At 66.1% G+C, this 57,671-nt stretch carries 42 protein-coding genes (1 of these 42 running past the window's edge); 26 read left to right on the forward strand and 16 right to left on the reverse strand.

From position 1 onward, the window contains the following. The 9 genes from ACQR0U_RS11620 to ACQR0U_RS11660 form a co-directional block, all read left to right on the forward strand. Window positions 1–1,245 (forward strand): flagellin (locus ACQR0U_RS11620; protein ID WP_434872157.1); only part of this gene is annotated, 1,245 nt, incomplete at its 5' end. A 216-nt stretch (window positions 1,246–1,461) separates the two neighbouring features. Beyond that, window positions 1,462–1,857 (forward strand): flagellar biosynthesis repressor FlbT, encoded by a 396-nt coding sequence (gene flbT, locus ACQR0U_RS11625; protein ID WP_315716969.1) that lies wholly within the window; start codon window positions 1,462–1,464, stop codon window positions 1,855–1,857. Window positions 1,858–2,114: 257 nt separating this feature from the next. Continuing rightward, complete coding sequence (locus ACQR0U_RS11630; protein ID WP_315714011.1) at window positions 2,115–4,883, forward strand: hybrid sensor histidine kinase/response regulator; 2,769 nt, start codon at window positions 2,115–2,117, stop codon at window positions 4,881–4,883. A gap of 26 nt (window positions 4,884–4,909) precedes the next feature. Further along, window positions 4,910–5,383, forward strand: coding sequence for a chemotaxis protein CheW (locus tag ACQR0U_RS11635; protein ID WP_315750715.1), 474 nt, complete (start codon window positions 4,910–4,912; stop codon window positions 5,381–5,383). 30 nt (window positions 5,384–5,413) lie between these two features. Beyond that, window positions 5,414–5,803 carry a response regulator gene (locus ACQR0U_RS11640; RefSeq protein ID WP_315716971.1) on the forward strand — a complete coding sequence of 130 codons (390 nt, stop codon included), beginning with the start codon at window positions 5,414–5,416 and terminating at the stop codon, window positions 5,801–5,803. A gap of 29 nt (window positions 5,804–5,832) precedes the next feature. Continuing rightward, complete coding sequence (locus tag ACQR0U_RS11645; RefSeq protein ID WP_315750716.1) at window positions 5,833–6,702, forward strand: CheR family methyltransferase; 870 nt, start codon at window positions 5,833–5,835, stop codon at window positions 6,700–6,702. A gap of 34 nt (window positions 6,703–6,736) precedes the next feature. After that, entirely contained in the window at window positions 6,737–7,060 is a 324-nt protein-coding gene (locus tag ACQR0U_RS11650; protein ID WP_315716973.1) for a PilZ domain-containing protein, read from the forward strand. A gap of 197 nt (window positions 7,061–7,257) precedes the next feature. Further along, on the forward strand, window positions 7,258–7,767 hold the full coding sequence (locus ACQR0U_RS11655; protein WP_316201942.1) for a response regulator: 510 nt from the start codon (window positions 7,258–7,260) through the stop codon (window positions 7,765–7,767). A gap of 461 nt (window positions 7,768–8,228) precedes the next feature. Beyond that, the gene (locus tag ACQR0U_RS11660) at window positions 8,229–8,864 is read left to right on the forward strand and encodes a response regulator transcription factor (protein ID WP_315750719.1); all 636 of its coding nucleotides are present in this window, start codon (window positions 8,229–8,231) and stop codon (window positions 8,862–8,864) included. Between the two features lie 114 nt (window positions 8,865–8,978). Here the strand turns inward: ACQR0U_RS11660 and ACQR0U_RS11665 are convergent, their stop codons facing one another. The 3 genes from ACQR0U_RS11665 to ACQR0U_RS11675 all read right to left on the reverse strand — a co-directional run bounded on the left by ACQR0U_RS11665 (window position 8,979) and on the right by ACQR0U_RS11675 (window position 14,065). Continuing rightward, window positions 8,979–12,590 carry a PAS domain S-box protein gene (locus tag ACQR0U_RS11665; RefSeq protein ID WP_315716976.1) on the reverse strand — a complete coding sequence of 1,204 codons (3,612 nt, stop codon included), beginning with the start codon at window positions 12,588–12,590 and terminating at the stop codon, window positions 8,979–8,981. Then, window positions 12,571–13,005 (reverse strand): response regulator, encoded by a 435-nt coding sequence (locus tag ACQR0U_RS11670; protein WP_434862995.1) that lies wholly within the window; start codon window positions 13,003–13,005, stop codon window positions 12,571–12,573. The genes ACQR0U_RS11665 and ACQR0U_RS11670 overlap by 20 nt, the downstream gene beginning before the upstream one ends. A gap of 349 nt (window positions 13,006–13,354) precedes the next feature. Further along, window positions 13,355–14,065, reverse strand: a complete 711-nt coding sequence (locus ACQR0U_RS11675) for a GntR family transcriptional regulator (RefSeq protein ID WP_316173309.1) — start codon at window positions 14,063–14,065, stop codon at window positions 13,355–13,357. Window positions 14,066–14,189: 124 nt separating this feature from the next. Here ACQR0U_RS11675 and ACQR0U_RS11680 point away from each other — a divergent pair, with 124 nt between their 5' ends. From ACQR0U_RS11680 to ACQR0U_RS11700, 5 genes are all read left to right on the forward strand, one after another. Beyond that, window positions 14,190–15,221 carry an ABC transporter substrate-binding protein gene (locus ACQR0U_RS11680; RefSeq protein WP_316165719.1) on the forward strand — a complete coding sequence of 344 codons (1,032 nt, stop codon included), beginning with the start codon at window positions 14,190–14,192 and terminating at the stop codon, window positions 15,219–15,221. Further along, on the forward strand, window positions 15,221–15,985 hold the full coding sequence (locus ACQR0U_RS11685; RefSeq protein ID WP_315750730.1) for an ABC transporter ATP-binding protein: 765 nt from the start codon (window positions 15,221–15,223) through the stop codon (window positions 15,983–15,985). Before ACQR0U_RS11680 ends, ACQR0U_RS11685 begins: the two co-directional genes overlap by 1 nt. Before the next feature lie 11 nt (window positions 15,986–15,996). After that, complete coding sequence (locus tag ACQR0U_RS11690) at window positions 15,997–16,857, forward strand: ABC transporter permease (protein WP_315750732.1); 861 nt, start codon at window positions 15,997–15,999, stop codon at window positions 16,855–16,857. Continuing rightward, complete coding sequence (gene araD / locus ACQR0U_RS11695) at window positions 16,854–18,590, forward strand: L-arabinonate dehydratase (RefSeq protein WP_316201945.1); 1,737 nt, start codon at window positions 16,854–16,856, stop codon at window positions 18,588–18,590. The genes ACQR0U_RS11690 and araD overlap by 4 nt, the downstream gene beginning before the upstream one ends. 121 nt (window positions 18,591–18,711) lie before the next feature. Continuing rightward, window positions 18,712–19,431: a ribonuclease activity regulator RraA gene (locus ACQR0U_RS11700; RefSeq protein ID WP_316201946.1), complete on the forward strand. Its 720-nt coding sequence runs from the start codon at window positions 18,712–18,714 to the stop codon at window positions 19,429–19,431. A 216-nt stretch (window positions 19,432–19,647) separates the two neighbouring features. Here the strand turns inward: ACQR0U_RS11700 and ACQR0U_RS11705 are convergent, their stop codons facing one another. The 4 genes from ACQR0U_RS11705 to ACQR0U_RS11720 all read right to left on the reverse strand — a co-directional run bounded on the left by ACQR0U_RS11705 (window position 19,648) and on the right by ACQR0U_RS11720 (window position 25,762). Then, complete coding sequence (locus ACQR0U_RS11705) at window positions 19,648–21,747, reverse strand: S9 family peptidase (RefSeq protein ID WP_434872158.1); 2,100 nt, start codon at window positions 21,745–21,747, stop codon at window positions 19,648–19,650. Window positions 21,748–21,755: 8 nt separating this feature from the next. Continuing rightward, window positions 21,756–22,943 (reverse strand): pyridoxal-phosphate-dependent aminotransferase family protein, encoded by a 1,188-nt coding sequence (locus tag ACQR0U_RS11710; protein WP_315716987.1) that lies wholly within the window; start codon window positions 22,941–22,943, stop codon window positions 21,756–21,758. A 156-nt stretch (window positions 22,944–23,099) separates the two neighbouring features. Next, window positions 23,100–23,825: a thermonuclease family protein gene (locus ACQR0U_RS11715; RefSeq protein WP_434872159.1), complete on the reverse strand. Its 726-nt coding sequence runs from the start codon at window positions 23,823–23,825 to the stop codon at window positions 23,100–23,102. 212 nt (window positions 23,826–24,037) lie between these two features. Continuing rightward, on the reverse strand, window positions 24,038–25,762 hold the full coding sequence (locus ACQR0U_RS11720) for a hypothetical protein (RefSeq protein ID WP_434843341.1): 1,725 nt from the start codon (window positions 25,760–25,762) through the stop codon (window positions 24,038–24,040). A 430-nt stretch (window positions 25,763–26,192) separates the two neighbouring features. On the opposite strand from ACQR0U_RS11720, the gene ACQR0U_RS11725 reads away from it, so the two are divergent. Next, window positions 26,193–27,053 carry a caspase family protein gene (locus tag ACQR0U_RS11725; RefSeq protein ID WP_315750742.1) on the forward strand — a complete coding sequence of 287 codons (861 nt, stop codon included), beginning with the start codon at window positions 26,193–26,195 and terminating at the stop codon, window positions 27,051–27,053. Between the two features lie 249 nt (window positions 27,054–27,302). On the opposite strand, the gene ACQR0U_RS11730 is transcribed toward ACQR0U_RS11725, so the two are convergent. Next, window positions 27,303–28,181: an efflux RND transporter periplasmic adaptor subunit gene (locus tag ACQR0U_RS11730; protein WP_315716991.1), complete on the reverse strand. Its 879-nt coding sequence runs from the start codon at window positions 28,179–28,181 to the stop codon at window positions 27,303–27,305. 200 nt (window positions 28,182–28,381) lie between these two features. Between ACQR0U_RS11730 and ACQR0U_RS11735 the strand changes: the two genes are divergently transcribed. Continuing rightward, window positions 28,382–29,359, forward strand: a complete 978-nt coding sequence (locus ACQR0U_RS11735) for a L,D-transpeptidase family protein (RefSeq protein WP_434843340.1) — start codon at window positions 28,382–28,384, stop codon at window positions 29,357–29,359. Between the two features lie 435 nt (window positions 29,360–29,794). On the opposite strand, the gene ACQR0U_RS11740 is transcribed toward ACQR0U_RS11735, so the two are convergent. From ACQR0U_RS11740 to ACQR0U_RS11760, 5 genes are all read right to left on the reverse strand, one after another. Continuing rightward, complete coding sequence (locus ACQR0U_RS11740; RefSeq protein ID WP_316201951.1) at window positions 29,795–30,538, reverse strand: hypothetical protein; 744 nt, start codon at window positions 30,536–30,538, stop codon at window positions 29,795–29,797. A gap of 10 nt (window positions 30,539–30,548) precedes the next feature. Further along, window positions 30,549–32,033, reverse strand: coding sequence for a restriction endonuclease subunit S (locus tag ACQR0U_RS11745; protein ID WP_316201952.1), 1,485 nt, complete (start codon window positions 32,031–32,033; stop codon window positions 30,549–30,551). Then, window positions 32,030–33,520 (reverse strand): N-6 DNA methylase, encoded by a 1,491-nt coding sequence (locus tag ACQR0U_RS11750; protein WP_316201953.1) that lies wholly within the window; start codon window positions 33,518–33,520, stop codon window positions 32,030–32,032. The genes ACQR0U_RS11745 and ACQR0U_RS11750 overlap by 4 nt, the downstream gene beginning before the upstream one ends. 12 nt (window positions 33,521–33,532) lie before the next feature. Beyond that, window positions 33,533–36,913 (reverse strand): type I restriction-modification system endonuclease, encoded by a 3,381-nt coding sequence (gene hsdR / locus ACQR0U_RS11755; RefSeq protein ID WP_316201954.1) that lies wholly within the window; start codon window positions 36,911–36,913, stop codon window positions 33,533–33,535. A 617-nt stretch (window positions 36,914–37,530) separates the two neighbouring features. Continuing rightward, window positions 37,531–38,337, reverse strand: a complete 807-nt coding sequence (locus ACQR0U_RS11760; RefSeq protein WP_434843339.1) for an N-acyl homoserine lactonase family protein — start codon at window positions 38,335–38,337, stop codon at window positions 37,531–37,533. Between the two features lie 351 nt (window positions 38,338–38,688). On the opposite strand from ACQR0U_RS11760, the gene ACQR0U_RS11765 reads away from it, so the two are divergent. The 4 genes from ACQR0U_RS11765 (at window position 38,689) to ACQR0U_RS11780 (ending at window position 45,277) form a co-directional block, all read left to right on the forward strand. Then, window positions 38,689–40,233 carry a caspase family protein gene (locus tag ACQR0U_RS11765; protein ID WP_434843358.1) on the forward strand — a complete coding sequence of 515 codons (1,545 nt, stop codon included), beginning with the start codon at window positions 38,689–38,691 and terminating at the stop codon, window positions 40,231–40,233. Window positions 40,234–40,363: 130 nt separating this feature from the next. Beyond that, window positions 40,364–41,041 (forward strand): OmpA family protein, encoded by a 678-nt coding sequence (locus ACQR0U_RS11770; RefSeq protein WP_434843338.1) that lies wholly within the window; start codon window positions 40,364–40,366, stop codon window positions 41,039–41,041. A 160-nt stretch (window positions 41,042–41,201) separates the two neighbouring features. Continuing rightward, a complete protein-coding gene (locus ACQR0U_RS11775) occupies window positions 41,202–42,128 on the forward strand; it encodes an efflux RND transporter periplasmic adaptor subunit (protein ID WP_434843337.1) in 927 nt (308 codons plus the stop codon). Next, entirely contained in the window at window positions 42,128–45,277 is a 3,150-nt protein-coding gene (locus tag ACQR0U_RS11780) for an efflux RND transporter permease subunit (protein WP_316173298.1), read from the forward strand. The genes ACQR0U_RS11775 and ACQR0U_RS11780 overlap by 1 nt, the downstream gene beginning before the upstream one ends. Window positions 45,278–45,301: 24 nt before the next feature. Here ACQR0U_RS11780 and ACQR0U_RS11785 read toward each other — a convergent pair whose 3' ends face one another. Next, on the reverse strand, window positions 45,302–46,936 hold the full coding sequence (locus tag ACQR0U_RS11785; RefSeq protein WP_434872160.1) for a glycosyltransferase family 39 protein: 1,635 nt from the start codon (window positions 46,934–46,936) through the stop codon (window positions 45,302–45,304). Between the two features lie 266 nt (window positions 46,937–47,202). Further along, entirely contained in the window at window positions 47,203–47,877 is a 675-nt protein-coding gene (locus tag ACQR0U_RS11790) for a Crp/Fnr family transcriptional regulator (RefSeq protein WP_315717001.1), read from the reverse strand. Between the two features lie 212 nt (window positions 47,878–48,089). On the opposite strand from ACQR0U_RS11790, the gene ACQR0U_RS11795 reads away from it, so the two are divergent. Together ACQR0U_RS11795 and ACQR0U_RS11800 are read left to right on the forward strand one after the other, a co-directional pair. Then, window positions 48,090–50,171, forward strand: a complete 2,082-nt coding sequence (locus tag ACQR0U_RS11795; protein ID WP_434872161.1) for an AsmA family protein — start codon at window positions 48,090–48,092, stop codon at window positions 50,169–50,171. Between the two features lie 255 nt (window positions 50,172–50,426). Further along, window positions 50,427–52,880 (forward strand): adenylate/guanylate cyclase domain-containing protein, encoded by a 2,454-nt coding sequence (locus ACQR0U_RS11800; RefSeq protein ID WP_434843334.1) that lies wholly within the window; start codon window positions 50,427–50,429, stop codon window positions 52,878–52,880. A gap of 135 nt (window positions 52,881–53,015) precedes the next feature. On the opposite strand, the gene ACQR0U_RS11805 is transcribed toward ACQR0U_RS11800, so the two are convergent. Continuing rightward, complete coding sequence (locus ACQR0U_RS11805; protein ID WP_316195140.1) at window positions 53,016–53,573, reverse strand: MarR family winged helix-turn-helix transcriptional regulator; 558 nt, start codon at window positions 53,571–53,573, stop codon at window positions 53,016–53,018. Between the two features lie 165 nt (window positions 53,574–53,738). On the opposite strand from ACQR0U_RS11805, the gene ACQR0U_RS11810 reads away from it, so the two are divergent. The 4 genes in view from ACQR0U_RS11810 to hmgA are tightly spaced (at most 27 nt apart) and all read left to right on the forward strand, a layout consistent with a single transcriptional unit that may run on beyond the window. Continuing rightward, window positions 53,739–55,373, forward strand: a complete 1,635-nt coding sequence (locus ACQR0U_RS11810) for an FAD-dependent oxidoreductase (RefSeq protein ID WP_315750762.1) — start codon at window positions 53,739–53,741, stop codon at window positions 55,371–55,373. A gap of 13 nt (window positions 55,374–55,386) precedes the next feature. Next, window positions 55,387–55,614: a DUF2783 domain-containing protein gene (locus tag ACQR0U_RS11815; RefSeq protein ID WP_315750764.1), complete on the forward strand. Its 228-nt coding sequence runs from the start codon at window positions 55,387–55,389 to the stop codon at window positions 55,612–55,614. 27 nt (window positions 55,615–55,641) lie between these two features. Next, a complete protein-coding gene (locus ACQR0U_RS11820; RefSeq protein WP_315750766.1) occupies window positions 55,642–56,598 on the forward strand; it encodes an MBL fold metallo-hydrolase in 957 nt (318 codons plus the stop codon). Next, window positions 56,598–57,671, forward strand: the 5' portion of a protein-coding gene (hmgA, locus tag ACQR0U_RS11825) for a homogentisate 1,2-dioxygenase (protein ID WP_434843333.1). It continues 273 nt past the right edge of the window; only the first 1,074 of its 1,347 coding nucleotides appear in the window; the start codon lies at window positions 56,598–56,600; the stop codon falls past the right edge of the window. The genes ACQR0U_RS11820 and hmgA overlap by 1 nt, the downstream gene beginning before the upstream one ends.

Genomic DNA, 57,671 nt, shown 5'->3' on the forward strand with positions numbered 1-57,671 from the left:
GTGGGCTACTCCACCAAGTCGAGCGTGACCTCGGCGGCTCTGACCGGCGCGACCGCCACCGACCTGCTCGGCTCCAGCTCGACGGCTGTGACCGGCTCGGTCGTGAACAACGACAATACCTCGAGCGCGGTGGCGATCACCGGCTCGACCAAGCTGTCGGGCACGGCAGGCACCGCGTCGAACAACCTCGCCTCCGGCATCACCTCCGGTGAGACGCTGGTCGTCAACGGCACCACCTTCACCTTCATCACCGGCACGTCCTCGACGGGCACCAGCATCGGCATCGGCGACAGCGTCAGCAACCTGCTGTCGGCGATCCAGACCCAGACCGGCGTGACCGCGTCGATCACCGCGGGCGCGATCACCCTGACGCCTCCGGCGGCGGGACTGACGCTCTCGGGCAGCACCGGCACCTTGGGCAAGCTCGGGCTGACTGCCGTCGGCGACGGCCTGTCCGGCAAGACGCTGACGGTCGGCGCCACAGGAGGTGGCACGGCGACCAGCATCACGTTCGGACTAGGGACAGGACAGGTCAAGTCGCTGAACGATCTCAACACGGCGCTCGCAGCCAACAACCTGCAGGCGACGATCGACTCGTCCACCGGCAAGATCTCGATCACCACGACCAACGACGCGGCTTCGGCCACGATCGGTGCGATCGGCGGTACGTCGGCTGCATCCAGCCAGGCTTTCAACGGCCTGACGGCGGCGGCTCCGGTGGCGGACGCGACCGCGCAGACGCAGCGCGCGAGCCTGGTCTCCCAGTACAACAACGTGCTGGCGCAGATCAACACGACCGCGGCTGACGCTTCGTTCAACGGCATCAACCTGCTGAACGGCGACACGCTGAAGTTGACCTTCAACGAAACGGGTAAGTCGACGCTGTCGATCACCGGTGTCACGTTCAACTCGGCTGGCCTCGGCCTGTCGAACCTGACCTCGGGCACCGACTTCCTCGACAACAACTCGGCGAACAAGGTCATCGGCGTCCTCAACTCGGCGAGCTCCACGCTGCGCAACGAGGCCTCCACGCTGGGTTCGAACCTCTCGGTGGTGCAGGTTCGTCAGGACTTCAACAAGAACCTGATCAACGTGCTGCAGACCGGCTCGTCGAACCTGACGCTGGCCGACACCAACGAGGAAGCGGCCAACAGCCAGGCGCTGTCGACCCGCCAGTCGATCGCGGTGTCCGCGCTGTCGCTCGCCAACCAGTCGCAGGCGAGCGTGCTGCAGCTCCTGCGCTAAGGCGCGGGCGGCACCCACGAATATCGGAGGCGGCGGGGCTTGCCCCGCCGTTTTCGGCTCTAGACTATTCGCAAATTGACGCCGCTCGGCTGCGGCGCCGGATCAGCCGGACAGCGAGCACGAGAGCAACGTCGTGTCGACGCGAATGCAGCCTGCCGACGACGCCGCTCCCGAGAGGAGACTCCCGAGAGGAGCCTTCTGAGAGGAGACTGGGCCATGCCCCTGCGGGTCGAGCTGAAGCCTTTCGAGCGCATCGTGATCGGCGACAGCGTCATCGTTAATTCGAATACGCGCGCCCGCTTCATCGTCGAAGGCGACGCGCCCATCCTCCGCGAGCGTGACACCGTCACCGCCGAGACCGCCGATACGCCGGCCAAGCGCCTCTATCTCTGCGTCCAGACGATGTATCTGAAGAACGACGCGATCCGTTATCGCGCGTCCTATCTCGCCTGTATGAACGAGTTGCGCAGGGCGATTCCGGAAGCCGCCGGCCAAGCCGAGATGGTGGATCGCCATGTCACGGAAGGAGCGCTGTACAAGGCGCTGAAGGAGATCAGGGCGCTGATCGAGCGAGAGGATCGTGCAGTCGCGCCGGCCGAAGCGATGCCTTGACATTCCGGCCGCGGAAGGGACCGGGCTCGCCGCAGCCTGAGAGGTTGGTGCTACGTCCGTATTAGCACGGACAATAAAATTAACGGGACGGATAAAAGCCCCACCTAACGATGGCGTGGACGAAAGTCTGTTCAGCCGGAGTCGCCGAGGGCCGGGTATCGATCCGCGCTGCTGGTGAAGGCCGGGACCGACCGTCGCTCTGACAGGATCAGCGGTCGCCCCGTGACCGCGGCGCCAATTCTTGGAAGGCCAGTTTCATGGACGATCTGTTGCGTGAGTTCCTGACGGAGACCAGCGAGAGCCTGGATACCGTCGACAATCAATTGGTGCGGTTCGAGCAGGAGCCGAACAACGCCAAGATCCTCGATAACATCTTCCGGCTGGTGCACACGATCAAGGGGACCTGCGGTTTCCTCGGCCTGCCGCGGCTCGAAGCGCTGGCGCACGCCGCCGAAACATTGATGGGCAAATTCCGCGACGGCATGCCGGTGACCGGCGAGGCCGTGACGCTGATCCTGACCACGATCGACCGCATCAAGGACATCCTGGGACAGCTCGAGGCCAACGAGGCCGAGCCCGAGGGCGAGGACCGCGACCTCATCAGCGAGCTCGAGGCCATGGTCGAGCGCGGCATGGCGGCGATGGCCGCCGGCGAAGCGGCCCCGCCGCTGGTGCCGGCCGCGCCGCCCGCCCCCGCGGTGACGCACGGCTCGCTGATCGACCAGACGCTGGAGCGTCCGCTGCGTCCGGGCGAAGTGTCGCTCGACGAACTCGAGCGGGCCTTCCGCGAGACCGCGATCGAGTTGCCGCCCGCGCATGAGAAGGCGCCTGAGCCCAAGGCCGCTGCCCCGGCGCCGGTCGCCAAGGCCGGGCCTGCCAAGGCGGAAGCAGAGGCCAAGGCCGAGCCGAAGAAGGCGGCGCGGCCGAAGGTCAATGCCGACGGCGAGGTGCACGAGAACGACAAGGTCGCCAACCAGTCGATCCGCGTCAACGTCGACACGCTCGAACATCTGATGACGATGGTCTCGGAGCTGGTGCTGACGCGCAACCAGCTCCTGGAGATCGCCCGCCGCAACGAGGACACCGAGTTCAAGGTGCCGCTGCAGCGGCTGTCCAACGTCACCGCCGAGCTGCAGGAGGGCGTCATGAAGACGCGCATGCAGCCGATCGGCAATGCCTGGCAGAAGCTGCCGCGCATCGTCCGCGACCTCGCCACCGAACTCGGCAAGCAGATCGAGCTCGAGATGCACGGCGCCGACACCGAGCTCGACCGCCAGGTGCTCGACCTGATCAAGGACCCGCTCACCCACATGGTGCGCAACTCCGCCGATCACGGCCTGGAGACGATGGCCGAGCGCGCCGCGGCCGGCAAGGCCGAGCAGGGCACCATCCGGCTGTCCGCCTATCACGAAGGCGGCCATATCATCATCTGCATCGCCGACAACGGCCGCGGCCTCAACACCGAGCGCATCAAGGCCAAGGCCTTGGCGAACGGCCTCGTCACCGAGGCCGAGCTCGAGAAGATGACGGAAGCGCAGATCCACAAGTTCATCTTCGAGCCGGGCTTCTCGACCGCGGCCGCCGTCACCTCGGTCTCGGGCCGCGGCGTCGGCATGGACGTGGTGCGCACCAACATCGACCAGATCGGCGGCACCATCGACATCAAGTCGGTGCTCGGCGAGGGCACCTCGGTCACCATCAAGATCCCGCTGACGCTCGCGATCGTCTCGGCGCTGATCGTCGAAGCCGGCGGCGACCGCTTCGCGATCCCGCAATTGTCGGTCGTCGAGCTGGTGCGTGCGCGCGCCAACTCCGAGCACCGCATCGAGCGCATCAAGGACACCGCGGTCTTGCGCTTGCGCAACAAGCTGCTGCCGCTGATGCATCTGAAGAAGCTCCTGAAGATCGACGACGGCTCGTCGACCGATCCGGAGAACGGCTTCATCGTGGTGACGCAGGTCGGCAACCAGACCTTCGGCATCGTGGTCGACTGCGTGTTCCACACCGAGGAAATCGTGGTCAAGCCGATGTCGACCAAGCTGCGTCACATCGACATGTTCTCGGGCAACACCATCCTGGGCGACGGCGCCGTGATCATGATCATCGATCCGAACGGCATTGCGAAAGCGCTCGGCGCCGCCGGCTCGGCCTCGCAGGCGGTGTCCGACGAGCACGCCGCGCATCACGCCATCGGCGGCGAGCAGCTCACCTCGCTGCTGGTGTTCCGCGCCGGCACGGCGCAGCCCAAGGCGGTGCCGCTGGCGCTGGTCACGCGCCTGGAGGAGATCGCGGCCGACAAGATCGAGATCTCCAACGGCCGCTACATGGTGCAGTACCGCGACCAGCTGATGCCCTTGGTGCAGATGGAAGGCGTGTCGGTGCAGACGTCGGGCTCGCAGCCGATCCTGGTGTTCGCCGACGAGACCCGCGCGATGGGCCTCGTGGTCGACGAGATCATCGACATCGTCGAGGAGCGGCTCAACATCCAGGTCTCCGGCGCCAAGGACGGCATCCTCGGCTCGGCGGTGATCAAGGGCCAGGCGACCGAGGTGATCGACGTCGGCCACTTCCTGCCGATGGCCTTCGCCGACTGGTTCATCCGCAAGGAGATGCACACCGACGCGCAGACGCAGTCGGTGCTGCTGGTCGACGACTCGCCGTTCTTCCGCAACATGCTGGCGCCGGTGTTGAAGTCGGCCGGCTACAAGGTGCGCACGGCGGCCTCGGCGATCGAGGGCCTGGCCACGCTGCGCTCCGGGCACAGCTTCGACATCGTCGTCACCGACATCGAGATGCCGGAGATGAACGGCTTCGAGTTCACCGAGGCGATCCGCGCCGACCAGAACCTGAGCCAGATGCCGGTCATCGCGGTGTCGTCGCTGGTGTCGCCGGCGGCGATCGAGCGCGGCCGCCAGGCGGGTCTCTACGACTACATCGCCAAGTTCGACCGGCCCGGCCTGATCGCGGCGCTGAAGGAACAGATCGAGGAACGTGCCCGCGCCGAAGCCAACCGGCGGGCCGCGTGACAGCAAGCGGACAGGAGTAGCGTGCGATGAGCAGCAAGATCGAAACCACCGAGGGCGCCGCCGTCGAATACGTCACTGCGATGATCGGCGGCCAGCTGTTCGGCCTGCCGATCTCCCGGGTACAGGACGTGTTCATGCCGGAGCGGGTGACGCGGGTGCCGCTGTCATCGGCGGAGATCGCCGGGGTCCTGAACCTGCGCGGCCGCATCGTGACCGTCGTCGACATGCGGGCGCGGCTCGGCCTTGCCCGCGCCGAGGACGGCAAGCCGCCGATGGCGGTCGGCGTCGATCTGCGCGGCGAGTCCTACGGTCTCCTGATCGACCAGATCGGCGAGGTGCTGCGGCTGTCCGAGGAGGGCCGGGAGGAGAACCCCGTCAATCTCGACCCGCGCATGGCGAAATTCGCCGGCGGCGTGCACCGCCTCGACGGCCAGCTGATGGTCATTCTCGACGTCGATCGCGTGCTCGAGCTCCTGCCGAAGGCAGCAATCGCCGCCTAGCCCGTCAACCGTCCCATAGGGGAGACAACAATGAAGAGCTGTCTGGTCGTGGATGACTCCAGCGTCGTGCGCAAGATCGCACGGCGTATCCTGGAGGAGTTGGGCTTCTCCGTCGTCGAGGCGGAGGATGGCGAGCGGGCGCTCGAGATCTGCACCAAGAGCCTGCCGGACGCCATTCTGCTCGACTGGAACATGCCCGTCATGGACGGTTATGATTTCCTCGGGCGCCTGCGCCGGCTGCCGGGCGGCGAAGGCCCCAAGGTGGTGTTCTGCACCACCGAAAACGACATCGATCACATTTCGCGCGCGCTGAACGCCGGCGCCAACGAATACATCATGAAGCCGTTCGACAAAGAGATTGTGGCCGCCAAATTCCAGGAAGTTGGTCTCATCCAGGCGCTGTCAGCCGAATCCGCCTGATCCCTTCGTCTGCCCAGAAGAGGCCGCCCGTGAACCAGCCTGATTATGAGTTCCTGCGCAAGCTGCTTCGAGACAAGTCCGGTCTCGATCTGTCTGCCGACAAGCAATATCTGATCGAGAGCCGCCTGCTTCCGCTCGCGCGCAAGGCCGGCCTGGCCAGCATCAGCGATCTCGTCCAGAAGCTGAAGGACGGGTCGAGCGCCTTGATCAGCCAGGTCGTCGAAGCGATGACGACCAACGAGACGTTCTTCTTCCGCGACAAGGTCCCGTTCGATCATTTTCGCGACGTGATCATGCCGGAGCTCCTCAAGGCGCGCGCCAACCGCAAGTCGATCCGGATCTGGTGCGCTGCTTGCTCGACCGGCCAGGAGCCGTATTCGCTGGCGATGTCGCTCAAGGAGATGGGATCTGCGCTCAGTGGATGGCGCATCGAGATCATCGCCACCGATCTGTCGCAGGAGGTGCTGGAGAAATCGAAGGCCGGCCTCTACAGCCAGTTCGAGGTGCAGCGCGGGCTGCCGATCCAGCTTCTGGTCAAATATTTCAAGCAGGCAGGCGAACTCTGGCAGATCAATTCCGACGTGCGCGGCATGGTCCAGCATCGCCAGCTCAATCTGCTGCACGACTTCTCACAGCTCGGCACGTTCGACGTCGTGTTCTGCCGCAACGTGCTGATCTATTTCGATCAGGACACCAAGATCAACATCTTCGGCCGGCTCGCCAAGCAGATGGAGCCGGACGGCTTCCTCGTACTCGGTGCGGCGGAGACCGTCGTCGGCCTCACCGACGTGTTCAAGCCGCTCGCGGACCGGCGTGGCCTGTATCGCCCGAGCGGGATCGCTTCCGCGGCGAAGGCGTCCGCTCCGGGAATGCCCAGGATCGCGGCCGCGGGCAACTAGATGTTCCCGCAGCCCAATAGAGCAGGACGCGAAGATGTCTGACGACAACAAAGGTACGGAGCGCGTCACCTTCAGCCGTGGTTACGATGTCTGCATCATGGGCATCGACGGGACCTGGCGCAGGGACTGCCAGCTCAACGCCATCTCGGACACCGACGCGGTGCTGACGGTCGAGGGATCGATCCAGGGATTGAATCTGAAAGAGTTCTTTCTGCTGCTGTCCTCGACGGGGCTCGCCTACCGCCGCTGCGAGCTGGTCCGGGTCAACGGCTCCGAGATGGACATCCAGTTCATCAAGGGAAAGAACAAGAAGAAACGTGGCAACGCTTCCGCCGGCCAGGAAACGACCGTCAACTAGTTCGCCTTGCGGCAGCACGGCGCATTGCTCGCCCGCCGCTCGGGAAACTTCCGCGCGCGGAGCGACGAGGAGACGCGCCAGCCCGGGTCCTGCGCAAGTCCTAAGACGCGTGGCCTTTTTTCGGAGAGCCGCTTTACGTCGCCGCAGGGTCGGACGTGTATGACAACGACGTCGGTCAAATTTTCCAGGGACGGCCAATGCCGGTCATGAGTTCGGAACTTGCATCCAGCCGGTTGGAGCGCGCCGATGATGGCGAACGGCGCGCGCTGCAGCTCTTGGTCGTCGACGACGACGCCGCGCAGCGGACGCTGATCGCGCTGGCGGCCAAGCAGGCCGGCCACGCCGTGACGGTCGCGGCCACGTGCAGCGATGCGATCCGCGAGGTGCGCAACAACCGCTTTGACTGCGTGACGCTCGATCTCATGCTCGAGGATGGCGAGGGGACCGAGGTCCTCAAGGTCATCGCAGATACCCGCTTCGCCGGTTCCGTGATCGTGATCAGCGGCATGGATGCGGCAAAGCGAATTGAGGCCCGGCTGTTCGCGCGCTCGCTCGGGATCGACCTGCAGAGCCTGCCGAAGCCAGTCGATCTGGCAGCGTTGCGCATCTGCCTGGCGAATCTCGGCAAGACTGTGCTCGGCCTGCCCGTGGTTCACACCTGGGGCGGCGTCGCAGCCGAAAGTGTTGCCGCGAAGCATCGGTCCTGACAGAGCTGCATCGGCGCAAGCCGCGGTCCAGGGCGCACAATCCTATGCAACGTCCGAATCCCGCCGATCTCTGATCAAAACGAGGGCAAGGCCGGCTGACGGCTGTACGTCTTGTGTCAAATGCCGTGCAGATTTTCGTGGGCTGAGGGCCGTGCACGCGTCCGCCGCCGAGCATGTCTGTGGGCGTGGTGCACGTGGGCAACGCCGATGCGATCAGAGTTTGATGTCGATCATGACGCTGTCGGCGTTGATGTGTTTTTGCAAGGCAGCATGCGGCCCGAGACGACTGCCTTGAGATCGTGTCCAGATCATGGTCTCGTGAAGGCGATCACCGATCTGCAGCTACTACTTGTGGGTTAGGATCATAAACCGTACAAATACGGGTGCCCAAAGCACCCGACGAGTATGGTATCATAAGACGCGCTTTCATTGTTTCTTCTCCTTTGCAAGAGCAATCGCCCATGGCCGAACAAACAGCTTCCCGCGGTGAGATTTTTGTCGTCGATGACGACCCAGCCGTGCGCGACACCCTCTCGATGGTCTTGTCGGCAGGTGGGTATGAAGTGATCTGTTTTGCGGACGGCGCCGCGCTCCTGGCGGTGGCGCGGAGCAGGACACCGGCCTGTATCCTGCTCGACGTGCACATCCCCGGAAAGTCCGGTCTCGACATTCTCAGGGAACTGCACGGCGAGGACTATCCGGCTCCGATCTTCATGATCTCGGGCCAGGGCGACATCCCGATGGCCGTCAATGCGATCAAGAACGGGGCGCTCGACTTCATCGAGAAGCCGTTCCGCGGCAGTGAGATCGTGGCCCGTCTGAACGAGGCGATCGGCGCGTTCGCGCGGCGGCAGAAGGAGAATGCCTCGCCGAAGATCGGCTCGCTGCATTTCCCCGGCCGCGAGCCGCTGACGCGGCGCGAGCGCGAGGTCCTGGAACAATTCACGGCGGGGGCCTCGAACAAGGAGGCGGGGCGCACGCTGGGCATCAGCCCGCGCACGATCGAGGATCACCGCGCCAACATCATGAAGAAGCTCGGCGCGCGCAACGCGGCCGATCTGATCCGCATCGTGATGACGGCGTCGCGCGCCAATTGAGCCGATGGCCGGGCCGCCCGCACGGGGCCTCAAGCTGGAGTAGCGGCAACCGCAAGCGCCAGGCCGCGTTGGTCGGGCCGCATTGGCCAAGCCTCGTTTTTCAAGCCTGGTTTTTCAAGCCTCGGTCGCGGCGAGCGCCTTGCGGATCATCTTGGCGAGCTCGGATTTGCGGTACGGCTTCGGCAGCAGAAGAATTCCTTCGTCGAGCCGGCCGTGATGCACCACGGCATTCTCGGTGTAGCCGGAGGTGAACAGGACCCGCTGCGTCGGACGAATCCGCTGGATCTCGGATGCGAGCTGGCGGCCGTTCATCGTCCCCGGCATGATGATGTCGGTGAAGAGCAGATCGAACGGCTCTCCGGCATTGGTGATCGCCAGCGCTTCGGCGGCATTGGCCGCCTCCAGCGTCGCATAGCCCAGTGCATGGAGCTGGGCGAGAACGTAGCCGCGCACCAGCCGGTCGTCCTCCACCACCAGGATCGTCTCCTGGCCGCCCTGGATCGCCGGCGCGTCGCCCGAGGGCTGCGTGATCGCTTCTTCGCTGCCCGGCGGCAGGTACATCCGGATCGTGGTGCCGTGGCCCTCTTCGCTGTAGATCCTGATGTGGCCGGCCGATTGCTTCACGAAGCCGTACACCATCGACAATCCGAGCCCCGTCCCCTTGCCAGGCCCCTTCGAGGTGAAGAACGGATTGAACACCTTGTCGATGATGGCGGCGGGAATGCCGCTGCCACTGTCGCTCACCGCGATCATCGCGTAGCGACCGGGCCGCACGTCGTCGTAGAGACTCGCGTAGTTCTCGTCGAGGTCGGCCCAGCCGGTCTCCAGGATGAGCTTGCCGCCATTCGGCATCGCGTCGCGGGCATTGAGCGCGAGGTTGATGACCGCCGTGGCGAGCTGGTTCGGATCGACATGCGCCACGCAGGTCTCGTCCTGGAAGACGGACTCGATCTCGATCTGCTCTCCGAGCGTCGGCCGCAGCAGCTTGGCCGTGTCGATCATCAGCGTGTTGACGTCGACCTCGCGCGGCTGCAGCGGCTGCCGGCGCGCAAAGGCGAGCAGATGCTGGGTGAGATCGGCCCCGCGCGCGGCGGCCTCGTCGATCATCCTGGTGATCGCGGCGAGCTGCGGCTCCTTGGCCACGGCCGCGGCGAGAATCTCGATCGTGCCGGTGATCACGGTGAGGATGTTGTTGAAGTCGTGTGCGATGCCGCCGGTGAGCTGGCCGATCGCCTCCATCTTCTCGGACTGGCGGATCCGCTCCTCGGTCGCGATCTTGTCGGTGAGGTCGCGGAAGAAGCCGTTCAGCACGAAGCCGTTGCGGGTCTTCAGCGCGGTCACGCTGAGCTCGGCCTTGAACTCGCGGCCGTCGCGCCGCTTCACCATGACCTCGCGTCGGCGGCCGACCCCGAGTGCGCTCGCTTGTCCGGTCATCAGGATGCGGCCGAGCGCGGCGCGCAGCTCCTCGCCGACGTCCCCGACCGTGATCACGTCGAAGACGTCCTTGCCGATGATCTCGGCGCGCGACCAGCCGAAGATCTTCTCGGCCTGGGAGTTCCAGTTGAGAATGGCCCCGTTGTCGTCGACCTGGACGAAGGCATCGAGCGCGGTCTCGACGATGTTGCGGGCGAGCTGTTCGCTCTCCCGGAGCGTCTCCTGCGCCAGCCGGCTCTCGGTCATGTCGCGGCCGATGAAGAAGTGGCGCTGCACCGGCTCCGACCAGTTCGAGGTCCAGGACAGCGTCACCACGCGGCCGTCCTTGTGGACGTAGCGGCAGTCGGAGGTGCGCGCCCGAAGGCCTAGGCGCGAGGCGCGAAGCTCCTCGCGTGCCTTGGGTAGATCGTCCGGGTGGATGAAATCCGCGCCGCTGCGGCCGATCATCTCCGCCGGCGTATAGCCGAGAATCGCCTCCACGCTCGGTGAGACCTGAACCAGGATGCCATTGCGGTCGGTGATGAGGATCAGGTCCTGCGACGTCTCGAAGATGCGCCGCCGTTCCTCGGTCTGCTGGCGCAGCGCCAGTTCGGTCCGGCGGCTCTCGGTGACGTCGCGTGCGATCTTGGAGGCGCCGATGATCTGGCCCGTCGGTGATTTGATCGGCGAGACGCTGAGCGAGACCTGGACCAGCTCACCGTCCTTGCGGATCCGCACCGTCTCGAAATGCTGGATCCGCTCGCCGCGGGCCATGCGCGCCAGAAGGTCCTGGGCCTCGGCCATGCGCTCGGGCGGCACGAGGAAATCCGCAAGGCGGCCCACGGCCTCCTCGGCGGAGTAGCCCAGCATGGCCTCGGCTGCCGGATTCCAGGCGGTGATGGTGCCGTCCAGCGACAGCGTCACGATCGCGTCGTTCGACGATTCCACCGCGGCACTGTAGAGCCGTTCGCGGGCGGCGAAATGGTCGCGCGCTGCTTCGGTCAGGTAATGCTCCTGGACCTCGCGCTCGAGCTCGGCGGTCTTGGTGCGAACCTCGTCCAGCACGCGGGCGAAGGCGCGCGCCAGCACGCCGGTCTCGCCGACCGCCTCGAGCGGGATATTCACCGCCTCGCCGCGCCCCACGCCCTCGACGGCCTGGGTCAGCTGGTTGATCGGCCGCGTCAGCGAGCGCGCGACCACGAAGGCGAGCGCGGCCGCGCACAGCATCGCGATCAGGCCGACCTCGATCGCCGTCTTGCGGATGGCGAGGGCGGGCGCCATGAAGGCGGTGTTCGGGATCGTCTCGATCACCGCCACCCATTCCTGTCCCGCGAGCAGCGCCGGGGCGAAGGCGACACCGCCGGGACGATCGGCTTCGTCGTGCAGGATCTGCGCGAAACCCTCGGCGGTGCCGGTCGCGCCTGCGAGCGTCGGAAAATCGTCCTGCCATCGCGTCGATCGGCCGCGTTTCGAGGCGAATTCCCGGTCTGATTCGGGATGGAAGAGATAGTCGCCGCGGGCGTTCACGACATAGAGCTGCGCGCCCGGGCGGGCCGCCATGCGCAGATGCGCGAAGATCGGGCGCATGTCGAGATCGACCATCAGGATCGCGTACGGCTTGCCGTCCGGCGCGAACACCGGCGTGCCGACGCACAGCATCGGCACGCCTGTCTTGGGGTCCGTCGTGTTGCCGTCGAGAATGATCGGCGAGAGCCGGATGCCGCCGGGCGGCAGGCTCAGCGTCTCCTTGATGTAGTTGCGCTCGCCGCGCGTGATCAGCTCGTTCTCCGGAACGATCCGAACCGTGTTGCCCGGCCCGAGCCGGTCGACCCGGATCAGCTCGCGATAATCGTTCTCGATCCCGACCAGGCGGATCATCGCGTAGGTCGGCTTGGCCTGCAGCTCGGCGAAGTAGCGCGTTGCGACCCGCTCGCGCCACGACTGCGCCGGCAGCCCTTCGCGGGGATCGGGAGCTCCCGTCTTCAGTGTGCGTATCAACGTTGCCAGATTCGGAGAGGCGCGATAGCCGTTGATGTCGTTCCGGGCGCTGCCGACATAGTTTTCGAGCTCGGTCGCCATCAGGCGCGAATGCGACTCGATTCGATCGAGCGCGCGCGGCAACAGCGCCCGCTCGAGGCTGCGATAGCCGAGCCAGCCGACGGCGAACACCGCGATCGCGACCAGCAGGATCATCGCGATGGCCAGCCGCGTCGTCAGCGTGAGGCGGCCGCCGAACCGCGGCGCCTCGCTCGCGCGCTGCGCGCCGCTGAGTAGGAGCCCTTCGGTTCGGCCGTCAGGATTTCGGAACAGCATCTTGGCCTGGCCGGGGTCGAGCAGCCCGATCGCCTGCCGATGCCAGGCATTCGGAAACCATCGTCAGGAGGGCTGCCGGTTTGAACGGCTTGGGCAATGCGGACACCGCTCCCAGCCTCGTGGCCATGGTAAGATAATCGGGCTCTATCACAGAGGTCGGGGTGTGGGCACGTCCCGAGGTCATGATGATCGGAACGCCGGGCGTGTGCTTGAGGATCAAGCGCATCGCCTCCAGCCCGTCCATGCCCGGCATGAAGATGTCCAGGATCACCAAGTCAAAGCTCTCGCTCGTGAAGCGGACGAGCGCCTTCTGGCCGTCGCCCGCGATGCCGACGACGTGACCGGCCCGTTCGAGCACGCGCTGAATTGTCAGCTGCATGAGCGGATCGTCGTCCACGACCAGAATCTTCGCCACGCTCCGCATCTCCCGATTGGCTGGCAGCAAGACCAACGGTCAGTTGTAAGGTTTTGCCCAATTCGCGGCGCGCCGCAAGCGTTTCGCCGGGCAAGTCACATGCAGGATGGGGCGCGGTGATCGATGTCCTGTACGGGACAAGGGTGGACTATCCGGGCGCCGGGCCTGCATTCGAGGCGCTCGCGCCGTAGTTGCATGGCACGGAGCGCTCCATAATCGCCTCGTCCTCGCGCCGAATGCACAATATTTGAGCACATGTCTGAGGATTTGCGATCCCAGGTGGCGCGACAGACGGTGCGGACCAGCGTGCGGCGTGACACCGCTCACGTCCTCCGATTGGGCGGGGCTGCTAGCCACTGAGATAGTCCGGCCAGCGGCCGCGAATGGTCGCGAGGTCGCTCAGCGTCCCGGTCAGGTGCTCGCGCAGATGCGTCTGCGCGTCGTTCGGCCGGCCCGCGGCGATCGCATCGACGATCTGCTTGTGATGGCGCAGGATCGTCTGCGCCTTGCCGGGCGAGGGCAGATGCAGCCGGCGCAACCGGTCGATGTGACCGCTGCGGCTGCGCACCAGGGTCCACAGCTCGTGCTTGTCCGCGGCGGTGTAGAGCCGCTCGTGGAATGCGTTGTCGACCACCGTGAATGACGCGAAGTCGCCGTCCCTGGCGAATCGCCGCTGCTGGGCGATCAGAGCATGGAGTTCGTCGATCGGCGCCGCCGCAGGCCGCAGCGCGAGCAGGCGCACGATCTCGAGCTCCAGCGCCTGGCGCAGGAACTGCGCCTGCTGCGCCCGACCAACATCGATGCGGCTGACCAGGGTCGCGTGCTGCGGGAACACGTCGACGAGGCCTTCCTCGGCGAGGCGCATCAGCGCGTCGCGGATCGGCGTCGAGCTGAGGCCGAACTCGGCCTGCAGCGCCGGCCGCGACAATGGCGCTCCCGGTGGGAGCGCGAGGGCGATGATCTGGTCGCGCAACCGCTCGAAGACCTGCGGTGCCGCGCGCCGGCTCGGATCGAGCCGTTCGGGCGGGAGAACCGCAGCAGGCGTCGCGGGCAATGCCATTTGGTGGGACGTCCGGCTCGAATGTCGCAGGGGGAGAACAGCCCTTGTCAGAGATGCACTAATGCATTAGTGCATCTCTCCGCTGGCCGTCAAGAAGGAGCCGGCACGCGAGGAGGGATGTCCCATGTTCGAGAAGTTCGCGCGCTCGGCCGCACGAGCCGCCGGCCTGCTGGCCACGCTGCTGGTCGCGGCGGCCTGGAATGACGCCGCGCAGGCCCAGCAGAAGACCGAAATCTCGCTGTCGCGCCAGCCTGGCATCTTCTACATGCCGAGCCACATCATCGAGAAGAACAAGCTGATCGAGAAGCATGCGGCCGCGCTCGGCGTGCCCGGCGTCACCACCAAATGGCTGACCTTCTCCGGCGGCGGCGCGCAGACCGATGCGCTGTTGTCGGGCAGCGTCGACATCCTCAACACCGGCACCGGCAATCTGCTGCTGTTGTGGGATCGTACCCGCGGTGGCGTGAAGGGCATCGTCGCCACCTCGGCGCAGCCGATGACCCTGATCAGCCGCGATCCCAACATCAAGTCGATCAAGGACTTCGGTCCCAGTGACAAGATCGCCGTGCCGACCGTCAAGGTCTCGACCCAGGCCATCGTGCTGCAGATCGCGGCCGCCGAGGCGTTCGGCGCCGATCAGTGGAACAAGCTCGACGCCAACACCGTGCAGCTCGGTCACCCCGACGCCTATACGGCGCTGTCGAACCCGCAGCACGAGGTGCACAATCATTTCTCGATCCCGCCCTACACGTTCCTCGAATTGAAGAACGTGCCCGGCGCGCATGTCGTGATGAATTCGCCCGACGTCATGGGCGGACCGCTGAGCCAGGCGCAGTTCTTCACCACCACGAAGTTCGCCGACGCCAATCCGAAGATCATCCAGGCGGTGCGCGATGCGACCAAGGAAGCGCAGGACCTGATCCGCAGCGATACCAGGACGGCGGTCGAGATCTACAAGGAGATCACCGGCGACAAGACCTCGGTCGATGACCTGCTCGCCTGGCTCAAGGAGCCCGGCATGATGGAATGGAATCTGGAGCCGCAGGGCACCATGAAGTTCGCGGCCCATCTCGCCAAGATCGGCACCATCAAGACCCAGCCCAAGGCCTGGACCGACTATTATCTGCCGGTCGCGCATGATCTGAAGGGCAACTGATGTCCGCGCTGCTCGACGTCGATGGCGTCACCCTGCGCTACAAGACCTCCAGCGCGGTGATCACCGCGACGGAGCGGGTCGGCTTCTCCGTCGACCGCTCCGATCGCTTCGTGCTGCTGGGACCGTCCGGTTGCGGCAAGTCGACCTTGCTGAAGGCGGTCGGTGGCTACATCAAGCCGAGCGAGGGCCGGATGCGCATCAACGGCCGCGAGATCACCGGTCCTGGCGCCGATCGCATGATGATCTTCCAGGAGTTCGACCAGCTGCTGCCGTGGAAGACCGTGCTCGCCAACGTGATGTTCCCGCTGCTGACGGCGCGGCGCATGCCGCGCAAGGAGGCCGAGAGCCGCGCCCGCACCTATATCGAGAAGGTCGGGCTGACGCGCGTTGTCGATGCCTATCCGCACACGCTGTCGGGCGGCATGAAGCAGCGCGTCGCGATCGCCCGGGGCATGGCGATGGAGCCGGACATCCTGCTGATGGACGAGCCGTTCGCCGCGCTCGATGCGCTGACGCGGCGCACCTGCCAGGACGAGCTGCTGCAGTTGTGGAACGAGACGAAATTCACCGTCTTGTTCGTGACGCATTCGATCGCCGAAGCCATCAAGATCGGCAACCGCATTCTGCTGCTGTCGCCGCATCCCGGCCGCGTCAAGGCCGAGGTGGTCGACGTCGACAAGGTCTCGGCCGAGGACGGCAGCGCGGCGCGCCTGGAGAAGCAGATCCATGATCTTTTGTTCTCCGAACCTGCAACGACGCATTGAGGACGGCGCCCATGGCTGAAGCCAAGATCATCCTGCGCGATACGTCGGCCGCGAGCGCCGCGCCTGCAGATGTCGCGCGCAAGCTCGGCGTGCTCGAGCTGCTGTGGAACGACGGCTTCGTGCGCAAGAGCCTGATCATTGTCTTGCTCGCCGCGATCTGGCAGGCCTATGGCAGCTATCTCGACAATCCCCTGCTGTTCCCGACCTTCTCCGACACCATCGCGGCGCTGTGGGAGAAGGTCCGCGACGGCACCATCCCGATGCGCGTCTGGACCTCGCTGAAGGTGCTGTTCATGGGCTATGCCGCAGGCATCGTTCTCGCGGCGATCCTGACTGTGCTCGCGATCTCGACCCGCATCGGCACCGATTTCCTCGAGACGATCACGGCGATGTTCAATCCCTTGCCGGCGATCGCGCTGCTGCCGCTGGCGCTGATCTGGTTCGGGCTCGGCAGCGGCAGTCTCGTCTTCGTGCTGATCCATTCGGTGCTGTGGCCCGTCGCGCTCAACACCCATTCCGGCTTCAAAAGCGTCTCGAACACGCTGCGCATGGTCGGGCGCAACTACGGTCTCAGCGGCTTCTCCTATGTGATCCGAATCCTGATTCCGGCGGCGTTCGGCGCCATCCTCACGGGTTTGAAGATCGGCTGGGCCTTCGCCTGGCGCACCCTGATCGCGGCCGAGCTGGTGTTCGGTGTCTCCTCGGGGCAGGGCGGCCTCGGCTGGTTCATCTTCGAGAACCGCAATCTGCTCGAGATCCCCGCGGTGTTCGCTGGCCTGCTGACCGTGATCCTGATCGGTCTCGTGGTCGAGAACCTGATCTTCCGCACCATCGAGCGCAAGACCGTGCTGACCTGGGGAACGCAATCATGAGCCACAAGAAGAGCCCCGATCAGCTGCGCAGCGCGCGCTGGTTCGCGCCCGACGATCTCCGTTCCTTCGGCCACCGCTCGCGGGTGATGCAGATGGGCTATGCCCAGGAGGAGTGGAAGGGCCGTCCGGTCATCGCCATCGTCAACACCTGGTCCGACGCGCAGCCCTGCCACATGCACTTCAAGCAGCGCGTCGACGACGTCAAGCGCGGCGTGCTGATGGCCGGCGGTTTCCCGATCGAGCTGCCTGCGCTGTCGCTGTCGGAGTCGCTGTTGAAGCCGACCACGATGCTCTATCGCAACATGCTGGCGATGGATGTCGAGGAGCTCTTGCGCGGCCACCCCGTCGATGGCGTCGTGCTGATGGGCGGCTGCGACAAGACCACGCCGGCGCTGCTGCTCGGCGCCACCAGCATGAACCTGCCGGCGATCTATCTCCCGGCCGGGCCGATGCTGCGCGGCAACTGGAAGGGCAAGACGCTCGGCTCCGGCTCCGACGCCTGGAAGTACTGGGACGAGCGCCGCGCGGGCAAGCTGTCGGACGCTGATTGGAACGCGATGGAAGCCGGCATCGCCCGCAGCCACGGCACCTGCATGACCATGGGGACGGCCTCGACCATGACCGCGATCGCGGAAGCGATCGGCATGACCTTGCCCGGCGCCTCGTCGATTCCGGCTGCCGATGCCGAGCACATCCGCATGAGCTCGGAATGCGGCCGCCGCGTCGTCGAGATGGTGTGGGAGGACCTGACGCCATCGAAGATCCAGACCCATCAGGCGTTCGAGAATGCGATCGCGGTCGCCATGGCGATGGGCTGCTCGACCAACGCCATCATCCATGTGATCGCGCAGGCGCGCCGCGCCGGCGCCGATATCGGCCTTGATGATTTCGAGGCCGCCAGCCGCAAGGTGCCGGTGCTCGCCAATGTCCGGCCGAGCGGCGACGCCTATCTGATGGAGGATTTCTACTACGCGGGCGGGCTGCCCGGCCTGATGAGCAGGATGAAAGAGCATCTCCATCTGGATTGCATGACCGTCAACGGCCGCACGCTGGGCGACAACATCACAGGCGCCGGCGTCTACAATGACGACGTCATCCGTCCGCAGTCGAACCCGATCTATCGCGAAGGTGCGCTCGCCGTGCTCAAGGGCAACCTTGCGCCGGACGGCTGCGTCATCAAGCCTTCTGCCTGCGATCCGCGCTTCCTCAGGCACACCGGCCCGGCGCTGGTGTTCGACGACTATCCCTCGATGAAGAAGGCGATCGACGATCCAGATCTCGACGTCACGGCCGATCACGTCCTGATCCTGCGCAATGCCGGCCCGCAGGGCGGGCCGGGCATGCCGGAATGGGGCATGCTGCCGATCCCGACCAAGCTGGTGAAGCAGGGCGTCCGCGACATGGTGCGGCTGTCGGATGCGCGCATGAGCGGCACGAGCTATGGCGCCTGCATCCTGCATGTCGCGCCCGAGTCCTACGTCGGCGGCCCGTTGGCGCTGGTGAAGAATGGCGACCTGATCACGCTGGACGTCGCCGCGCGCACCATCAATCTCGACGTGCCCGAGGATGAACTGGCGCGCCGCCGCGCCGCCTGGACTCCGCCGGCCCCGCGCTTCGAGCGCGGCTATGGCTGGATGTTCGCCCGCCACATCAAGCAGGCCAATGACGGCTGCGATTTCGACTTCCTCGAGACCGGCTTCGGCGCCGCAGTCGGCGAGCCAGCGATTTATTAGTTCACCCGTCATTCCGGGGCGCCGCGGAGCGGCGAGCCCGGAATCCATAACCACGATCGGGAGTATGGATTCCGGGCTCGCGCTCCGCGCGCCCCGGAATGACGACCGGAGAGAGCAGGACATGACCAAACTCAGCACCGCCACCCGCAACAAGCTCAAGACCGTCTCGACGGCCACGGTCGCTACCGCGCTGTTCAAGCGCGGCCTGCGCATCCAGTGCATCCAGAACGTCCATCCGCTCAGCCCGGCGCAGCCGACCATGGTCGGCGAGGCCTTCACCTTGCGCTACATCCCAGCGCGCGAGGATCTCAACACCATCGAGGTGTTTCGCGACCGCGGCCATCCGCAGCGCAAGGCCGTCGAGGATTGCCCGCCCGGCGCCGTGCTGGTGATGGACAGCCGCAAGGACGCGCGCGCCGCTTCGGCCGGCGCAATTCTCGTGAGCCGCCTGCAGCAGCGCGGCGTCGCCGGCGTCGTCACCGACGGCGGCTTCCGTGACGCCGCCGACATTGCCAAGCTCGGCATCCCCGCCTTCCACCAGCGTCCGAGCGCGCCGACCAATCTCACCCTGCATCATGCGATCGAGATCAACGGCCCGATCGCCTGCGGCGACGCGCCGGTGTTTCCCGGTGACGTCATCCTCGGCGATTCCGACGGCGTCATCGTGATCCCCGCCCATCTCGCCGACGAGATCGCGGACGAGACGTTCGAGATGACCGCGTTCGAGGATTTCGTTACCGAGGAAGTTGCCAAGGGCCGCTCGATCCTCGGCCTCTATCCGGCGACGGATCCGCAGACGCCCGCCGACTTCGCGGCGTGGCGCGCGAAGAACAACAGGTAGCCGCTACGTCCTCGGCTGTCGTTGCGGATGCGACGCCGATTGCGAGGCGAGATTGGCCCCATACTCCGCTGTCGTCCCGGCCTTGAGCCGGGACCCATAACCACAGGCGGTTGTGATGACGAGGGACGTAGCTCCAGCGCGCTCAACAATTGCCGCCGGTGGTTATGGGTCCCTGCGTTCGCAGGGACGACATTGGTGTTCAGGCGCGATCATGGCTCAAACGCTCCGATCTGCCAGACCCACCGCCCATAGCGCGAACGCGTAGACGATCGCGACCTCGTCCAGCCGGTTGAAGCGGCCGGAGGCGCCGCCGTGGCCGGCGCCCATGTTGGTGCGCAGGAGGACCGGCCCGCCGCCGGTCATCGTCGCGCGCAGCCGCGCGATCCACTTTGCAGGCTCCCAATAGGTGACGCGCGGGTCGGTCAGTCCGGCCATCGCGAGGATCGCGGGATACTCCTTGGCGGCGACGTTGTCGTAGGGCGAGTAGGACAGGATGGTGCGGAAATCCTTCTCGCTCTCGATCGGGTTGCCCCATTCGGGCCATTCCGGCGGCGTCAGCGGCAGGGTATCGTCGAGCATCGTGTTCAGCACGTCGACGAACGGCACCTCGGCGACGATGCCGGCGAACAGCTCGCCCGCGCGGTTGGCGACCGCGCCCATCAGCATGCCACCGGCGCTGCCGCCATGGCCGACGATGCGCCTGGCGCTGGTGTAGTTCGCCGCGATCAGCGCCCGTGCACAGGCCGCGAAGTCGTCGAAACTGTTGGTCTTCTTCTCGCGCTTGCCGTCGAGATACCAGCCCCAGCCCTTGTCGGTGCCGCCGCGGATATGGGCGATGGCGTAGACGAAGCCGCGGTCGACCAGCGACAGCCGGTTGGCCGAGAACGAGGCCGGCATCGCATGGCCATAGGAGCCGTAGCCATAGAGCAGCAGCGGCGCCGAGCCATCGGCGTTGAGGTCGCGCCGGTGCAGCAGCGACACCGGCACCTCGGCGCCGTCCTCCGCCTTGGCCATGATGCGCGTGGTGACGTAGTCGGCCGGATTGTGCCCGGACGGAATCTCCTGGCGCTTGCGCAAGGTCTTCGCGCGCGTCACCATGTCGTAGTCCCACACCTCCGACGGCGTCGTCATCGACGAATAGGCAAAGCGCAGATTGGTGGTGTCGAACTCGTAGGAGCCCATCGCGTCGAGCGAATAGGCGCCTTCGTCGAAGGCGATCGCGTGCTCCTCGCCGGATGCGAGATCGCGGATGACGATCGACGGCAGCGCATTGGCGCGCTCCAGCCGCACCAGGTGCCCGGCATACAGATCGTGGTCGAGCACGTAGATGCCGGCGCGGTGCGGAATGAGGTCGCGCCAGTTGGCGCGCTCGGGCGCGGACAGCGGCGCGGTGACGATCTTGAAGTCGATGGCGCCGTCGGCATTGGTCAGGATGAACAGCTCATCGCCGCGGTCGGCGATCGAATATTGCACGCCGTTCTCGCGCGCGGCCACGAGGCGCGGCGGCGCCTCGGGAGCATCGAGATCGATCAACCGTTGTTCTGACGTCTCGTGGTCGCCGCCGGCGATGACGCAGAACCGGCCCGACGTCGACTCGTGCACATGGGTGAACCAGCCGGTGTCCTTCTCCTCGTACACCAGCGCGTCATCGGCCTGCCTGGTGCCGAGCTTATGCCGCCACACCTGCATCGGGCGGTGATTGTCGTCGAGCTTGACGTAGAAGAAGCTCGTGCAGTCGCGTGACCACACCGCGCCGCCGTCGGTCTCCTCGATCACGTCGTCGAGATCGTTGCCGCTATCCCAGTCGCGGACGCGGATGGTGAAATATTCCGAGCCCTTGGTGTCGGCGCTCCAGGCGACGCGCTTGTGGTCGTGCGAATGTCGGCTGCCGCCGAACTTGAAATAGTCGTGGCCTCGCGCCAGCGCATCGCCATCGAGCCCAATCGTCTCCGCCCCGCCGTTGCGCGGCGTCCGGCAGAACAGCTCGTGCTGGCCGCCCTCGCGATACTTGCGGAAATAGGCGTAGGGCCCGTCCGGCGACGGCACCGAGGAATCGTCCTCCTTGATGCGGCCGCGCATCTCCGCGACGAGCTTCTTCTGCAGCGGTGAGGTGTGGCCGAGCACGGATTCCGCATAGGCGTTCTCGGCCTCGAGATAGGCGCGGATATCAGCATCCAGCAGCGACGGATCGTGCAGCACCTCCTGCCAGCGCGCGTCTTTCAGCCACGCATAGTCGTCGCTTACGGTGATGCCGTGACGGGTGAAGCTGTGCGGATGGCGCGGCGCCACCGGCGCCTTGGTGCTCAAGTCGGTCATGTCGTCCTTTACGGGGTCACGCTCTCGCCGAGCCATTGGATCGCGGCGTCGAGGCCGCCGCGGCCGTGCGGAATCTTCAACGCCACCAGCGCCATTTCGATCACGCCGAGCGTGCCCAGCACCATCGGCGCGTTGACATGGCCCATATGGGCGATGCGGAACGCCTGGCCCTGGAGATCGCCGATCCCGGTGCCGAGCACGACGCCGCACTGCTCCTTGCAGTAGGTCTGCAACACGGCCGGATCATAACCTTCGCCGACCAGCACAGTGGTCACGGTGTTGGAGCGCTCGGCGGCGTCTGCGATGTTGAAGCCGATCACCTGGCCCTCGCTCCACTTCGCCACCGCGCGGCGTACGGCCTCGGCCAACAGCTCATGGCGGCGGAAGGCGTGCGGCAGCCCTTCGGCGAACAGCATGTCCATGGCCTGGCGCAGTGCGAACAGCAGATGCACCGGCGCGGTGCCGCCATATTTGCGATAGTGCTCGGTGCCCTCGCGCTCGCTCCAGTCCCAATAGGGCGTGCGCATGTTGGCGCGCTTGTGCGCCTCGAGTGCGCGGTCATTGGCGGCGACGAAGCCGAGACCCGGCGGCGTCATCAGGCCTTTCTGCGAGCCGGACATCGCGACGTCGATGCCCCAGGCATCCATCTCGAACGGCATGCAGCCGAGCGAGGCCACGGTGTCGACCATGTAGAGTGCCGGGTGGCCCGCGGCCTTGATGGCGCGGCCGATCGCCTCGACGTCGTTGACGACGCCGGACGCCGTATCGATCTGCGCCACCACGATCGCCTTGATGCTGTGCTCCTTGTCGGCGCGCAGCCGCGCCTCGACCTCGGCCGGCCGCACCGCGCGGCGCCAGTCGCCGCGGAGCACTTCGACCTCGGCGCCCATCGCGCGCGCCGCATTGCCCCAGCCGATCGCGAAGCGGCCGCTCTCCAGCACCAGCACCTTGTCGCCGCGCGCCAGCACGTTGGAGAGCACCGCCTCCCAGGCGCCGTGACCGTTGGCGATGTAGATGTAGGTCTTGCCCTTGGTGGCGAACAGCCGGCCGAGATCGGACATGATGCCGTCGGTCAGCTCGACCATCTGCTTGGAGTAGATGTCGAGCGCCGGGCGGTGCATCGCCTGCAGCACCTCGTCGGGCATCGTGGTGGGTCCCGGGATGGCCAGAAACTCCCGGCCCGCGCGAACGGTCATTGTCAGTGTCCTCGGCGATGTGGTTTGGCGGTTGAGGGTGGTGACGGGCTCTCGCACACGGCCGGCCCATGGGCGTTTTACGTGGCGCGGCGCATTAAGAAAAGCCGGAGAAGCCGGGGGGCTGGCATGCCCCCGGCAGGCCGGCGGGTCGGGCCGTCAGCGCCTCGTTTCGCGGCAGCCGGCGGCCTCCGCCTCCTCGACCGAGCAGAACCAGCGGGTGCCCTTGGCGACGTGCATCTTGATCTGCGCGTACCAGCGGCTCTGCGGCGTGTGATAGATGCACTCGCCGGCGCCGTTGACATTGCCCTTGATGGTGCAGTCCGGCGAGGGCGCGACCGGGCCCGAGGCCGAGGCGAGCAGGATTTTGCGCGCGCCCTCCGGCGGGTTGGTGGCCCCGAGGATCGCAGTCTTCTTGTTGCGCACGCGCCAGTCCCATGGCGCGATGAACGCGCCCTGCCACATGCCGGCCTTGGCTGCGCGCGCCTCCGCCTCGTCGGGCTCGTAGTCATGCGAGAGGGTGCGATAGGCCAGCGCCCAGCCGCTGCGCACCAGCCATTTCTGGATGTCCTCGCCATCGACGTCGCAGCGCGCGACCTGGCGGCCGCGGCGGTCGATCGAGCGCGGATGGCAGGTCCAGCTCTTGCCGTCGACGTACTTGATCAGCTCGTCACGCGCCGCCACGCCGCAGGTCCAGCGCTCGCCGTTCTTGTTGAGGCAGAGCTGATCCACGGAGGGCGCGTCGATGCCGCCGAGCCGGATGCGGGTGGTCCCGATCGTGATCCCATCGCCCTCACGGATCTTGGGAATCCCTGTGATGTCGGCCGCGGACGCGACGGAGGGCAGCAGCAGGAGGAGCGCGAGCAGAGCTGGTTTCATCGACATCAACGGGCGCGGGTCGTCCTTGGGGATGGGAAGGCTGGAGCAATTGTGCGGCGGATCGGCCCGCGGTTCCAGCGCCGTGATTGGCTGAGCCGCTCAACTTCGCGCGATGGCGGCTGAAAGGAGGAGCCGAGCTATTGCCAGGGCGTCGCTGTGCTCCCCTCCCCGCAAGGGGGAGGGGAGTGCACCGCCGGGGCCGCTGACATATCGCTCGATCAGTTCACCGCCACCCGCTTTGCCAGCGCCAGGCCCATCAGCACGAAGGCCGAGGTGACCTCGGGGCCGCCGACGAGGATGCGGGTCGGGGTCTTCATCTTGTTCCACTCATAGGCGCGGTACGGATGCCGCCGGCCACCCTCGCCGAACGACGTCACGATGCAATGCACTGCGGGCGCGAAGCTCGCCGCAGCGCCGCCGAGATGGCCGAGCGCGATCAGCGCCAGCGCGGCGTCGAACGGGTTCATCTCGCGGCCGATCAGCTCGTCCTCGACATAGGCGAGCACGCGCAGGCGAATGAGCTCGAACGCGCCGTCGGGATCGATCGCCTGCCGCGCCGCCGGCGGCAGCGCCATGAAGGCGTGGTAGCAGCGGCCGAAATAGGCGCAGTACAGCTCCGGCAGATAATAGATGTGCGAGCGGGGGTCGGCGAAGGCCCCGCTCAGCACCAGCCGCTGCTGGAAGCCGACGATCCGCCTGACGACGTCGAGCCGGGCTTGCGTCTCCAGGATCTGCCAGCGCCCGAGATTGCGGAACGATACCTCGAGCACGTCGAGGTTCAACGTCGGATCGAGATCATTGCCGTAGGGCCGCTCGCCGGCCAGGCTGTCGATCCAGGTCGCGACACCGCCTTCATAGTCGATGTTGTCGTTGATCGGCACCGTCACGCGCGGCTCGTTGCCGCCGGCGCGCACCTGGTAGCCCGCATAGAAATCCAGCAGCGGCTGGCTCAACATCGGATCGTCCGAGCCGGCCTGCGTCGCCGCCGAGAACGAGCACGCCGTGGTGTCGCAATCCGGCACGTAGATGCCGAAGCCGAGGTCCTGCTTGATCTGGGTGAAGAAGCGCGAGAAGCGCGGATGCGGCGGCGGCGCCAGCGCGGTGACGACATTGTAGCTCTTGCCGTCGGCGCCGCGCACCTCCTCGCGGCTGATGGTCAGGCAGAACTCGACCATGGCGGCGATGGCGCTGCGCGCCGCGCTTGTCTGCTCCGATGACGCGAGGCCCGTCTCCAGATAGCTCAGCAGCGCCTCGGTGAAGAACGCGTCGTAATAGGCCGAGCGGTGGCGGATCTGCACCGGCTCCCACATCGGCTCGGCGATGCCGCGCCACGGCGGATTGATCACCGCGGCCGCCGGCGATCGCGCGATGAAGACGCGGGCGAGGTTGAACAGCAAGGTCGAGTTCTTGTAGCCGCGGGCGTCGAGCCCCTGCAGCGCCATCTTGACCTCGCGGCCCTTCATGTCGGGATCGCCGATCAGGTTGAAGGCGGCATAGGTCGGGATGAAGCCATTGCGGCTGAACGAGCCGAGCAGATCGGCGCCACAGGCCCGGATCACGCGATCGACCTCGCCGGCCGGCGGCATGGCCGCCGCCGCAGTCCGGCGCGGCGGGGCAGGGTGGTGCAAGGCGACGCTGTCGACCAGATCGGCGACGGGGCGGCCGACCTGCTCCCAGTCCGGCGTCGGATTGTCGCGGGCAAGGACCAGCGCGTCGCGCAGCGCATTGAGAACAGCGGGATCGTTCAACTCGGGCAGGCCGGCCCGGCGCAGCAATGCGCGCAGCGCCGGGTTCCCGAGCGCGGTCCGGTAGAATTTCGACAGATGCGGGTCGCCGCTGCCGGGCCGGCGCAGGATGGGATCGCAGACCTCGTACAGCGAGGGCCCATCCTTCCGGGCCGTCAGTGCGCGACAGGCCGCGCCGGCGAAATACTGGAAACTCAAGCGAGGACTCGCGGGTTGTCGAAGGCAGGACGAGCGGCATGCGTTGCTCGAGACGCCCGGCAAACGGTGCGTCACGCGCATGCATTGGGCAAACTGACACGCTGGACGGCCAAAGACAACGTGACGGCGGTCACGGCGCGGGAGGCGGATTTGGCGGCAATGTGGTCTCCCGGCGGTCCGTCCGGGGCCGTTTGGAGATCGCCGTCATGGTTAAATTTGCGTTTCTCTTCAAGTGCTTGAAAAGTCAATGGTGTTCCGATGTTGCTTGGGACGCGGGTTCGGGTTAAGCCTTTCTTCGTTGCGGCGCCGCAATTTGCGCGCATTGAGACGACACATCGTCTCGCAACCCCTCAAACCTCAGAGGCGCCAGCGCGACCAAAGGGTGCACCCCTTTGGCATCGATGGGCAGGCTCGGACCAGGATTGACGTGATGACCGCAAGGCAGCCTTCTCTTTCCCGCCGATCGGCCGTGATCGCCGCCGCGCTTCTCTGCACGGTGTCGCTCGCGATCGGCGCGCATGCTGCCCTGAACAAGCGTTCGCTCGAGGCGCCCAAGGCGGCGGCCTCCGAGCAGAGCAGCGTGGCGACCGGCAACGGCGCGCGCCTCGCGCTCGTGATCGGCAATGGTCACTATCCCGACGCGAACGCGCCGCTCGTCCAGCCGATCAACGATGCCCGTGCGCTGACCGGCGCGCTGCGCCGCGACGGCTTCGACGTCGATGTCGTTGAGGATGCCAACAAGGACGACATGGCCCGCGCGGTCGAGCGCCTGAAGGCCAGGATCAAGCCCGACTCGGTCGTGATGCTGTTCTTCGGCGGCTACGCCATCCAGGCCGGACGCGAGAGCTACATGATCCCGGTCGACGCCAAGATCTGGCGGGAAGCCGACGTGCGCCGCGACGGCACCAGCATCGAGCGCCTGCTCGACACCGTCCGCGAGCAGGGTGCGCGCGCCAAGCTGGTGGTGATCGACGCCGCCCGCCGCAATCCCTATGAGCGCCGCTTCCGCGCCTATTCGCACGGCCTGGCGCCGATCAATGCGCCGGCCAACGCCCTGATCCTGTCGTCGGCGACGCCGGGCAAGGTGCTGGACGATCCGAAGGGCCAGAACAGCGTGCTGGTCACCGAGCTGCTGAACCAGCTCGGCAAGAGCCCGAGCGCCGAGACCGTGTTCAACAAGACCCGCAACGCCATCGCCCGCAGCTCCGACGGCGAGCAGGTGCCGACCGTGTCATCCTCGCTGGTCGAGGACATCCGCTTCAGCGCCGACGTCGCCAACGCCGGCAGCTGAGCTTAGCCTGTCCCGCGCCTGAGATGCTCCGCCCTCTCGGCGGCCTCCCACCCTCCCCTGGAGGGGGAGGGTCGCCTCACGGCGAGCGAAGCGAACCGTGGGGCGGGGTGGGGTGATCTCTCCACTTGCACCGTCATCCCTGGCTCCACCCCACCCCGCCGCACGACGCTGGCGCGCCGCGCGACGACCCTCCCCCTCCAGGGAAGGGTGGGGCCGCGTGCCCCTCAGACTCCTGCGGCGTCGCGTCTTTCAATTGCTCGCCATCACCGGCCGGACCGGGTCGCCCTCGCGCAGCAGCGCGCCGGCGCGGGTGACGACGACGTCGCCCTCGGCGAGGCCGTCGCGGATCTCGACCTGGCCGCCGGCCATCAGGCCGATCTCGACCCGCTTGGTCTCGATCCGCTGAGCCCGGACCACCTGCACCACCGTGCCGTCGGGATCGTACAGCACGGCGGTCAGCGGCACCGCGACGCCGCAGCTCTGGCCGATCTTGATCACGGCGCGGCCGAACGAATTGACCAGCAACCGCGCCGTGCCGGTGATGCCGATGAAGGCCTGGCCGAGCTGGCTGTTCGGCTCGACGGTCGGCGCCACCCTTCGGATCTTGCCCTCGACCTCGCCGGCCCCGACGATGCGGATCCGCGCCGTCTGGTTGACCGCGAGCTTGCCGAGCTGGGCTGATGGCACCAGGCCGACGAGATCATATTCGTTGCGGGCGAGAATCGAGAACAGCGCCTCGCCGCGACCGGAGGCGAACGCCCCGATGGTGGCGCTCGATGACAGGATGGTGCCAGCGACCGGCGCCTGGATCATGATCGTGCCGCCCTCCGGCGGCGTCAGCCGCGCCAGGTTCTGTCCGGCCGTGACCGTGTCGCCGGCATCGACCAGCACCTCCGCGACCTTCAGGCCGGGACGATCTGGCCTGACGGCGGTCTCGTCGCGCGCCAGCACCATGCCGGACACCTCGACCGTGTTGTCGAAGCAGGCCTTGGTCGCCTTGAGCACGCTGACCGCGGCGCCCTTCGGTGCGCCGTCATCGGCTGCCGCAGCCTGGATCATCGCCAGCAGGCCGGCGGCGGCGAGCATCGGCATCCGGCGCATCGTGGCGGCAATTGCGGCATGTCCCATCCGAAACCGATCCTCGCGAACCCAATTCATTGCACGGCTGTCGCCGGAATAGCAGACGCGCCGCCGCCGGGCCAGCCGACCCGCGTCCCTGGTAGTCGCGCCAGGATGCCGCGACGTTCAGCCGACGGTGCCGAACTTCTCGGCCGGGTCGCCGTTGACGTTGCCGAATGCCAGCCGTCTTTCACTTGGGACTCACGACCATGCTTCGGCTCTGGATACCGCTTCTGCTCTGCGCCCTCGGCGTCACGCCTGCGGTCTCCGCCGAGCTCACCGCCGACGCCGTCAACAGCGCCGAGCTGCGCAAGCGGCCGCCGGCCGAGGAGAAGATGGATCCGGTGGCGATCCGCGCCCAGGTGCTGCTCGATCGCGCGCATGTCTCGCCCGGCGAGATCGACGGCCGCTTTGGCGACAATGCGCGCAAGGCGCTCGCCGCGTTCGCGCGCGCCAAGGAGCTTGCCGGTGATGCGAAGCTGACGCCCGAGCTGTGGGAGGCGCTGCTGCGCGGCGACCAGGCGCCGGCGATCGTCTCCTACACGATCACCCGTGACGATGTGAAAGGGCCGTTCCTGAAGAAGCTGCCGCAGCACATGGAGGACATGAAGGACCTCCCGGCGCTCGGTTACACCTCGCCGCGCGAGGCGCTGGCCGAGAAATTCCACATGAGCGAAGCGCTGCTGTCGGCGCTCAATCCGAAAGCCAGCTTCGACAAGGAGGGCGAGCAGATCGCCGTCGCCAACGTGATGAGGCCGGATGAGAAGGCGCCGGAGATCACGCGGCTCGACATCGGCAAGGACGCCGGCACGGTGCAGGCGTTCGACAAGGACGGCAATCTGGTGGCGGTGTTTCCCGCCACGGTCGGCAGCGACGAAAAGCCGACGCCCGACGGCACCTTCAAGGTCACCTCGCGGGATGCCGATCCCAACTACCGCTACAATCCGGACTACGAGTTCAAGGGCGTCAAGTCGCGCAAGCCGTTCACCATCAAGCCCGGCCCGAACAACCCGGTCGGCGCCTATTGGATCGGCCTGTCGGTCGGCAACGGCTACGGCATCCACGGCACCGCCGAGCCGTCCAAGGTCGGCAAGTCGGAGTCGCATGGCTGCGTGCGGCTGACCAACTGGGACGTGCGATTCCTCGGCGACCACCTCTCGAAGAAGGCGAAGGTGGAGCTGCATTGAGCGGGTGTGCGATCCCGCTCGCTTGAACTGCAGCAGTGTGTGATCTGCCGAGCGGCGTCGGTAACCTCCGCTGTCGTCCCGGCGAACGCCGGGACCCATAACCACAGGGAGTAGTTCGGGGCAGGCGTGTAGTTAAGAGAGATCGCTTCCACGACCGCCGCGGCGTATGGATCCCGGATCGGCGCCCCGCCGCGCTGGCGCGCGTCGCAGCTTGTCCGGGATGACAGCGGTGGGTGGAGATCACAGCGGAGCTCCTCGCCAACGCCTTCGACGAAGTGCGTAGGGTGGGCAAAGGCGCGCGTCCGACGCATTTGGTTTGATCCGCGATGCAACGCGCGCCGTGCCCACCATCATATACGTGCGGCCTTGCCGCTTGCGGATCTAGCTCCCTCCAATGACCAAGGTAGACGACGCCAAGGCAAACGGGCGCGATCGTCACGAACCGAAAAGCAGCATGGACGCTCGTTCCCACGGTAGCACGGACCGCGCAGCCGAGGCCCGCGTCTGCTTGCGCGTCCCGGCGCGCTCCATCCGCGCGATCGCTAAGCGAACGATTTCTGGATCTTCGCCGGCCGCCTCGTTGAGCCAGACAATGATATTGCCGTTGTTCAGTCGCTGGTAGACGGACCGTGCATCGACGTCCCAATTGGCGCGGCCATAATAGCCCGGGCCATCGTACTCCTTCAGCCATCCAATCCAGTGATCCCTGTGCGTCTCGTAACCGCCCTTCGACAGCTTGTCAGATTGCGGCGTCGTCGCTGGCAGCCGTTTGACGGCGCGAAGCAACTCGGGGATCTCGAACGATCGGAACTCGAACAGCAACCAGGCCAGCCGCTCCCAAGGCAGGATCTGGCGGACAATCTTCGCCAGCATTTGTGGATGATCGGCGCCGGGGCGGATAGCGCGTAGCGCCTGTTCGATCAGCTCCGGGTCGACGCCAGCCGCTTCGTTCAGCCAGATGATGGCGGGGCCGCTGTTCAGGTGTTGATAGACGAAGCGCGCGTCACGGTCCCAGTCCGAGCGGTTGTAATAGCCGGGCCCGTCATAGCCATCCAGCCAGCCGAGCCAGCTTTCCCGGAGCTCACGGTCGGTGCTTCCGAACTCGCGGTTCGTCTGCCGCGCGGTTCCTTTCAGGTTCTCGATGGCTTCGCGAAGCCTCTTGATCGAATAGGAGCGCATGGCAAGTTTCTCAAGCCTTCGCAGAACGGGAGGCCACTGCGCGGCGGCCGCGTGGCTGCCGGGGCTCTGTCGCCGCCGCCGCGCGCTGCGCGCGGATACGCTCCAGCAGGACGCTGGCGGGCTCGTCGTTCGGGTCCTGCGGCACCAGCTCGCCCTTGAACGCCTTGGTCAGGATCGCCGCCTCCAGCCGGTCGAGCAGCGCGCGGGCGCGCGCCACTTCGGCTTCGAGGCGGTCGGCATGTGAGAGCGCTTTCTTGATCCGTGCAACGATTTCCTTCTGTTCCTCGATTGGAGGAAGCGCAATGTGGAAGGCCCGTATCTCGGGGAAATAGATCGTTGTGTGAGTCGATCCCATTCCGAAACGGCGGATGTCTTCGCCTTCGGCCATCAGGGCGTACATCAGATAGTCGGGCAGCAACGCCTCAGTGCAGGTCCAGGTCGCGAAATCCTGGCTGGTGGCCATGCTCTTTGCCATGATTGTCACATATCCAACCGATGCCGTTCGCGACAAGCAAACGGTGCCCGGCGGAAGCAGGCGCGCCGACGAATTGTTCAAGCCGGCCTGTGAGATCGTTTGTATCGTTGATTCGATATGCCGGCCGTGATGAGCGCCTGCATCGCGAATGCCGATCCAGGCTATACCCCCGTCCCAATAGGACGGCTCGGATCGGCTCGGTGTGTGTCCGGTTTCCTGCTTTGCGACCCGCAAAAGTGACACCCATTTCCAGCCTTCCGGAAGGGAGGTGCCGGGATCATTGACTGACAATCCGGCCGTGCCGGGAATGATCTTGTCGGTCGCATCGCGTCCGCCGCGGCCTTGCTGCGGAGCAGGAACATCACGGAGCATCTGTTCTGTCGAATCGAAGCCAGCGTTGTCGCTTCGCCAGTCCGCGGTGAACCTTCCTGTAACACCAGAGCGCAAGATGGAGGTCTTCTGACGTTCGAGAAGTTTCGGCACCCGATCCAGCTCCGCCCGCGCGCGGGCCAAGCGCGCGAACAGCGCATCCAGCTTGGCGACGATGCGGCGCTGTTCGGCCGCAGGAGGCAATTCCACAGCTATTCGTTGAAGCGCCACCTGCGGTAGGTGCTTGATTGTTGTTCCTGTCAAGAATTCTGAAAATTTGTGTTTGACTGCGAAGTGTCGAATATAGTTAGCAACATAGTCCGGCTGTATCTCGTCAAGAACGCGCACCCTGTGAAGTGCCTTCTGAAAGATCAGCTTGCGCTTGCCTTGATGCCACACGGCGCATCGGCCGGGTTCTCCGCCCTCGCAGATAAAAATGTCACCATTTCTGATTTCTAGATCAGACAACTCTGTCGGTGATGCTCGCATTTCCAAGAGATCAGATAGATCAAACGCTCCCCAACGAACATTAATATTTCGCAGGTACGGAACCGACTCTCCTTTGTTCTTTGCTGCATCCAACATTTTTCCAAGTTTTGTATCGGCGAACGCGGAGATCGTCGATCGAGCCCACCCAATCGGCAAAGTCACTCCGCCGCCTCCTCAACGTCGGTGGACAAGGTCGCCTCAATGCTCAGTTGCTCCGATAGCGCTTTGATCTCCTCCAGTGCGGCCGATAAATGAACTTCGATTGCTGCCGCAATATCCTCCGGTGCTTCGAGCCCGTCCTCGGCAGCACCGCTCTCGTCCTTCAACCAAGTGATATCGAGATTATCGCCACGCCCTGCGATCTCGGCACGCGTGAAACGGCGGAAACGCCCCTGTTCGCCCTGATCTTTCCGCTTGGCGCGACCGTAAGCATCGTCACCAAACGAGGCGACGAAATCGCCGAAATCCGACAGCTTCAGTGGATTGGTCTTGCCATAGGCCGGCGCGCTGGAGCGCATGTCGTAGATCCAGACCGCCTCTGTGGCATCTTTCGCAGGAGCCTCCTCCGTGCTCCGGGCGAAAAATAGCACGTTGGTTTTGACGCCCTGCGCGTAGAAAATGCCGGTCGGCAGCCGCAGGATGGTGTGCAGATCGCACCAGTTCATCAGGCGCTGGCGGAGCTGCTTGCCCTTGCCGTCGTCGAACAGCACGTTGTCGGGCACGACGATCGCCGCGCGGCCGCCGGGCTTGAGCGCGCGGATGCAGTGCTCGACGAAGGGGAGCTGGTAGGACGAGACACGGTCGGTGATGGTGAGGTCGTCGCGCGTCGGCGGGCCGCCGGCCGGGCCGAATGGCGGATTGGTCAGGATCAGGTCGGCGTTCTTGAATTGCGGCTCTGCGCCCCGCGGCGACAGCGTGTCTCCGAGAGCGAGATACTCCGGATCGATCTTGTGCAGATGAAGATTCATCAACAGCAGGCGGTAAGTATCCTGCACGTTCTCGATGCCGCGCAGCGCCTGGCGGAGCTGGAACGCTGCCTTGCGTGGGTTATCCGCCAAGTCGTGATAGTCGTCGTTGGCTGCACGCATCATGTGATCAGCGGCAATCAGGAAGCCGCCGGTGCCGGCGGCCGGGTCCTGGATCACTTCCCCGATCTGCGGCTGCATCAGCCGGACCATCACCTCGATCAGCACGCGCGGGGTGAAATACTGGCCGGCGCCGCGCTTGGTCTCCTCGGCCATCTTCTGGAGCAGGCCCTCATAGGTGTCGCCGAAGGCATCGCGTTCCTTGCTGAACCAGTGCAGGCCGTCGATGGCGTCAATCAGCCGGCGCAGATTGACCGGCTCGCGTATGACTGTTGCGGCGTTCTGGAAGATGGCAACCACGGAGAGGTCGGCCCCATTCTTCGGGTCGCCGAGATCGATCAGCGCCTGCCGGTAGCGCTGGAGCACCTCGGTCTCCGGCGCCGACTTCAGCGCGCCCCAGCGATATTGTTCCGGGATGCGGCTCTCGTCCTTCTGCTCCGAGGCCATCTTCAGGAACAGGAGATAGGTCAGCTCGGTGACGTATTGCTGGTAGGTGACGCCGTCCTTGCGCAGCATCGCGCATAGCCGCCACAGCTTGTTGACGAGATCGGTTGCTGGATTCATGTCCGTTCCATCTCAGGCGACGTGGTGGTCCCAGATCGCGCCGTTGAGGTCCTTCAGGATGTCACCTAGCCCGTGATCGAAGGCCTGATCAATCACCTCGAAGCCACCATGCTGTGCAAACAGCGGATCGGCGAGGAGGGCGGGGTCGCCGACCGGCTGCGCCTTCAGCGAACGGCCGATCCGCTCGAGCCAGCGCCTTTGCGTCGCCGTCCAGGGCCGGCTGGCGAGAATGCGCTGAACGCCGTTCTCGACGCGGGTGGCGTAGGGCACCAGGGGATCGCCGAGCGCGGCCTGGCGCACGAAGCCGATGATGTGGGCGGCGATGTCGGCGTTGCGCGCCCGGCCATAGGCCTGGCGCAGATTGGCTTCGGAGAAGCCGTTGGCGTCGAGCAGGACGGCGAGTTCCTTCAGCTCCTTGCGGGTCAGCTCGCGCGGCTTCTGGGTTGCGGCGATCAGCGCCGGCGCCACGTTCATGTTGGCCTTCACGAAGGTCTCGAAACTCTCGATATAGTCGGCCGGGCTGGCGCGGCCGCCGAAATCGTCCTCGACGCTGACCAGCTCGTCCGGATGCTCGGAAATGTAAGTGCCGTCGCGCGGGCGGTTCGGGCTGGAATTGTCGAGAATTCCGGCGAGCAGCGGGTGCTGCCTGAACAGCGCCAGCGTCTCGCCCGGCGGCGCGTCGCGCAGCCGGTCGGGCAGCGCGGCCAGCGGGCCGAGCACGGTCTCCAGGGTCTCTCGCTCAGGACCTTCGATGTATTTCAGCCGCTGGCGCAGCTTGACCACGATCTGGTCGCGGACGAAGGCGCGGTCCTCCTCGGTCGCGGCACGTTCGAGGTCGCCGACGAGGGTTGCGAACGACAGCGCGGGGTTGACCACCACCGGCCGCATGTCGCTGAAATCCTGGAGGTTGGCGTAGATGTCGACCGCGTCGAAGATGCGGAAATACTCCTTGCCGATCTCGTCGCAGCGCCGCGTGGCGCGGCCGATCATCTGGTCGTAGAGGATGCGGCTGTTGACGCGGCGGACGAACACGAGGTTGGTGATGGCGGGCACGTCGATGCCGGTGGTGAGCAGGTCGACGGTGACGACGTATTTCGGCCGGGGATCGTTCTTGAACGCCTTGATGCGGTCCAGCGGCTTGTCGATGCGTCCGGTGATCTTCTCGACCAGATCGTGCGGCTGCGGGCCGTATTCCTCGGCCAGCGCATCCTGAAGCGCCTTGACCAGCGTGTCGGCGTGATCGTCGCGGCTGGCGAAGATCAGCGTCTTGCCGCGCTCGCTCGGCGGACATTCGCGCGCAATCGCATCGGCGACAGCCCGGTTGAAGGGGCGGGTCAGCACCTTCTTGTTGAACTCGGCGACCTCGAAATTGACCTGGTCGTCGAGATTGAACAGGTCGATCTGGCCGGTGCGGGGATCGATGATGTTGACGTCCTCGCCGGCCTCGAAGCTGATGCCGGTCTGGCTCAGCGCCGTGGTGATGCGCCGCGGCGGCCGGTGGTCGATCAGGTAGCCGTCGATGACGGCCTGCCGGTAGCCGTAGTGGAACACGGCCGCGCCGAAGATCTCGCGGGTGTGCAATGCCGGCGTCGCGGTCAGAGCGATCTTGGTCGCGTCGAAATAGTCGAGCACGCGGCGATAGGCGGATAGATAGTCCTCGAGATTGCGGAAGCCGAGATCGTCCTCGCGCAGCTCGGCATCGAGCGTATAGCCGCGATGCGCCTCGTCGACGATGATGAGGTCATAGGTGCCGGGCGTCGGCCTGGTGACGTCGGGGTCGTCGAAGACGCGGCGGATCATCGCCTGCACGGTGGCGACCTGGACACGGTCGGTGGCCTCGGGAAACTTCTTGGTGAGATCGGCGACCGGGAACACCTGGTCGAACTTCAGGAAGCCGGCCGTGTCGGTCGTGCTCATCGCATCCAGCGTCTGCCGCCCGAGCGCATTGCGGTCGACCAGGAACAGGATGCGGCGGAAGCGCTTCCGCCGCAGCAGCTCGTACATCAGGGCGATGGCGAGCCGGGTCTTGCCGGTGCCCGTCGCCATCGCCAGCAGGATGTTCTTCTGGCCCGCGGCGATGGCGGTCTCCACCGCCGTGATGGCATCTGTCTGATACGGCCGCAGGCCGGTGACGCCGAGCTCGCGCTCGGCCAGCGCATCGAAATCCTCGGTCTGCTCCAGCCGTTCGGTGAGGTCGCGCGGCGCGAACCATTCCGGCAGCGCGCGGGGATTCCCGCCGGTCGGGCGCGCATCCCAGAACCAGATTCCCGACTTGGTCTCGAACTGCTTCACATAGGGCCGGCCATTGGTGACGAACAGGAACGGCACCCGGAAGCGATCCAGCCCCTGCGGCCACGGGCTGCCCGGAAGGGTCTCGTCCGGCAGCAGGCGGATGTCGCGGGCGTAGCGCTTGGCCTGGCCGAGCCGGCCGGGCACGTCGGCGATGCCCCGCTTGGCCTCGATCACGCCGACGCAGCGGCCGTCGATGAACAGGGCGTAGTCGACCGGGCCGCTGTCGGTCGGCCATTCGGCGATGGCGATCGCCAGCCCCGGCTGCGGGCGTGTTCCTGCGGCGTGCCGCAGCGTCGGGGTGTCGACGGTCCAGCCGGCCGCGCGGAGCTGCTCGTCGATCAAGAGCCGCGTCGTCGCCTCGTCGAGTTCGACCTGTTGCGCCTGCCGGTTGGCGAGTTGCGCCAGCAGATCGAGCTGCTGCGGGGATGCTGCTTCCGCCGCAGCCTGGGCCGCCTTCAGCGCGGCTTCGGTCTTGCGCAGCCCGGCCTCGGTCTCGGCGGCGTAGGTCTCCCAGAACTCCTTGTCCTGCCGGATGGCGTCGGCCTCGGACAGTGCCTTCAGCCGCGCCTCCTCGGCATCACGCAGCTTGAGCCGCGCCTTGGCTGCTTCGTCGGAGCTGGCGCCGACCTGCTTGCGCAACTCCTCCAGCTCGGCCGTGAGCGCGGCCGTGGCATCGACCGGCGGCCGCGGCGGCACGAACGGTCCGGCCTTGAAGTTCGGCTTGCCGCCATAGCTCTGGTAGAACCAGACTGCGGCGCTGCGCGCGATCTTAAGCGCGAACAGCGCATTCGCCGGCGTGCCGACGTCCTCGTGGACCGCCTCATTGCCGAGCCGCTTCAGGTTGAACAGGAGATCGGCGATTTCGCGCGGCAGGATCGCGCGCAGCCGCAAGGTGCGTAGCACCTCGTCGAAACTGACGTTGCTGGACGGCAGCAGGCCGTGGCGGGCGGCGACCTCCTTGGCGAGGAATTCGGCGAGCTGCCGCAGCTTGATCAGTGTGGAGGGGGCGTCATCGACGAAATAGCGTTCAGCGAGCGCGCCGAGCCTGGCCAGCCGCTCGTCCTGGCCGCTCAGAAAATCGAAATTGCTGGATGCCCCCATCGCGGCCAAATCGTCTCATCGAAATACCGCTCAATCCTTGGTCGCAAAAGACGAATTTGTCTAGCCGTTTCAAGCTGATTTGCCCTGTCCAGATCTTCTGCAAAAAAGAAACCGCTTGCGCCGTCGGGCAAATCAGGTGGAGACTTCCGCCCGTCCCGCCTCATTGAAGAGGGGCGCTTTCGCGAACGTCACGATGCGTTGAGGTGGGATGCGATGGCCGCAGCGGGCGCAGCGTGTTCGACACGCCGACGTACGCCATGCCGCGGACGGTGAAGTCGCAAGGTCCTGGCCTCCCGACGCTGAGGTCCGCGCAACGCGCGTCATGCGCGCGTTGTCGCCACGGTGGCAAACCAGCCGGTCACCGGGGAGACTGCGTATAATCCGTAAAGCCGTCGCGCAGGGAGGGCCGGGTCGTCCGGCTGACCTGTGGTTCTGCCGCGTGCTTGTTTGCTGCACGCGGACCGCAGGCCTCAGCCGAGGCCTGGCCTTCCCTGCGCCCTCTGCTTCAAGAGGGTGTCCCGATGAGCACAGCTCGGACGCGAAACGCGCCGCGAGAACGCTGGCGCTCAGCCGCGTGGGCTGTTTGACAATTACATCAGAAGAACAGGTCTTCGCCGTCATCTCGCAAACGACCGCGACGGCGCCACGTGCAGCGCATAGGCATCGGCCGCCGCGCTCACGCGCGGATACAACTCTGTCACCAGCGGATCATGCCCTGGGATGAATCGATCCGGATGCCCGGCGAGGCGCTCGATGATCTCCCAGCCCTGGATCATGTCGCCGATGTTGAGCACGATCGGAAACGGGCTGCGGCGCTGCAGGTTGGCGTAGTAATGCGCGGCGTCGGAGGCGAGCACGACCGGGCCGCGCGCGGTGTCGACGCACACCACCTGCAGCCCGTCGGAATGGCCGCCGACCCGGTGCACGGTGACGCCCGGCGCGACCTCGCCGTCGCCGTTGTGGAAGGTGACGCGTTCGCCATAGACGTGGCGCACCATCGTGGTGACATGCTCGACCGTGAACGGGTAGCGCAGCATGCCGTTGCACATGCAGCGTCCGGTCGCATAGGCCATCTCGCGCTCCTGCAGGTGAAAGCGCGCGTTCGGGAAGCGGTCGAGATTGCCGGCGTGATCGTAGTGCAGATGGGTCACGATGATGTCGCGGATGTCGGCCGCCGCGACGCCGAAGGAAGCGAGCGCATCGATCGGATCGCGCGTGAGGGTGCGATGGCGGATCTCGGCCTCCGCGGCATTGAAGCCGGTGTCGACCAGGATGTCGCGCCCGTCACGGCGGATCAGCCACACGAAATAGTCGAGGTCCTGCGCCGTGCTGTCGTGCGGATCGGGCTGCAGGAAGTTCATGTGCGGCGTGCGCGGCGACATCGTCGCGTAGCGCAGCGCGTAGATCTCGGCGGCGTTCCCCATGATGGCCTTCTCGTTGGTTGGGCACGGCCACCATCGAGCCATCGGCACGGATCGAGGTCAATCGCATCGACGCCAATCGCGGTGGCGGTCGAACCGGACGGTGCGCTGCCGCGACACAGCGTGAGGCATCTCACATTGCAGGACATCGGGATCGTTGCATGGTCCGCTCGTGTCATGGCCCGCAGCTCGCAAGAGGCTCCTGCGGGCGGTCGCCGCCTCAGACGATTCGTCAACCTCTGCAAGCGGTTGACGTGCCGTCACGGCGATTTGATAATGCCTGACGCGTGGGATATGGTCGCCGCGGCGCAAGCTGGACGGCGCCTGATTGCTGACCGCTGGACCGCCATCGTGATGACTTTCCGCCTGCTGTTGCCGCTCGGCCTGATGTTCTCCGTCGCGTTCTCGGCCGTTGTCTCCTGGCCCGCGCACGCGGCCGGCGACCGCTTCGCCCTGGTGATCGGCAATGCGAAATATCCGGATGCTGACGCGCCGCTCAAGGAACCGGTCAACGATGCCCGCGATCTCACCGACGAGTTGAAGCGTGACGGTTTCAGCGTCGAGACGCTGGAAAATGCCGGCGGCGACGCGATGCGCCGCGGCCTCGATCGGCTCTATGGCAAGATCAAGCCGGGCTCGGTGGCGCTGCTGTTCTTCTCCGGCTACGGCATCCAGTCGAGCCGGCAGAGCTACATGATCCCGGTCGATGCGCAGATCTGGCAGGAGGCCGACGTGCGGCGCGACGGCATCGGCCTCGAGCAGGTGCTGCAGGAGATCAACAGCCGCGGCGCCGGCGTGAAGATCGCGCTGCTCGATGCCTCCCGGCGCAATCCCTATGAGCGCAGGTTCCGCACCGCCTCGGCCGGCCTCGCGCCGGTCATCGCACCGAGCGGTACTTTGGTGATGTACTCGGCGGCGCTGTCCGCTGTCGTGACGGATGGCGGGCGCGATCGCAGCCTGTTCGTGCAGGAGCTCCTGAAGGAGATCCGCGTTCCCGACCTCACCGCCGAGGAGACGCTGAACCGCACCCGCGTCGGCGTCACCCGCGCCTCGCGCAGCGAGCAGGTGCCGTGGATCTCGTCGTCGCTGGCGGAGGACTTCTCCTTCGTGCCGGGCAATGGCGTCAGGCCGCCGCCGGCCGAGAGCAATGCCGCGCCGGCGCCTGCACCTGTACCTGCGCCGACCCCGACGCAGGTCGTGGTGGCGCCGCCGGTGCCGTCACCGCTGCCGCCGGCTCCGCCCGCGCCGCAGCCGACGCCGGTGCAGAAGGTGGACACTCCGCCGCCAGCGCCGGTTGCTCCGGCGCCGCCGGCGCCCGCGCCATCTCCTGTGATCGCGAACGTGGCGCCCGCCGCGCCTGCTGCGCCCGCGGCCCCAGCAGCGCCCGCGCAGGATCCGTTCGCCGACGATCCGACGATCAAGAGCCTGAGCGCCAAGATCGCGGCCAATCCGGAGGATGCCGGCGCGCTGTACCGGCGCGGCCAGGTGTATGCGAGCAAGGGCGCCTACGCGCAAGCGATCCGCGATTTCGACGACACCATCCGAATCAATCCAAAGGACGTCGAGGCGCTCAACAACCGCTGCTGGGCGCGCACCGTCGTCGGCGAGCTGCAACCTGCGCTGCGCGACTGCAACGAGGCGCTGCGGCTGCGGCCGAATTTCGTGGACGCGCTCGATAGCCGCGGGCTGGTCAACCTCAAGAGCGGCGCGGTCAAGAACGCCATCGCCGATTTCGATGCGGCGCTGAAGATCAATCCGCGGCTGACGTCATCATTGTATGGCCGCGGTCTCGCCAAGCAGCGTAACGGCGCCGCGCAGGAGGGCGCGCTCGACATCGCCAACGCCAAGGCGATGGACCCCAACATCGTCCGCGAGTTCGAAGCCTACGGCGTGCGCTGATTTGTTGCGCGCGTCGGCCGGCCGGCTCGAACCATGCGGCAGGCCGGACCGACATAACAGCGAACAGCCGGGTGTCGCGCCGGGCGCGGCGGAGACCGGGACGATCAGTTCGCGTGAGGAGGGATTGGCAATGACCGCACCGAAAACGAATTCGACCATGACCGCCGGCCTGACGGCTCTCCTGGCCGCGACGGTCCTGAGCGCGGCCGCTTTGTTCGGCACGATGCCGGCTTTCGCGGCCGATGATGTCAGCGAGGATCAGATCGTCCGCGCCCTGGCCGGGCCGAAGAGGCCGCTGACCCGGGGACTGTCGATGTCGCCGCCGTCGGAGGCCACACCCGCGGTCGCGCCGGAGCAGGATAAGTTCCTGCAGAGCATTCGCGGCCGCTCGACGCGGTCGCTGTCCACTGCCGAGCGCGAGGAGATCGCGGCGGTCGCCAAGACCAAGCCGAACATCGACCTCGAGATCACCTTCGACTACAACTCCGCCAACATCAGCCAGAAGTCGCTGCCGTCGGTGCAGGCGCTCGGCCGGGCGCTGACCAACGCCGAGCTGAAAGGGTCGACCTTCGTCGTCGCCGGTCATACCGATGCCGCCGGTGGCGAGGCCTACAATCAGGATCTCTCCGAGCGCCGCGCCGATTCGATCAAGCGCTATCTGGTCGAGAAGTTCGGCATCGCCGGCGCCGACCTGGTGACGGTGGGCTATGGCAAGAGCAAGCTGAAGGATCCGAGCCAGCCGCTCGCCGAGGTGAATCGCCGCGTTCAGGTCGTCAACATGCAGAGCAAGACGGCGGCGGCCAAGTAGCGCCGCGTCCATCAAGCGCCGTCGGAGGTCGCGTGGCCGGAGATCGAGGTGGCCGGATGCGTCCCGCAGGATTGCGGGGCGCATCGCCTTGTCGGAGCGCCCCGTGCCAAATTCGCAGCATCCATAACCCGCATCTCGCGCCGACCGGATCACCCTGCCGATGAAGCTGCCAAAATCCCTCAAGTCCGCGGCCAGTGCGGTCGTCTTCGTGGCCCTGTTCGCCGGCTATTACTGGTATGAGCATCGTCCCCATCACACCGCCGAGGAGCCGCCGATGCAGGCCCAGGTGCTGGTGACCAAGGCGGTGAAGGCCTGCTTCTCAGATCTCGTGCGCGTCACCGGCTTCGTCGTGGCCCGCCGCGAGGCGGTGGTCGGCGCCGATCAGGAAGGCTCGCGGGTCATCGACGTTCTGGTCAAGGAGGGCGAAACCGTTACCGAGAACCAGGAGCTGGCGCGCCTGACGCCGTCACCGCCGCAGCCGGGAGCGCCGGCGGCGGCCGCGAACCGGCCGGTGTCGCTGCGTGCGCCGGCCGCAGGACTCGTCACCGAGGTCCGCACGATCGCCGGTGCGCCGGCCTCGCCGCAGGCCGGTCCGATGTTCCGCATCGCCGTGAACAACGAGCTGGAGCTCGACGCCGAAGTTCCGAGCGTTCATCTCCTGAAGCTCGGCACGGGCGCGCCGGTGCGCATCACTCGCGACAACCTACCCGACATTGTCGGCCGCCTGCGCGTGGTGGCGCCGCAGGTCGACCGGACCACCCAGCTGGGCCATGTGCGCATCGCGCTGACCAGCAATCCGTCGCTCAAGCCCGGCATGTTCGCGCGCGCTAATATCGATGCCCGGCGGAGCTGCGGCGTCGCCGTGCCCAATACGGCGATCGATCATCTCACCATCCAGGTCGTGAAGGGCAACACGATCGAGACCCGCCGGGTGCGGGTCGGCCTGGTGTCGGATACGGCGAGCGAGATCCTCGACGGGCTGACAGAGGGAGAAATCGTGGTGGCCGACGCCGGCAGCTCGCTGCACGATGGCGACCAGATCAAGACCATGTTTGCCGAAGACATCGATCGCACGCGGGTACGCTGATGGCACTGAACATTTCGGCATGGTCGATCAGGAACCCGCTGCCGTCGATCCTCTTCTCCATCATCCTGCTGATCCTGGGCTGGATGAGCTTCACCAAGCTCGCGGTCACCCGGCTGCCGAACGCCGACATTCCGGTGATCTCGGTCGCGGTGGCGCAGTTCGGCGCGGCGCCGTCGGAGCTTGAATCCCAGGTCACCAAGATCATCGAGGACGGCGTCTCCGGCGTCGAGGGCGCGCGCCACATCCAGTCGCTGATCACCGACGGCCTGTCGGTGACGACGATTACGTTCGCGCTCGAGACCAACACCGATCGCGCCATCAACGACGTCAAGGACGCCGTCACCCGGGTTCGTTCCGACCTGCCGCAGAACGTCACCGAGCCGCTGATCTCGCGCGTCGACAAGATCGGCCTGCCGATCGTCACCTATGCGGCGATCTCACCGGGCAAGACCCCGGAGCAGCTGTCGTTCTTCGTCGACGACGTCGTCAAGCGCGAGCTGCAGGGCGTGCGCGGCGTCAGCCAGGTCGAGCGCATCGGCGGCGTCGAGCGCGAGATTCTGGTCTCGCTCGATCCCGACCGGCTGCAGGCCATGGGTCTCACCGCCGTCAATGTCAGCCAGAGTCTGCGCGGCACCAATGTGGACGTCGCCGGCGGCCGCGCCGAGATCGGCAAGAACGACCAGGCGATCCGCACGCTTGCCGGCGCCAAGACGCTGAACGAGCTGTCCAACACGATGATTCCCTTGTTCGGCGGCGGCGAGGTCCGGCTCGCCGATCTCGGGACGGTCACCGACACGATTGCCGATCGGCGCACCTTTGCGCGCTTCAACGGCGAGCCGGTGGTCGCGCTCGGCATCAAGCGCGCCAAGGGCGCCAGCGACGTGGTCGTCGCCGCCGCGGTCCAGAAGCGCATCGACCAGGTCAGGGCCGCCCATCCCGATGTCGAGCTGAAGCTGATCGATACGTCGGTCGATTTCACCAAGGGCAATTACGAAGCGGCGATCTCGACCCTGTTCGAGGGCGCGATCTTGGCCGTCATCATCGTGCTCTTGTTCCTGCGCGACTTCAGGGCCACGGTGATCGCGGCGATCTCGCTGCCGCTGTCGATCTTTCCGGCCTTCTGGGCGATGGATATTCTCGGCTTCTCGCTGAACATGGTGTCGTTCCTGGCGATCACGTTGTCGACCGGTATTCTCGTCGACGACGCCATCGTCGAGATCGAGAACATCGTGCGCCACATGCGGATGGGGAAGTCGCCCTATCGCGCGGCGCTCGATGCCGCCGACGAGATCGGGCTCGCGGTCATCGCGATCAGCCTCACCATCATCGCGATCTTTGCGCCGGCGAGCTTCATGTCCGGCATCGCCGGACAGTTCTTCAAGCAGTTCGGCATCACCGTCTCGGTGCAGGTGTTCTTCTCGCTGCTGGCGGCGCGCTTCGTCACGCCGATGCTGGCGGCCTACTTCCTCAAGGACCACAAGCACGACGATCCGCCGCCGGGGTTCATCCTGCGTGCCTATCAGCGCATCGTGACGTGGTCGGTAAAGCACTACTTTGTCACGGTGCTGCTCGGCATCGGGATCTTCGCTGCCTCGATCTGGAGCACGACGCTGCTGTCGCAAGGGTTCTTGCCGGCGCAGGACGCGGCGCGATCGCTGCTCGCGATCGAGCTGCCGCCAGGCGCGCAGCTCGCCTACACCGAGAAGGTCACCGAGGACATCGTCGCGCGCCTGCGCAAGCGGCCCGAGGTCCGCAGCGTGTTCGTCGACGGCGGCCGGCTTCAGGGCGCGATGGAGGTTCGTCGCGCCGGAATGATCGTCAACTACACGCCGAAGACCGAGCGCAAGATTACCCAGAAAGAGCTCGAGCTCGAGATCACCAAGGATCTCGAAACCATTCCGGACATCCGTTTCTGGTTCACCGACGAAAATGGTCTGCGCCCGATCAAGCTGGTGCTGACGGGCTCGGATCCCAAGCTGGTCGACAACGTTGCGAGCGAGCTCGCCTCGCAGATGAAGCGGATTCCGATTATCTCCAACGTGGTGTCGGACACTTCGCTCGACCGGCCGGAGTTGCGGGTGCAGCCGCGCGCGGATCTGGCGGCACGTCTGGGCGTGTCGACCGAAAGCCTGTCGCAGACGATCCGCGTCGCCACGATCGGAGATGTTGGACCTGCGCTGGCGAAGTATGACGCCGGCGGCCGGCTGGTCCCGATCCGGGTGCAGCTCGAGGACGCGGCGCGCAGCGACGTGAAGATCCTCGAACAGTTGCGGGTGCCGCTCGGGCAGTACGGCGAAAAGGGCGGCGTGCCGCTGGCCGTCGTCGCCGACATCAAGCTCGACCAGGGCCCGACCAGCATCAGCCGCTACGATCGCGGGCGGCAGGCAACCGTCGCCGCCGACCTCGTCGGACTTGCGGCGCTCGGCGATGCAACCAAGCAGATCGACGAGCTGCCGGTCAGAAAGAGCATGCCGGCCAGCGTCAAGCTGATCCCGTCCGATGATGCCGAGAGCCTGAACGAGCTGGCGTCGGGCTTCATCACGGCGATCACGGCGGGCCTGATGATCGTCTACGCCGTGCTGGTGCTGCTGTTCGGCACCTTCCTGCAGCCGATCACGATCCTGTTCTCGCTGCCGCTGTCGATCGGCGGCGCGATCGCCGCGCTGATGCTGACGGGCAAGCAGCTCACCATCCCGGTCTATATCGGCATGATGATGCTGATGGGCATCGTCACCAAGAACGCGATCATGCTGGTGGAATTCGCGGTCGAGGCGATTCATGCCGGCGTCAGGCGTGATGAGGCGATCATCGATGCCGGCATGAAGCGGGCCCGTCCGATCGTGATGACCACGATCGCGATGGTCGCCGGCATGATGCCGAGCGCGCTCGCGGTCGGTGCCGGCGGCGAGTTCCGCTCGCCGATGGCGCTCGCCGTGATCGGCGGCCTGGTGTTCTCGACCGTGCTGTCGCTGTTGTTCGTGCCGGCGATGTTCCTGGTGATGGACGATGTCGGCGCGTTGTTCGCCCGCCTTGGCCGCAAGCTGATCGTCTCTTCCGGCGATGCCGCCGACGAGGCGCAGTCCGGCCATGGGTCGGAGCCGGCGCATCAGCCAAAGCCGCCGCCGGCGATGTCGCCGGCAGCGGAATGAGATGACGTACCAGAACGAGCTGTTTCAGTTCGCGGTCGAGGGCATGCGGCGGCGTGCGCTGAGATCGAGACCCCCGCTCGGGGCGCCGTCGACTGGCGCGGCGGTCTCAGGCGGCACGATCAGGGCAACGAAGCCCTGGCTGGCGCCTTCCAGGCCGAACAGCTTGGTCCGGAGCGTGAAATCGGCCCGCACCGAACGCCGCGCCTGCGCCGCCGCGGCTTGCATGCCGGAGATGCAGGAGATGTCGGTGTCGTAGCACAGCGCCGCCCAGCCCTGCGCAGTCAGCGCTTCGGACGGAGGTTGCAGCTCATGCGGGTGCACCAGCGCCATTTCATAGTGCGGATGGTCGGGACTGTAGAACGCTGCGGCAAAGGCCAGGCCGTCATCGCCGCCGACGGCGGGAAGGACGCCGTTCGATGCCGTCTGCCACAGGCGGTCCAGCTCGGTCACGGCCGGCTCATAGAAGTTGCGACCCTCGTTCAACGGAACGTAGTTCCGGTACACTGCATGGAAGGGCGCTACGACCGTGGCCGCGAATGCGGCGATTGCGATCGTCGCAGCGGCGAGATTGATCGTGATGTCGCGGGGGGCGTGATAGCTCGCGCCACACACGATCACGATGACGAACAGGAAGACGCCCTGCAGGCCCCACAGCGGCGGCATGTCGGTGCCGAACACGATCGAGGCCAGTGCGGGGAACACCACGGTCCCGATGCTGATCATCGCCAGCAGCCGGAGTCCGGAGTCGAGGCTGAGCGCATCGTTCAGCACGCGGGTGGGGCGAGGCCGCGTCATGGCGAGCCATATGAGGCCGGGGATACCGGCGATGCCGGCCATCGCCAACAGGAAGCCGCTGCCCTCGACCAGGGCGGCCACGGCGGTCTTGCCGACGTGATGCTCGATTGCATGCGAGAACGGCTGGGCGCCGGTCGTGGCCAGCCAATAGATATGAGGCGCCAGCGCGACCAGGCCGGACAGCGCCGCGATCCACGGCGCGGGCGAGGTGAAATAGGCCCGACGCTCGCCGTGGCACAACGCTGCGACCGCAAAGCTCGCGATCAGGAAGACCGAGTAGTACTTGCCGAGCATCGCGAGCGCCCCGGTCAGGCCGACCGCGATGGCCCAGCCGACGTGACGCGTCTCGAGCGAGCGCAGGAAACACCAGGTCGCCAGCGGCCAGCTCGACAGCAGCACGGCGTTGGCGTTGAAGCGCTGCGCATGCAGTTGATAGACCGGCAGCAGCATGAGCAACAGCAGCACGACCAGCCGCTTGTCACCGCGCGCGAAACGCCGGGTGATGAGGTCGACGGCGAAGAGGCCGACGGCTGCGTTGGTCAGCGCCAGCAGGTTGAACGACCAGTTGGTCAGCGGAAACACGGTGGTCCAGGCCCACGCCGCCCAGCCCATCAGCGGCGGATGCTTGGTCGAACCCCAGTCGAAGCTGCGTCCAAGCGACCAGGTCTCGATCACGTCCTGGTGGAGATCGCCCCCGAGATAGGCGATCGAGAAATACACCATCCAGACCGCGACGAACCCGACGATCAAGGCCGGAACGGCCCAGCCGTCCTCCACGGCGTCGATCCAGACCGCGAGAGCTCTGCGCCAACGGCCAACAGAACCACTGGCCTCGATGGCGATTGCCGGCAACGCAAGACTCATGACGTCACTTCCAACCACGCTTGCCTGGCGCGCAAAGCTCCACCCCGCGCGCCGCCGCGCGCGAGCAAATGGAACTCTCCGCTGCCGGATTGAACCCTGTTAGAATTGTTAAAAAGAGTTCATGTCGCAAATTGTGAGGCGTGGTGGCCCAATTGCGATCATGTTTGGCCGATGCTGATACGAAACGATGCATGGCGGGCGGTTCCCGCCATGGACCGGACCCGCAATCGACAAATTTGCGGTGAGCACGCTGCGCGCTCGGCCAATTAGTCGTTGCGTGCGATCGTGTTCAGCTTGGTCAGGTCATGCAGAAGGATGCGGCCGCGTTGCAGATCCAGGATCTTGTCCTTGCGCCAGGCCTGCAACTGGCGGTTCACGCTTTCACGCGCCGCGCCGACGAAGACGCCAAGCTGTTCCTGCGAGATATGAACCTCGGAGCCGAAATCCTCCGCCAAGGCGCACAGCCGGCGTGCCAGCCGGACCGGCAGCGGCTGCAGCACCGATTCCTCCATTCGCTCGCTCTGCCAGCGGATGCGCTGGCACAGCAGCTGAATGATCCTGATCGCCACCTTGGGCTCGCGTTCCAGGAAGCTGAGGAAATCCTCGCGGCGAAGCACGAACAGCTCGGTCGCTTCACCGGCGGTGGCGTCGGCCGTGCGCTCCTGCCCGTCGAGCACGGCGACCTCGCCGAACAGATCGCCGGGCCCCATGAAGTTGAGCGTCAGCCGGCTGCCGTCGGTGGCACCGGTCTCGATGCGAATCTGGCCGCGCCGCACCCCAAACAGGGCATTGCCGGGGTCGCCCTTCTGGAACAGCACCTCGCCCGACGACAGATGCTGGGTGTGGCAGAGGCTCGAGATTCGCTGCAGCTCGTCCGCGCCGAGGTCGGCGAACATCGGGTTCATCTTCAGAATGACCGCAAATTCGGCCTGCTTGCTCATCACTATACCTTCGGCAACGGTTCAAAGCCTCAGTTACAGAAACCCCCCGGGCGGAAGTGTGTCATAAGTCACATAATGACGCACGGGCTTCCGACTATTTTGGTCGCGCTGGGAGCGGTCTTCGTTCCGAGAAAATTTCGGATTGAACCGGGTCGGCATTGCCGCACGCTAACCCGTGGAGACCGCTCGCGCCTCGCGCTTGGGACATCGACATGAAGGCATTGAAGATCGCAGGCGGTTTGATTGGCGCCGTCATCGTCGTGCTGGCTCTGGCGCTGGCTTTTGGACTTCCGGCGAGCTTCCTCACGGTGGCCATCCAGGACCGCGTCGAGCGTGACACCGGCTATCGCCTGAGCATCGCCGGCTCGGCGAGCGTCAGCCTGTGGCCGTCGCTGCATGCGACCCTGACGGACATCACCCTGCAGGATCCGAAGGAGCGTGACGGCAACAATCGGCTGACGATCGGCAAGCTGCAGGCCGACGTGGCGCTGTCGAGCCTGTGGTCCGGCCGGCCCGACATCGGCGAGATCATCATCGACAAGCCCACACTTTATCTGCCGTTGCTGCGCGAACGGCTGCGGGACAATGCGCCGCGCAGCCGTGCCTCGGCGAAGCCGGAAGCGGCGCTTGCGGCCCGGATCGAACGGGTCACCGTCAGGGACGGCGCCGTCGTCCTCTCCAACCCGCGCGACCGCGTCGAGAATCGGCTCGAGGGCATCGGCGCGACGGCGTCTCTGTCCGATGGCAAGGTCAAGATCACGGGTACGGCCCGGGCCGGCGACCGTCCGGTGACCTTCGACCTCACAGCGGCCGCGCCCGCGCTGCCTATTGAGCGCCAGACGCTGCCGGTCGATCTCAAGATCGACATGGCTTCTGCATTCCGCGGGAGTCTTGCCGGCCGCGCCGACGTTCGGCTGAATGGCCCGGTGGTGATGATCAACGGCCTCAGCGGCACGCTTGGCGACGGCGATTTCAACGGCTGGGCCTCGGTCGATCTGGCGAGCAAGCCGCTGGTGAAGGTCGATCTCGACGTTCGCCGGCTCGACTTGGGAGCGCCTGCCGCGCAGGGCTCTGCCGGCGCGTCGGGATGGAGCACGGCGGCAATCGACTTGCGGGGTCTGAACTACGTCGACGCGCGCGTGAAGCTGTCGGCGACGGATGTCGTTCTCTCCGGGACTCGCCTCGGGCCGCTCGATCTCGAAGCCTCGCTGGCCGGCGGCCTGCTGAAGGCGACCGTCGCCAATCTCGGCGCCTATGAGGGGCAGGCCAGTGGCGAGGTCGTGATCGACGCCTCCACGGGCAATCCGGCCTATGCGATGCACTGTGATCTCGTCGGCATCCGGGCGCTGCCGCTGCTCTCGAGCGTCGCCGGATTCGACAAGCTCGATGCGCGGATGCAGGGCAAGCTGGCCTTGCGCTCCAGCGGCGCCAGCCAGCAGGCTCTCATGAGCAACCTGAGCGGCTCGGCGTTCCTGCTGTTCCAGGACGGCGCGATCCGCGGCATCAACGTTGCGCAGATGATCCGCTCACTGACGTCCAATCCGCTGTCGGGATGGCAGGATTCGAAGGAACTGACGACCGATCTCACACAGCTCTCGGCCTCGTTTCAGGTCGAGCGGGGACAGGCCGCCACCAGTGACCTCAACCTGGTCGGACCGCTGGTCAAAGTCACCGGTACGGGGACGATCGATCTGGGGAATCGGGCGCTGGCGATGCGGGTCGAGCCGAAGCTCGTGATGACGACCGAGGGGCAGGGCCGCACCTCGGAGCCGATAGGCCTCGGGATTCCCGTCGTCATCGACGGCCCCTGGAGTCAGCCGCGCTTCTACCCCGACATGGCCGGCATCCTCGACAATCCGGATGCTGCCTACGCCAGGCTCAAGCAGATGGGCCAGGGCCTGTTCGGCAAGGACGGGGTCGGGCTGAACAATTTGATCAACGGCATCGGCGGCCTCATCGGAAATTCTGCGCCCACCGGTGCTGCTGGTCCGAACGGCGCGCCGTCAACGGCAGCCCCGAATGCGCAGGCCCCGGCGGCCGGCCAATCCGACCTGCTCGGCGGCGATCTCGGATCGGCGATCGGCAATCTGATTCAGCAAGGACTGCAGGCCGCGCAGCCGCCAGCCAAGAGCCGCGGCCGTACGCTGGTTGCGCCCCAGGACGGCGCCGTTTCTCGGCCTCCGGGCGCCGCCGGCCAGGGCGCGGCAGAGGCAGCTCCCGCCGAGCCCTTGCAGGACGGTGTGCAGGACAGCCAGCCGATGAACGACGTTCTGAAGCGCATCTTCAATAGGTAATATATAGCCGCGATCGACCGGGCTCGCGGAGGATCTCCTCGATCGGTGCATGCGATTCAGGGCCAGCCGAGCAATAACGAGTTGGCGCGGGGCGCCGGCATGGGCGCCGCTGTGCATGCCATTCTGTGCTAAACGGGTGCCGGCGACGGAGCGTCTCGCACCCGAGCGGTCCTGCCTCCAAAGTGTTGCTGCCGCGAGGACGGCAGCGGGCTTGTCCGAGGCTGACCTCGGTGATGACGCGCGTGAGGGGTCCGGATGAACGAGGTCGAGAACAGAGGCTGGTCGTTGCGGCAGGGCCTGTTCGCCAAATACGTCGTGTCGCTGGTCGGGCTCGTCGTGTTCGTCCTGGCCGTGAATGGCGCGACCGAAACCTGGATCAGCTATCAGTCCACCAAGGCGAGCCTGACCGCCGCCATGGCCGAAAAGGCCGACGCCAGCGCCCGGCGGATCGATCAGGCGCTCTCGGATCTGCAGCGACAGATCAGCTGGGTGACGCGGGCGAGCGCCAATACGCTGGAGCTCCGCCGCGCCGACTATGTACAACTGCTGAGTCAGGCGCCGGCTGTGCGGCAGCTGTATCAGCTCGACGGCCAGGGCCGGGAACAGCTCCGCGTGTCGCGCACCTCGATCTCGTTTGCCTCGGGCAACGACTTGTCACGCGATCTGCGCTTCACCGACACCGTCACACACGGAAGCAATTTCTCCGCCGTGACCTTCAAGGGCGCGCAGCCGATGATGTCGATCTCGGTCGCGCATTCCGGCTTCAATGCCGGGGTGACTGTGGCCGACATCGACCTCGACTTTCTCGAAGACTTCATGACCGAGGCGCAGATCGGCAAGGTCGGCACCGCCTACGTGGTCGATCCGCGGGGCCAGGTGTTGGCGAGCTCGGCGAGGGGACCGGCGGTCGGTCAGGACCTCTCCAAGCTGCCGCAGGTCGCGGCGGTGCTCACGCCGGATGGCGAGCCGCTGGCCTCCGGCACCGACGGCGAGGGGCACGCGGTGCTCTCGGCGGCCGCGACGCTGCCCAAGCTCGGCTGGGCCGTGTTCTTCGAGCAGTCCACGGCTCACGCGCTGGCGCCGATCCGCGATCAGCTGTTGCGCGGTGCGCTGTTGATCGCGCTCGGCCTTGCGGTTGCGATCCTCGCGGGCTCGGTGCTGGCGCGACGCATGCTCGTCCCGATCACCGCGTTGCGCGCCGGCGCGCGCAAGCTCGGCGCCGGCGATTTCGCCCAGCGCATCGAGGTGAGGACGCATGACGAACTGGAGGAGCTCGCCGATCAGTTCAACAGCATGGCCGGCCAGCTCGCGCAGTCCTATGCCGTGCTGGAAGCCAAGGTCGAGGAACGCACGCGGGATCTGGCCCAGTCGATCAATGAGCTGAAGGTGCTCGAGGAGGTTGGCCGCGCGGTGGCCTCCTCGCTCGATCTCAATGCGGTGCTGCCGACGGTGGCGGCCCGGGCGCTGGAGATCACCAAGACCGACGCCGTGCTGATCTATTCCTATGAGGCCGCCGAACGCCGCTTCAGGCTGGTGGAGGCCAAGGGCGTCGACCGGGACGGCCCGCACAATGTGCTGGACGAGCGGACGAGCCTGCTCTCCGACTCCGTGCGCAGCGGCGAGCCGATCGCGATCGCCGAGCTCGAAAACGCGCCCGATCACCCGCTGCGCGACGTCGCGGTTGCCGCCGGCTTTCACGCCGTGCTGTTCACGCCGCTGGTCGATCAGCAGGGCGTGCTCGGCGCGCTCGTGGTGCTCCGTCGGTCGGCCGGTACGTTCCCGCCGAACCTGATCGGACTGATGCGAACGTTCGCCAACCAGGCCGTGCTGGCGATGCGCAACGCACGACTGTTCACCGAGGTCGATCAGAAGGGCCGCGAGCTGGCGCTGACCCACGCGACGGTGCGGCAGCAGGCCGAAAAGCTCACTGAGCAGACCGAGCAGCTGCGCGAATGGAACAAGTCGCTCGAGGAGCGCGTCGAGAAGCAACTGGCGGAGATCGAGCGGATCAGGCGGCTGGAGCGCTTCCTGGCGCCGCAGGTGGCGCAGATCATCGCGTCGTCGGACGGCCATGATGCGCTGCTGGAAAGCCACCGCCGCGAGGTCACGGTGGTGTTCTGCGATCTGCGCGGCTTCACAGCGTTTACCGAGACGACCGAGCCCGAAGAGGCGATGAACGTGCTGCGCGAATATCACGCCGCGCTCGGCAAGCTCATCTTCAAATATGAGGGCACGCTCGATCGCTATGCCGGCGACGGCGTGATGATCCTGTTCAATGCGCCGATCCCGTTCGAGGACCACACGACGCGCGCGGTGAAGATGGCGCTCGAAATGCGCGACGAGATCGGCCAATTGACGGAGCGTTGGAAAAATCGCGGCCACAGCCTGGGGTTCGGCGTCGGCATCGCACTGGGATATGCGACGCTCGGCCAGGTCGGCTTCGAGCACCGGCTCGAATACGCCGCGATCGGCAGCGTCACCAATCTCGCCTCGCGGCTGTGCGACGAGGCCAAGGCAGGCCAAGTGATCGTGTCGCGCCGGGTGTTCGGCGTCGTCGAACAGTCGGTCGATGCCAGGCCGATCGACGACCTGCATCTCAAGGGCTTCAATCACCCGGTGCTGGCGATGGAGATCCTGCGCTGGCGGGGGGAGGGCGCCGACGTGGTCGAAGTCGAGGAGCGGCGGCGATCGTCGGCGATCAACAAGTAGGGCGGGCAAAGGCGCGCGGCACCTTGCTCGTCGTCGACGGCAGTCTCGCGCGCCCCCGTGCCCATCGCTGTCGTTTGACGAAGGATGGTGGGCACCGGTCCCCTTCGGCACTTTGCCCACCCGACGAAGCTCGGCTCAATAGGCCTGCTTCGCATCGGCCTCCTCGCTGGTCTGGATCAGATCGAGGCTCGCCTCGATCTTGCCGATCAGGCGGTCGAACGTCTTGCGCTCGTCGGCGGACAGGCATGCCATGATCTCGCGCTCGCGCTGCTGCAAACGCGGGATCAGCTCCTCGTACAGCGTCTTGCCCTTACGTGTCAGGCGCAGACGGAACTCGCGGCGGTCCTCGGCGTTCTCGACGCGCTCGATCAGCCGCCGCTCCAGCAACGACGTCACGGCCCGGCTGATGGTCGATTTGTGCGTGCGGGTGCACGCTGCGACATATTGCGCGCTGCAGGCCTCGCGGCGGAAGCCGAGCGTCGCCAGCACGCGCCATTCCGGAATGTCGAGCCCGTAGCGCTCCCGATACTCGACGGCGAGCGCCGCGCTGACCTCGGCGGCCAGACGGTTGAGCCGGAATGGCGCGAACTTGAACAGGTCGAGCCGCTCGTCGTCCTGCGGCACTGCGGCATTTCGGTCATCCTCGACCGGCTTCGCCTGCCGCCTGGACGTCGCGGTAGATGGCTTCGCCAAGATCGCGCTCCGATTTTTGAGTTGACGCGGCCGAAGCCGTCGGCTTTAGAATAGTTGCAGGTGAGACTATCTGGCAAGACGGCCAGATGCCTCGCCCGAGGAAATGTCGGTCGCTTGGAAAGTCGTCGCTTCGAAAGTCCAAGAAAACCACAAGGCGAGCAAGCCATGGTGCAGGCCAATCCGGGGCAGGGCGCGAGCCAGGCGAAGGTTCAGTTCGGCTATCATCGGCACGAAGACCAGGATCAGGCCACGCCGGCCGCGCATCCGGTCGTCGTCGTGGGTGCGGGTCCCGTCGGGCTGTCGTTTGCCATCGATCTTGCGCAGCGCGGCCATGCGGTCGTGGTGCTCGATGATGCCGACCGGATCGGCGAGGGCTCGCGCGCGATCTGCTTCTCCAAGCGCTCGCTGGAATATTGGGATCGCCTCGGCGTTGGCGACCGGATGGTCGACAAGGGCGTGGTGTGGAACGTCGGCCGCATCTTTCACGGTCCGTCCGAGCTCTATCAGTTCAACCTGCTGCCGGAGCCCGGGCACAAGCGGCCGGCCTTCATCAACCTGCAGCAGTTCTACGCCGAGGCCTATCTGGTCGATCGCGTCAACGCGCTGCCGGCGATCTCGCTGCGCTGGCGCAACAAGGTCACCGCGCTCGAACAGCGCAACGATCATGTCGTGCTGACGATCGAGACGCCGGACGGCCCCTATCGGCTGTCGGCGCAATATGTGATCGCCTGCGACGGCGCGCGCTCGTCGCTGCGCCAGATGGTCGGCGCGGGTTTTTCCGGCAAGGTGTTCGAGGATCAGTTCCTGATCGCCGACGTCAGGATGACGGCCGAATTCCCCACCGAGCGCTGGTTCTGGTTCGATCCGCCGTTCCATGCCGGGCGCTCGGCGCTGTTGCACCGGCAGCCGGACAATGTCTGGCGCATCGACCTGCAGCTCAGCCGCTATGCCGATCCCAACGTCGAGAAGCAGCCGGAGAATGTGCGGCCCCGGATCGCGCGCATGCTCGGCCATGATCAGTTCGAATTCGAATGGATCTCGCTCTACAAATTCCAGTGCCGGCGCATGGAGCGCTTCATTCATGGTCGCGTCGTCTTCGCTGGCGATTCCGCCCATCAGGTCTCGCCGTTCGGCGCACGCGGTGCCAATTCGGGGCTGGAGGATGCCGAGAATCTGGCCTGGAAGCTCGATCGCGTGCTGCGCGGAACCTCGCCCGCGACGCTGCTCGAAACCTACCATCTGGAGCGAAGCGCGGCCGCCGACGAAAACATTCGCGAATCCACGCGGGCGACGGATTTCATGGCGCCGAATTCGCACCAGGAAGCGCGGCTGCGCAAGGTGGTGCTCGCGCTCGCCAGGGACACCGAATTCGGCAAGCGCATGGTCAATGGCGGCCGGCTGTCGGTTCCCTCGGTCTACCAGACGCCGTTGTCGACCGAAGACGACGAGGCCTGGCACAGTGGCCCTCGTCCGGGAACATCGATGCCGGATGCGCCCCTCGAGACGGCAGACGGACGGCACCTTCACCTCACCGATGCATTCAATGCTCAGGGCCGGCGCTTCACCCTGCTGTCTTTTGCCAATGGTGAGGCGATCGATGTACCCGACGATGTCGGTGTCGTCAGCATCGGCGGTCCGAATGGACTTGCCGATAGCGAGGGCTTCGCGGGCAGGCGTTACGGTGCCGAACCCGGCACCTCCTATCTGCTGCGTCCGGATGGCTATGTCGCGGCGCGCTTCCGCCACCCGCGCCGCGCCGCGATCGCGGCGGCGGTCGCCCGCGCCTCCGGCCTGAACTGAGGAAGCCGCAACGATGACGCTCTCGACCGCCTCCAATTTCGCCAAGCCCGACGATGCCTTCCGCGCCATTGTCGAAGCGCATCGGGGCCTCTCGGACCTCGAAAGCGCCGATCTCGATGCGGCATTGGTCCTGATCCTCGCCAATCACATCGGTGACATCGGTGTGCTGGGCGAGGCGATCGCGCTGGCGAAACGCAGCATGGCGGATGCCGGCCAACAGCAACAACAGCAGCAGCAATAGGCTGCTGCGCACACAAGGAATGAAGTGATGGCGAAGGGTTTCGCATCGACCACGGATCTCGCCGAGAAGAAGGTCACCTTCTCGGAGATCGGCCCGGATCTCTATGCTTTCACGGCGGAGGGCGATCCGAACTCTGCGGTGATCGTCGGCGACGACGGCTGCATCGTGTTCGACGCGCAGGCGACGCCGGCGATGGCCAACAAGGTGATCGAGCGGGTCAAGACCGTCACCGACAAGCCGATCAAATATGTCGTGCTGTCGCACTACCACGCCGTGCGCGTGCTCGGCGCCTCGGCCTATCATGCGCAGGGCATCGTCGCCTCGCAGGAGACGCACCGGCTGATCGTCGAGCGCGGCCAGCAGGATTGGGACTCCGAATACGGCCGTTTCCCGCGCCTGTTCCAGGACGCCGAGAGCATTCCCGGCCTGACCTGGCCGACCCTGACCTTCGAGGGCGAGATGACGATCCATCTCGGCAAGCGCGAGGTGCAGCTGATCCAACTCGGCGCCGGCCACACCTCCGGCGACATCGTCGCCTGGGTGCCGGATGCCGAGGTGATGTTCTCCGGCGACCTGATCGAATATCACTCGGCCTGCTATTGCGGCGACGCCTATTTGCGCGAATGGCCGTCGACCTTGAACGAGATCCGCGACTTCAATCCCAAGGCGATCGCGCCCGGTCGCGGCGATGCGCTGAAGGGCGAGGCCACCGTGCGCGAGGCGATCGCCATGACGCGCGACTTCGTCACGTCGCTGTATGGCGCGGCCGAGATGTCGGTCGCGAAGGGACGCAGCCTGAAGGAGTCGATGGCGGCGACGCGCGAGGTGATGGATCCGAAATTCTCGAGCTTCGCCATCTACGAGCACTGCCTGCCGTTCAACGTGTCGCGCGCCTATGACGAGGCCAGCGGCATCGACGATCCCGTGATCTGGACCGCCGAGCGCGACCGCGAGATGTGGGCCCGCTTGCAAGGAGAAGGATGATGAACGTCAATACATCGCCTGACCAGCTCAACCGCGCCACCGGGCAGGTGACGCCGGGCTACATGTCCGGCTTCGGCAATTCGTTCGAGACCGAGGCGCTGCCCGGCGCACTGCCGATCGGGCGCAACTCGCCGCAGCGCTGCGCCTACGGGCTCTATGCCGAGCAGCTCTCGGGTTCGCCGTTCACCGCGCCGCGCGGGTCCAACGAGCGCTCCTGGCTGTATCGCATCCGTCCGTCGGTGAAGCATTCCGGCCGCTTCGCCAAGGTCGATGCCGGGCTGTGGCGCACCGCGCCCTGCCATGAGCAGGAGATCACGGTGCAGCAACTGCGCTGGGATCCGACGCCGCTTCCGGCAGGCGATGTGACGTTCCTGCAGGGTGTGCAGACCATGACCACGGCCGGCGATGCCACGACCCAGGCCGGCATGGCGGCGCATGTCTACGTCATCACCAAGTCGATGGTCGACCAGCACTTCTACAATGCCGACGGCGAGCTGATGTTCGTGCTGCAGCAGGGCCGTTTGCTGTTCGTCACCGAGTTCGGCCGCATCGACGCCGAGCCTGGCGAGATCGTCGTGATCCCGCGCGGCGTCAAGTTCCGGGTGGAGATTCCGGCGGGACCGGCACGTGGCTATCTCTGCGAGAATTATGGCGGCGCCTTCACCTTGCCGGAGCGCGGCCCGATCGGCGCGAATTGTCTTGCCAATGCGCGCGACTTCCTGACCCCGGTGGCCTCGTATGAGGACAAGGACACGCCGACCGAACTCTACGTGAAATGGGGCGGCGCGCTGTTCAAGACCGAGCTCGAACATTCTCCGATCGACGTCGTCGCCTGGCACGGCAACTACGCGCCCTACAAATACGACCTGCGCACCTTCTCGCCGGTCGGCGCCATCGGCTTCGACCATCCCGATCCGTCGATCTTCACCGTGCTGACCTCGCCGTCGGAGACGGCCGGCACCGCCAACATCGACTTCGTGATCTTCCCCGAGCGCTGGATGGTGGCCGACAACACCTTCCGTCCGCCGTGGTATCACATGAACATCATGTCGGAGTTCATGGGGCTGATCTAC

Origin of the sequence: Bradyrhizobium sp. HKCCYLRH3097 (assembly GCF_051167875.1) — a bacterium.
In the GTDB taxonomy this organism is placed as follows: domain Bacteria; phylum Pseudomonadota; class Alphaproteobacteria; order Rhizobiales; family Xanthobacteraceae; genus Bradyrhizobium.

Excerpts from the sequence above, each read along its gene's own strand:
- ACQR0U_RS11635 (WP_315750715.1), top strand. The coding sequence starts at position 4,910 with ATGAGCAGCAAGATCGAAACCACCGAGGGCGCCGCCGTCGAATACGTC.
- ACQR0U_RS11770 (WP_434843338.1), top strand. The coding sequence starts at position 40,364 with ATGACCGCACCGAAAACGAATTCGACCATGACCGCCGGCCTGACGGCT.
- ACQR0U_RS11785 (WP_434872160.1), bottom strand. The coding sequence starts at position 46,936 with ATGAGTCTTGCGTTGCCGGCAATCGCCATCGAGGCCAGTGGTTCTGTT.
- ACQR0U_RS11815 (WP_315750764.1), top strand. The coding sequence starts at position 55,387 with ATGACGCTCTCGACCGCCTCCAATTTCGCCAAGCCCGACGATGCCTTC.
- ACQR0U_RS11680 (WP_316165719.1), top strand. The coding sequence starts at position 14,190 with ATGTTCGAGAAGTTCGCGCGCTCGGCCGCACGAGCCGCCGGCCTGCTG.
- hsdR (WP_316201954.1), bottom strand. The coding sequence starts at position 36,913 with ATGGGGGCATCCAGCAATTTCGATTTTCTGAGCGGCCAGGACGAGCGG.
- ACQR0U_RS11675 (WP_316173309.1), bottom strand. The coding sequence starts at position 14,065 with ATGGCATTGCCCGCGACGCCTGCTGCGGTTCTCCCGCCCGAACGGCTC.
- ACQR0U_RS11640 (WP_315716971.1), top strand. The coding sequence starts at position 5,414 with ATGAAGAGCTGTCTGGTCGTGGATGACTCCAGCGTCGTGCGCAAGATC.
- ACQR0U_RS11765 (WP_434843358.1), top strand. The coding sequence starts at position 38,689 with ATGACTTTCCGCCTGCTGTTGCCGCTCGGCCTGATGTTCTCCGTCGCG.
- ACQR0U_RS11730 (WP_315716991.1), bottom strand. The coding sequence starts at position 28,181 with ATGGGACATGCCGCAATTGCCGCCACGATGCGCCGGATGCCGATGCTC.
- ACQR0U_RS11630 (WP_315714011.1), top strand. The coding sequence starts at position 2,115 with ATGGACGATCTGTTGCGTGAGTTCCTGACGGAGACCAGCGAGAGCCTG.
- ACQR0U_RS11655 (WP_316201942.1), top strand. The coding sequence starts at position 7,258 with ATGCCGGTCATGAGTTCGGAACTTGCATCCAGCCGGTTGGAGCGCGCC.
- ACQR0U_RS11710 (WP_315716987.1), bottom strand. The coding sequence starts at position 22,943 with ATGACCGTTCGCGCGGGCCGGGAGTTTCTGGCCATCCCGGGACCCACC.
- ACQR0U_RS11715 (WP_434872159.1), bottom strand. The coding sequence starts at position 23,825 with ATGTCGATGAAACCAGCTCTGCTCGCGCTCCTCCTGCTGCTGCCCTCC.
- ACQR0U_RS11665 (WP_315716976.1), bottom strand. The coding sequence starts at position 12,590 with ATGCTGTTCCGAAATCCTGACGGCCGAACCGAAGGGCTCCTACTCAGC.
- ACQR0U_RS11790 (WP_315717001.1), bottom strand. The coding sequence starts at position 47,877 with ATGAGCAAGCAGGCCGAATTTGCGGTCATTCTGAAGATGAACCCGATG.
- ACQR0U_RS11820 (WP_315750766.1), top strand. The coding sequence starts at position 55,642 with ATGGCGAAGGGTTTCGCATCGACCACGGATCTCGCCGAGAAGAAGGTC.
- ACQR0U_RS11705 (WP_434872158.1), bottom strand. The coding sequence starts at position 21,747 with ATGACCGACTTGAGCACCAAGGCGCCGGTGGCGCCGCGCCATCCGCAC.
- ACQR0U_RS11795 (WP_434872161.1), top strand. The coding sequence starts at position 48,090 with ATGAAGGCATTGAAGATCGCAGGCGGTTTGATTGGCGCCGTCATCGTC.
- ACQR0U_RS11725 (WP_315750742.1), top strand. The coding sequence starts at position 26,193 with ATGACCGCAAGGCAGCCTTCTCTTTCCCGCCGATCGGCCGTGATCGCC.
- flbT (WP_315716969.1), top strand. The coding sequence starts at position 1,462 with ATGCCCCTGCGGGTCGAGCTGAAGCCTTTCGAGCGCATCGTGATCGGC.
- ACQR0U_RS11750 (WP_316201953.1), bottom strand. The coding sequence starts at position 33,520 with ATGAATCCAGCAACCGATCTCGTCAACAAGCTGTGGCGGCTATGCGCG.
- ACQR0U_RS11760 (WP_434843339.1), bottom strand. The coding sequence starts at position 38,337 with ATGGGGAACGCCGCCGAGATCTACGCGCTGCGCTACGCGACGATGTCG.
- ACQR0U_RS11700 (WP_316201946.1), top strand. The coding sequence starts at position 18,712 with ATGACCAAACTCAGCACCGCCACCCGCAACAAGCTCAAGACCGTCTCG.
- ACQR0U_RS11810 (WP_315750762.1), top strand. The coding sequence starts at position 53,739 with ATGGTGCAGGCCAATCCGGGGCAGGGCGCGAGCCAGGCGAAGGTTCAG.
- ACQR0U_RS11685 (WP_315750730.1), top strand. The coding sequence starts at position 15,221 with ATGTCCGCGCTGCTCGACGTCGATGGCGTCACCCTGCGCTACAAGACC.
- ACQR0U_RS11690 (WP_315750732.1), top strand. The coding sequence starts at position 15,997 with ATGGCTGAAGCCAAGATCATCCTGCGCGATACGTCGGCCGCGAGCGCC.
- ACQR0U_RS11660 (WP_315750719.1), top strand. The coding sequence starts at position 8,229 with ATGGCCGAACAAACAGCTTCCCGCGGTGAGATTTTTGTCGTCGATGAC.
- ACQR0U_RS11740 (WP_316201951.1), bottom strand. The coding sequence starts at position 30,538 with ATGCGCTCCTATTCGATCAAGAGGCTTCGCGAAGCCATCGAGAACCTG.
- ACQR0U_RS11780 (WP_316173298.1), top strand. The coding sequence starts at position 42,128 with ATGGCACTGAACATTTCGGCATGGTCGATCAGGAACCCGCTGCCGTCG.
- araD (WP_316201945.1), top strand. The coding sequence starts at position 16,854 with ATGAGCCACAAGAAGAGCCCCGATCAGCTGCGCAGCGCGCGCTGGTTC.
- ACQR0U_RS11775 (WP_434843337.1), top strand. The coding sequence starts at position 41,202 with ATGAAGCTGCCAAAATCCCTCAAGTCCGCGGCCAGTGCGGTCGTCTTC.
- ACQR0U_RS11735 (WP_434843340.1), top strand. The coding sequence starts at position 28,382 with ATGCTTCGGCTCTGGATACCGCTTCTGCTCTGCGCCCTCGGCGTCACG.
- ACQR0U_RS11800 (WP_434843334.1), top strand. The coding sequence starts at position 50,427 with ATGAACGAGGTCGAGAACAGAGGCTGGTCGTTGCGGCAGGGCCTGTTC.
- ACQR0U_RS11650 (WP_315716973.1), top strand. The coding sequence starts at position 6,737 with ATGTCTGACGACAACAAAGGTACGGAGCGCGTCACCTTCAGCCGTGGT.